Origin of the sequence: Pseudoalteromonas sp. KG3, assembly GCF_030436385.1 — a bacterium.
GTDB lineage: Bacteria > Pseudomonadota > Gammaproteobacteria > Enterobacterales > Alteromonadaceae > Pseudoalteromonas > Pseudoalteromonas prydzensis.
On sequence record NZ_CP098523.1, the window covers coordinates 3,572,057 to 3,629,727 of the forward strand.

General features: G+C 41.2%; 56 protein-coding genes and 5 tRNA genes (1 of these 61 cut by a window edge). 35 read left to right on the forward strand and 26 right to left on the reverse strand.

The genetic code is table 11. The features are described from left to right. Positions 1-15: 15 nt before the first annotated feature. The 4 genes from NDQ71_RS16760 to NDQ71_RS16775 form a co-directional block, all read right to left on the reverse strand. A complete protein-coding gene (locus NDQ71_RS16760) occupies positions 16-831 on the reverse strand; it encodes an ABC transporter substrate-binding protein (RefSeq protein ID WP_301561890.1) in 816 nt (271 codons plus the stop codon). Between the two features lie 155 nt (positions 832-986). Further along, positions 987-2,231: a hypothetical protein gene (locus NDQ71_RS16765; RefSeq protein WP_301561891.1), complete on the reverse strand. Its 1,245-nt coding sequence runs from the start codon at positions 2,229-2,231 to the stop codon at positions 987-989. Continuing rightward, a complete protein-coding gene (locus NDQ71_RS16770) occupies positions 2,228-3,064 on the reverse strand; it encodes an ABC transporter ATP-binding protein (RefSeq protein WP_192542853.1) in 837 nt (278 codons plus the stop codon). The genes NDQ71_RS16765 and NDQ71_RS16770 overlap by 4 nt, the downstream gene beginning before the upstream one ends. Positions 3,065-3,066: 2 nt before the next feature. Further along, positions 3,067-3,441: a GntR family transcriptional regulator gene (locus NDQ71_RS16775; protein WP_064665747.1), complete on the reverse strand. Its 375-nt coding sequence runs from the start codon at positions 3,439-3,441 to the stop codon at positions 3,067-3,069. 93 nt (positions 3,442-3,534) lie between these two features. Here NDQ71_RS16775 and NDQ71_RS16780 point away from each other — a divergent pair, with 93 nt between their 5' ends. From NDQ71_RS16780 to NDQ71_RS16790, 3 genes are read left to right on the forward strand one after another with little or no spacing between them, the layout of a single operon-like run. Next, positions 3,535-5,055: an alpha/beta fold hydrolase gene (locus NDQ71_RS16780; RefSeq protein ID WP_192542852.1), complete on the forward strand. Its 1,521-nt coding sequence runs from the start codon at positions 3,535-3,537 to the stop codon at positions 5,053-5,055. A gap of 3 nt (positions 5,056-5,058) precedes the next feature. After that, positions 5,059-5,793: an ATP-binding cassette domain-containing protein gene (locus NDQ71_RS16785; RefSeq protein WP_192542851.1), complete on the forward strand. Its 735-nt coding sequence runs from the start codon at positions 5,059-5,061 to the stop codon at positions 5,791-5,793. Beyond that, on the forward strand, positions 5,790-6,929 hold the full coding sequence (locus NDQ71_RS16790; RefSeq protein ID WP_192542850.1) for an ABC transporter permease: 1,140 nt from the start codon (positions 5,790-5,792) through the stop codon (positions 6,927-6,929). Before NDQ71_RS16785 ends, NDQ71_RS16790 begins: the two co-directional genes overlap by 4 nt. A 48-nt stretch (positions 6,930-6,977) precedes the next feature. Here the strand turns inward: NDQ71_RS16790 and NDQ71_RS16795 are convergent, their stop codons facing one another. Both NDQ71_RS16795 and fldB read right to left on the reverse strand, forming a co-directional pair. Then, positions 6,978-7,388 carry a hypothetical protein gene (locus tag NDQ71_RS16795; RefSeq protein ID WP_192542849.1) on the reverse strand — a complete coding sequence of 137 codons (411 nt, stop codon included), beginning with the start codon at positions 7,386-7,388 and terminating at the stop codon, positions 6,978-6,980. Positions 7,389-7,414: 26 nt separating this feature from the next. Further along, complete coding sequence (gene fldB / locus NDQ71_RS16800) at positions 7,415-7,936, reverse strand: flavodoxin FldB (RefSeq protein WP_192542858.1); 522 nt, start codon at positions 7,934-7,936, stop codon at positions 7,415-7,417. A gap of 80 nt (positions 7,937-8,016) precedes the next feature. Between fldB and xerD the strand changes: the two genes are divergently transcribed. The 11 genes from xerD (at position 8,017) to NDQ71_RS16855 (ending at position 15,859) form a co-directional block, all read left to right on the forward strand. After that, positions 8,017-8,970, forward strand: a complete 954-nt coding sequence (xerD, locus tag NDQ71_RS16805) for a site-specific tyrosine recombinase XerD (protein WP_225736748.1) — start codon at positions 8,017-8,019, stop codon at positions 8,968-8,970. Between the two features lie 65 nt (positions 8,971-9,035). After that, entirely contained in the window at positions 9,036-9,764 is a 729-nt protein-coding gene (gene dsbC / locus NDQ71_RS16810) for a bifunctional protein-disulfide isomerase/oxidoreductase DsbC (protein ID WP_192542847.1), read from the forward strand. Positions 9,765-9,838: 74 nt separating this feature from the next. After that, a complete protein-coding gene (recJ, locus tag NDQ71_RS16815; protein ID WP_192542846.1) occupies positions 9,839-11,560 on the forward strand; it encodes a single-stranded-DNA-specific exonuclease RecJ in 1,722 nt (573 codons plus the stop codon). Between the two features lie 131 nt (positions 11,561-11,691). Beyond that, positions 11,692-12,790 (forward strand): peptide chain release factor 2 gene (gene prfB, locus NDQ71_RS16820; RefSeq protein ID WP_192542845.1). Its coding sequence is split into 2 segments (ribosomal slippage): positions 11,692-11,766 and positions 11,768-12,790, totalling 1,098 coding nucleotides; the frame shifts between segments, so codons are not numbered across the junction. A gap of 26 nt (positions 12,791-12,816) precedes the next feature. After that, positions 12,817-14,352: a lysine--tRNA ligase gene (lysS, locus tag NDQ71_RS16825; protein ID WP_192542844.1), complete on the forward strand. Its 1,536-nt coding sequence runs from the start codon at positions 12,817-12,819 to the stop codon at positions 14,350-14,352. A gap of 274 nt (positions 14,353-14,626) precedes the next feature. After that, complete coding sequence (locus NDQ71_RS16830) at positions 14,627-14,809, forward strand: hypothetical protein (protein ID WP_064665759.1); 183 nt, start codon at positions 14,627-14,629, stop codon at positions 14,807-14,809. A gap of 129 nt (positions 14,810-14,938) precedes the next feature. Further along, a tRNA-Ser gene (locus tag NDQ71_RS16835) sits at positions 14,939-15,031 on the forward strand. A 37-nt stretch (positions 15,032-15,068) separates the two neighbouring features. Beyond that, positions 15,069-15,145: transfer RNA gene (locus NDQ71_RS16840), tRNA-Arg, on the forward strand. A gap of 256 nt (positions 15,146-15,401) precedes the next feature. After that, positions 15,402-15,478, forward strand: a tRNA-Arg gene (locus NDQ71_RS16845). A 93-nt stretch (positions 15,479-15,571) separates the two neighbouring features. After that, positions 15,572-15,648 (forward strand) — tRNA-Arg (locus NDQ71_RS16850). Between the two features lie 134 nt (positions 15,649-15,782). After that, positions 15,783-15,859: transfer RNA gene (locus tag NDQ71_RS16855), tRNA-Arg, on the forward strand. A gap of 37 nt (positions 15,860-15,896) precedes the next feature. Here NDQ71_RS16855 and NDQ71_RS16860 read toward each other — a convergent pair. From NDQ71_RS16860 to NDQ71_RS16875, 4 genes are all read right to left on the reverse strand, one after another. Then, positions 15,897-16,430, reverse strand: coding sequence for an IS630 family transposase (locus NDQ71_RS16860; RefSeq protein ID WP_301561659.1), 534 nt, complete (start codon positions 16,428-16,430; stop codon positions 15,897-15,899). Positions 16,431-16,455: 25 nt separating this feature from the next. Next, a complete protein-coding gene (locus tag NDQ71_RS16865; protein ID WP_301561660.1) occupies positions 16,456-16,914 on the reverse strand; it encodes a winged helix-turn-helix domain-containing protein in 459 nt (152 codons plus the stop codon). Between the two features lie 215 nt (positions 16,915-17,129). Continuing rightward, positions 17,130-17,663: an IS630 family transposase gene (locus tag NDQ71_RS16870; RefSeq protein ID WP_301561659.1), complete on the reverse strand. Its 534-nt coding sequence runs from the start codon at positions 17,661-17,663 to the stop codon at positions 17,130-17,132. Positions 17,664-17,688: 25 nt separating this feature from the next. Further along, complete coding sequence (locus NDQ71_RS16875; RefSeq protein WP_301561660.1) at positions 17,689-18,147, reverse strand: winged helix-turn-helix domain-containing protein; 459 nt, start codon at positions 18,145-18,147, stop codon at positions 17,689-17,691. 307 nt (positions 18,148-18,454) lie between these two features. Here NDQ71_RS16875 and NDQ71_RS16880 point away from each other — a divergent pair, with 307 nt between their 5' ends. Beyond that, entirely contained in the window at positions 18,455-18,886 is a 432-nt protein-coding gene (locus NDQ71_RS16880) for a hypothetical protein (protein ID WP_192543092.1), read from the forward strand. On the opposite strand, the gene NDQ71_RS16885 is transcribed toward NDQ71_RS16880, so the two are convergent. From NDQ71_RS16885 to NDQ71_RS16895, 3 genes are all read right to left on the reverse strand, one after another. Beyond that, a complete protein-coding gene (locus NDQ71_RS16885; protein WP_192543093.1) occupies positions 18,879-19,769 on the reverse strand; it encodes a YeeE/YedE thiosulfate transporter family protein in 891 nt (296 codons plus the stop codon). The genes NDQ71_RS16880 and NDQ71_RS16885 overlap by 8 nt on opposite strands. Before the next feature lie 120 nt (positions 19,770-19,889). After that, positions 19,890-20,720 (reverse strand): TonB-dependent receptor, encoded by an 831-nt coding sequence (locus NDQ71_RS16890; protein WP_301561892.1) that lies wholly within the window; start codon positions 20,718-20,720, stop codon positions 19,890-19,892. Next, entirely contained in the window at positions 20,710-20,904 is a 195-nt protein-coding gene (locus tag NDQ71_RS16895; protein WP_301561893.1) for a hypothetical protein, read from the reverse strand. The genes NDQ71_RS16890 and NDQ71_RS16895 overlap by 11 nt, the downstream gene beginning before the upstream one ends. A gap of 147 nt (positions 20,905-21,051) precedes the next feature. Here NDQ71_RS16895 and NDQ71_RS16900 point away from each other — a divergent pair, with 147 nt between their 5' ends. The 8 genes from NDQ71_RS16900 (at position 21,052) to NDQ71_RS16935 (ending at position 30,425) form a co-directional block, all read left to right on the forward strand. Then, positions 21,052-22,389, forward strand: a complete 1,338-nt coding sequence (locus tag NDQ71_RS16900) for a hypothetical protein (RefSeq protein WP_301561894.1) — start codon at positions 21,052-21,054, stop codon at positions 22,387-22,389. 51 nt (positions 22,390-22,440) lie between these two features. Then, positions 22,441-23,823: an NlpC/P60 family protein gene (locus tag NDQ71_RS16905; RefSeq protein ID WP_301561895.1), complete on the forward strand. Its 1,383-nt coding sequence runs from the start codon at positions 22,441-22,443 to the stop codon at positions 23,821-23,823. Positions 23,824-23,832: 9 nt separating this feature from the next. Further along, entirely contained in the window at positions 23,833-24,945 is a 1,113-nt protein-coding gene (locus tag NDQ71_RS16910; RefSeq protein ID WP_301561896.1) for a mandelate racemase/muconate lactonizing enzyme family protein, read from the forward strand. Continuing rightward, positions 24,942-25,703: a L,D-transpeptidase family protein gene (locus tag NDQ71_RS16915; protein ID WP_301561897.1), complete on the forward strand. Its 762-nt coding sequence runs from the start codon at positions 24,942-24,944 to the stop codon at positions 25,701-25,703. Before NDQ71_RS16910 ends, NDQ71_RS16915 begins: the two co-directional genes overlap by 4 nt. A 114-nt stretch (positions 25,704-25,817) precedes the next feature. Further along, entirely contained in the window at positions 25,818-27,410 is a 1,593-nt protein-coding gene (locus NDQ71_RS16920) for a sodium:solute symporter (protein WP_301561898.1), read from the forward strand. Next, positions 27,407-28,318, forward strand: a complete 912-nt coding sequence (locus tag NDQ71_RS16925; protein ID WP_301561899.1) for a BadF/BadG/BcrA/BcrD ATPase family protein — start codon at positions 27,407-27,409, stop codon at positions 28,316-28,318. Before NDQ71_RS16920 ends, NDQ71_RS16925 begins: the two co-directional genes overlap by 4 nt. After that, positions 28,308-29,243 carry an N-acetylmuramic acid 6-phosphate etherase gene (gene murQ, locus NDQ71_RS16930; RefSeq protein ID WP_064665769.1) on the forward strand — a complete coding sequence of 312 codons (936 nt, stop codon included), beginning with the start codon at positions 28,308-28,310 and terminating at the stop codon, positions 29,241-29,243. The genes NDQ71_RS16925 and murQ overlap by 11 nt, the downstream gene beginning before the upstream one ends. A 36-nt stretch (positions 29,244-29,279) precedes the next feature. After that, a complete protein-coding gene (locus tag NDQ71_RS16935) occupies positions 29,280-30,425 on the forward strand; it encodes a DUF1343 domain-containing protein (RefSeq protein ID WP_301562683.1) in 1,146 nt (381 codons plus the stop codon). 318 nt (positions 30,426-30,743) lie between these two features. On the opposite strand, the gene NDQ71_RS16940 is transcribed toward NDQ71_RS16935, so the two are convergent. Both NDQ71_RS16940 and NDQ71_RS16945 read right to left on the reverse strand, forming a co-directional pair. Continuing rightward, complete coding sequence (locus NDQ71_RS16940) at positions 30,744-33,785, reverse strand: TonB-dependent receptor (protein ID WP_301561900.1); 3,042 nt, start codon at positions 33,783-33,785, stop codon at positions 30,744-30,746. A 481-nt stretch (positions 33,786-34,266) separates the two neighbouring features. Next, complete coding sequence (locus NDQ71_RS16945; RefSeq protein WP_301561901.1) at positions 34,267-35,112, reverse strand: MurR/RpiR family transcriptional regulator; 846 nt, start codon at positions 35,110-35,112, stop codon at positions 34,267-34,269. A gap of 471 nt (positions 35,113-35,583) precedes the next feature. On the opposite strand from NDQ71_RS16945, the gene pbp4b reads away from it, so the two are divergent. The 3 genes from pbp4b to NDQ71_RS24435 all read left to right on the forward strand — a co-directional run bounded on the left by pbp4b (position 35,584) and on the right by NDQ71_RS24435 (position 39,769). Beyond that, positions 35,584-38,031, forward strand: a complete 2,448-nt coding sequence (pbp4b, locus tag NDQ71_RS16950; protein WP_301561902.1) for a penicillin binding protein PBP4B — start codon at positions 35,584-35,586, stop codon at positions 38,029-38,031. Positions 38,032-38,178: 147 nt separating this feature from the next. Then, positions 38,179-39,555 (forward strand): Na+/H+ antiporter NhaC family protein, encoded by a 1,377-nt coding sequence (locus NDQ71_RS16955; RefSeq protein WP_301561903.1) that lies wholly within the window; start codon positions 38,179-38,181, stop codon positions 39,553-39,555. Continuing rightward, positions 39,545-39,769: a pentapeptide repeat-containing protein gene (locus NDQ71_RS24435; protein WP_367318004.1), complete on the forward strand. Its 225-nt coding sequence runs from the start codon at positions 39,545-39,547 to the stop codon at positions 39,767-39,769. The genes NDQ71_RS16955 and NDQ71_RS24435 overlap by 11 nt, the downstream gene beginning before the upstream one ends. Here NDQ71_RS24435 and NDQ71_RS16960 read toward each other — a convergent pair. Continuing rightward, entirely contained in the window at positions 39,714-40,436 is a 723-nt protein-coding gene (locus NDQ71_RS16960; protein ID WP_301561904.1) for a helix-turn-helix domain-containing protein, read from the reverse strand. The genes NDQ71_RS24435 and NDQ71_RS16960 overlap by 56 nt on opposite strands. Before the next feature lie 267 nt (positions 40,437-40,703). Next, a complete protein-coding gene (locus tag NDQ71_RS16965; RefSeq protein WP_301561905.1) occupies positions 40,704-41,153 on the reverse strand; it encodes a carboxymuconolactone decarboxylase family protein in 450 nt (149 codons plus the stop codon). A 407-nt stretch (positions 41,154-41,560) separates the two neighbouring features. Between NDQ71_RS16965 and NDQ71_RS16970 the strand changes: the two genes are divergently transcribed. Next, positions 41,561-43,150 (forward strand): RICIN domain-containing protein, encoded by a 1,590-nt coding sequence (locus NDQ71_RS16970; RefSeq protein WP_301561906.1) that lies wholly within the window; start codon positions 41,561-41,563, stop codon positions 43,148-43,150. A 71-nt stretch (positions 43,151-43,221) separates the two neighbouring features. On the opposite strand, the gene NDQ71_RS16975 is transcribed toward NDQ71_RS16970, so the two are convergent. Together NDQ71_RS16975 and NDQ71_RS16980 are read right to left on the reverse strand one after the other, a co-directional pair. Further along, the gene (locus NDQ71_RS16975; protein ID WP_301561907.1) at positions 43,222-44,367 is read right to left on the reverse strand and encodes a PQQ-dependent sugar dehydrogenase; all 1,146 of its coding nucleotides are present in this window, start codon (positions 44,365-44,367) and stop codon (positions 43,222-43,224) included. A 580-nt stretch (positions 44,368-44,947) separates the two neighbouring features. Then, the gene (locus NDQ71_RS16980; protein ID WP_301562684.1) at positions 44,948-46,165 is read right to left on the reverse strand and encodes an IS4 family transposase; all 1,218 of its coding nucleotides are present in this window, start codon (positions 46,163-46,165) and stop codon (positions 44,948-44,950) included. Positions 46,166-46,714: 549 nt separating this feature from the next. Here NDQ71_RS16980 and NDQ71_RS16985 point away from each other — a divergent pair. Together NDQ71_RS16985 and NDQ71_RS16990 are read left to right on the forward strand one after the other, a co-directional pair. Continuing rightward, on the forward strand, positions 46,715-47,290 hold the full coding sequence (locus NDQ71_RS16985) for an SLATT domain-containing protein (protein ID WP_179959175.1): 576 nt from the start codon (positions 46,715-46,717) through the stop codon (positions 47,288-47,290). Next, the gene (locus NDQ71_RS16990; RefSeq protein ID WP_301561908.1) at positions 47,287-48,606 is read left to right on the forward strand and encodes a reverse transcriptase domain-containing protein; all 1,320 of its coding nucleotides are present in this window, start codon (positions 47,287-47,289) and stop codon (positions 48,604-48,606) included. The genes NDQ71_RS16985 and NDQ71_RS16990 overlap by 4 nt, the downstream gene beginning before the upstream one ends. Positions 48,607-48,703: 97 nt before the next feature. On the opposite strand, the gene NDQ71_RS16995 is transcribed toward NDQ71_RS16990, so the two are convergent. From NDQ71_RS16995 to NDQ71_RS17005, 3 genes are read right to left on the reverse strand one after another with little or no spacing between them, the layout of a single operon-like run. Then, positions 48,704-49,330, reverse strand: coding sequence for a hypothetical protein (locus tag NDQ71_RS16995; protein WP_301561909.1), 627 nt, complete (start codon positions 49,328-49,330; stop codon positions 48,704-48,706). Beyond that, positions 49,317-49,868: an RNA polymerase sigma factor gene (locus NDQ71_RS17000; RefSeq protein WP_301561910.1), complete on the reverse strand. Its 552-nt coding sequence runs from the start codon at positions 49,866-49,868 to the stop codon at positions 49,317-49,319. Before NDQ71_RS17000 ends, NDQ71_RS16995 begins: the two co-directional genes overlap by 14 nt. Before the next feature lie 27 nt (positions 49,869-49,895). Continuing rightward, on the reverse strand, positions 49,896-50,534 hold the full coding sequence (locus NDQ71_RS17005; protein WP_301561911.1) for an energy transducer TonB: 639 nt from the start codon (positions 50,532-50,534) through the stop codon (positions 49,896-49,898). A 152-nt stretch (positions 50,535-50,686) separates the two neighbouring features. On the opposite strand from NDQ71_RS17005, the gene NDQ71_RS17010 reads away from it, so the two are divergent. From NDQ71_RS17010 to NDQ71_RS17030, 5 genes are all read left to right on the forward strand, one after another. Next, positions 50,687-51,193 (forward strand): DUF3087 domain-containing protein, encoded by a 507-nt coding sequence (locus NDQ71_RS17010; RefSeq protein WP_301561912.1) that lies wholly within the window; start codon positions 50,687-50,689, stop codon positions 51,191-51,193. A gap of 64 nt (positions 51,194-51,257) precedes the next feature. After that, entirely contained in the window at positions 51,258-51,767 is a 510-nt protein-coding gene (locus NDQ71_RS17015) for a hypothetical protein (protein ID WP_192540478.1), read from the forward strand. Between the two features lie 306 nt (positions 51,768-52,073). Next, positions 52,074-52,289: a TIGR02450 family Trp-rich protein gene (locus NDQ71_RS17020; protein ID WP_301561913.1), complete on the forward strand. Its 216-nt coding sequence runs from the start codon at positions 52,074-52,076 to the stop codon at positions 52,287-52,289. Between the two features lie 49 nt (positions 52,290-52,338). Continuing rightward, a complete protein-coding gene (locus NDQ71_RS17025) occupies positions 52,339-52,797 on the forward strand; it encodes a low molecular weight protein-tyrosine-phosphatase (RefSeq protein WP_301561914.1) in 459 nt (152 codons plus the stop codon). 282 nt (positions 52,798-53,079) lie between these two features. Further along, positions 53,080-54,081 (forward strand): endonuclease/exonuclease/phosphatase family protein, encoded by a 1,002-nt coding sequence (locus tag NDQ71_RS17030; RefSeq protein WP_301562685.1) that lies wholly within the window; start codon positions 53,080-53,082, stop codon positions 54,079-54,081. Positions 54,082-54,085: 4 nt separating this feature from the next. Here the strand turns inward: NDQ71_RS17030 and NDQ71_RS17035 are convergent, their stop codons facing one another. Beyond that, positions 54,086-54,667, reverse strand: a complete 582-nt coding sequence (locus tag NDQ71_RS17035; protein WP_301561915.1) for a rhomboid family intramembrane serine protease — start codon at positions 54,665-54,667, stop codon at positions 54,086-54,088. A 99-nt stretch (positions 54,668-54,766) separates the two neighbouring features. Further along, positions 54,767-55,450, reverse strand: a complete 684-nt coding sequence (locus tag NDQ71_RS17040) for a type 1 glutamine amidotransferase domain-containing protein (protein WP_192540473.1) — start codon at positions 55,448-55,450, stop codon at positions 54,767-54,769. A 143-nt stretch (positions 55,451-55,593) separates the two neighbouring features. Here NDQ71_RS17040 and NDQ71_RS17045 point away from each other — a divergent pair, with 143 nt between their 5' ends. Next, positions 55,594-56,517, forward strand: coding sequence for a LysR family transcriptional regulator (locus tag NDQ71_RS17045; RefSeq protein ID WP_192540472.1), 924 nt, complete (start codon positions 55,594-55,596; stop codon positions 56,515-56,517). Between the two features lie 26 nt (positions 56,518-56,543). Here the strand turns inward: NDQ71_RS17045 and NDQ71_RS17050 are convergent, their stop codons facing one another. Further along, a complete protein-coding gene (locus NDQ71_RS17050) occupies positions 56,544-57,278 on the reverse strand; it encodes a dienelactone hydrolase family protein (RefSeq protein ID WP_192540471.1) in 735 nt (244 codons plus the stop codon). Between the two features lie 71 nt (positions 57,279-57,349). Next, on the reverse strand, positions 57,350-57,671 hold the 3' portion of the coding sequence (locus NDQ71_RS17055; RefSeq protein WP_301561916.1) for a glycerophosphodiester phosphodiesterase family protein. 1,004 nt of this gene lie beyond the right edge of the window; 322 of the gene's 1,326 nt are visible here — the last part of the coding sequence; its start codon lies beyond the right edge, outside the window; it ends in the stop codon at positions 57,350-57,352.

Genomic DNA, 57,671 nt, shown 5'->3' on the forward strand with positions numbered 1-57,671 from the left:
GTTTTTTTATTTATATTACTGCATGCTAGGTTTGCTAAGCCGGTAATCGCCTTGTTCTAAGCCTTTGAAGTACGCTTGGTAACGACCATCTTGTCTAAACTGCTTTAAGTGCAAATTAAATATTTGCAGCAGCTCTTCACTTTGCTCAGCATTATTGGGGAATAATAAAAAACTGTTATTGAGCAGTATGGGGTGTGGGTGGTGGGTAATCGTATCAGCAAGTTCAGGGTGTTGATTGTAAAGGGTGTGGTAACCAATATTTATTTCTTCAGCAAACGCATCAATACGACCTGCTGATAAGCGACGAAAGTTTTGCTCTGTACTACTTACTTGCGAGAGATCGAATATGCCCTCTGCCACGGCTTTATCGAATTTTGGCCCATAACTGTAACTCAATCCTCCACCTATTATCAGGCCACGTAGATCATTAAAGTTGTGCCATTCAAAATGGTTATCTTTTTTATAAAAAAACACAAACTTTTCACTGAGCAGCGCATCGCTATAGTTGTAGTTGTTTACCCTTTCTTTGCTATGCATCCAAACCGCAGTTGCCGCATATTTGCCGTTGTACGTGTCATGATAAGCACGACCCCATGGTAAAAAGGTGAAGTGAACTTGGATCCCCGCCTCGTTAAAAATATCCTTGATAAGGTGGGCCGCAACACCTTGATAGGGTAGAGATTCACTTAAAAATGGCGGCCATTCACCCGCACTTATTGCTATGCTTTTTGTATCGAGGGTTGACTTCATTGGCACTGCCAATACGTTGCTCGTGCTGCAGAGTAACAACCAAGTAAAGCATAGTGACAATGTTACTCTAGCATTAAACATTTCGTGCTCCTCTTCAGGGGGTAGTTTCAATTGTTAACTAATTGTTGTTTGATATTACCGTAGCAAATATATAAAAGCGAATTCTCATGTTGCAGCGTATAAATGAAGTTTTACGGTGGAGTGTGAAAGCCCTATTTAGATAATAGGGCTATTCGTTATAAGTATCTAACGGTTAAACGGTTTATCGCAGCCATTACGAATGTATAGATACCCATCATGGTGAGTTTGCTTAAGCTGTCGCCATGATCAAACATATAAGTTGCCAAGCCCATATTTAGGCCAAAAGACAAACATAACAATACACTGAGTAAGTTTATATTTTTGCATATATTGCCAATAGCAAAACTCAGTAGTAAACCAGCAGCACAGGCTAATGAGTAACTTAAAGCATTCACTAGTAACAACTCTTTATTAGCAACAGTAAGCGCTGCGGCTGTGCTAAAACACAGTAAAGCTACGAGCGCTGCTAATTTTAACACACTGTGACTAAGTGCGATTTTTGCGCTGTAGCTAGTGTTGTAAATTGGTAGCGTAAATAACAATTCCCATGAATTTTGCTTTTGTACTTTGCTCCACAAACTTAATGTCACAATCGCGAAGATACAGAGTGTCAAAACAAAAATGACCTGCTCAGTGATGTTATAAGATACGTTCACCACTACACTGATAATACATAACAGTGTAAACAAAATAAGGTATTGAGAGAGTCCAGAGCCAACAAAGTAGCTAAGAGGAAATAACCCTTTATTAATCGAGCTGCCGTAATTTGATAAAAAGCCACTAGGAATTGGCGACCAACCAGATTGCAGACCATTACGATAATTGCTCAGCGAGTCGGGGCGCCATACATAGGCAGATGAAAAGTGATTATGCAATAACGCGATAGCAATATAAGCAATGATATTAACAGGTATTAACCAAACGGGAAGTTGCTCTATTAGCACACACACTAACGTAGCGATAAAGAAGCTGAAATAGCAAACAGAGGTAAATAAATGACTGAATGAGCGATTTAAAAACCAGATAATAAGACCAATCAGATTGGCCAGCGTGAGCGTTGCTAATAGATTGATATTGCCAGCAATTATGATACTCAAGATAGAAATTAAGTTACTAAATACAATGAATACCTTACCTTGAAACATTACATGCTCGCGGTAACCAACAACTAAACTCTGCCATTCAGTGGCTTGCAAGCGAATACTTTGCCACGCTATCGCACTGTACATACAGATAGTTGCAAACATGATCATTAACGTAATAAGTTCTTCAATACCAGTAGCAATAAGGCACAGAAAAGAGGTGATAGTTGCAGCGATAAAATAGCTGGCAGAGCCTACATCTTTTAACCAAAAACTGACAGCTCCCTGATACCAAGGACGTTTACTGACTTGCATCATCCATGTAACTCCACAAACAGCTGCTCAAGTGACAGTGTATTGATTGCTAGAGCATCCACTATAGCTTCACCGGTATAGCCATAAATGATGGCGCAATTTTGCTGTCGGTTCAGTACCTTGTATGCGCTGAGATCGATAGTCGGTTCTTTAAAGGTGACTTTTCTAACTGTGTCGCGAATGACGTCTAATTCGTCGAGTAACAGTAATTCGCCTTGTTTTATTAGTGCAATATGACTGGCGACACGTTCTATGTCGGAGGTGATATGCGATGAAAATAAAATTCCAGAGCCCGAATCTAATGCTAAGTCGAAAAGATCGCTCATAAATTCGCGCCGAGCGATTGGGTCTAAACTAGCAGCTGGCTCGTCTAAAATTAGCAATTGTGGTCTATAAGCCATGGCCATAATAAGGGCCAGAGTTTGGCGCTGGCCGATTGATAGATCATTAATTGCATCACTAGGGTTTAACTCAAAGCGCGCGAGCCATTTTGTTTCTAATTGCATATCCCAGTCGGGGTAAAAGCTGCGGTGTAATGCCAATGCATCGGCAATTTTAAAACCTTCATAACCAAATGTTTGCTGAGCCACATAGCCAATTTTTTGTTTACTGCTGGCACTGAGTTGATTACTTAATTCACCTAGCACCTGAATCTCACCCTGATCTGGAGTTATTAACCCAAGGGCGCTGCGTAATAAGGTTGTTTTACCTGCACCATTTTTACCTAATAAGCCAATCACCATACCAGGCTCAACATTAAGATTAATGTTGTTCAACACACAGCGTTGATTGTATTTTTTAGAGATATTTTTATAGCTAAGAAGTGGTTGTGTCATTGTTATAATTCCCACCGTTTTTTTATTAGTTCGGCTAACGATGCTTGCGGTACATCGAGTTGTTTGGCTTGTTGAATAAGTTGATCAATAGCTTTAAAAAGTAACGTTTCTTGCTGATCAGTGTGTTGTGCTGTTTTTTGTGCCACTCTGGTTGCTTGGCCACGACGACGCTCAAGCCAGCCTTGATCGACTAATTGACCAATAGCTCTAGAAACGGTCATAGGGTTCACTGCGAAGTGATCCGCTATTTTTCTCACAGATGGTAGCTCTTCACCCGCAGCTATTTGCCCACCTACAATTAAACGCACAATTTGCTCATGCAGTTGCTTGTAAATGGGATCGCCACTATTGGGGTTGACATTAATAAACTCTAGCATTACTCTTTCTCTACTGTATTAATACATTAATACACCGATACACTAAGTAATAAGTTATCACATTAAGTGTAAAATGCAAACAAGGGAAAAGTGATGAATAGCATATCAAATTGTTCTAATAGACTGATAAATATAGTGATGATGCCAATTTTAATAATTGCATCAACTGCGTTATACGCAGAAAGCAATCAAAATAGCCAACCAAAACTGACGCCATGTTATATGGAAGGACTGGCTGATAGACTAATGTGTGGCAGCATTGCTCAACCTTTATCGGATGATCCTAATGATGGCCAGATTGATATTCATTTTGCTGTTATTCCAGCAATCAAGCCTAGTCATCCTGATCAAGCGGTGCTTGGTTTTGCCGGTGGCCCAGGGCAAGGCGCAATAGATTTAGCCGCAGTGTTTAATCATAACTTACGGTTTGCCCGCGAAACCCGAGACATCGTACTGGTTGATCAGCGTGGCACAGGTTATTCACATCAATTGCAATGTGAAAGTGATGATTTAAAAACTCAGTTTGCTTTTAATGATGTGATCGCTGACCTTCAAGCCATGGGGGCAGAAGATACGCAAAAGTGTAAAGCAAAGCTCAATATTGATTTGAGCAATTTTACTACGCCTGTTGCGGCAAAGGATTTTGAAGCGGTACGTAAAGCATTAGGTTATAAAGGTTTTCATTTATACGGGGTGTCGTATGGCACACGTATTGCGCAGGAATATATGCGTCAATTTCCTAATGCTGTGTTAACGAGTACCTTAGATGGTGTTGTGCCAATGCAGCAAAGTTTGGCTGCCATAGGTGGAGCAGTTGATGGTTCACTGGCTGCATTATTCAAGCGTTGTGCAGCTGATACTTTGTGCGCAGCGCAATACCCTAACTTAGAAAATAACTTTAATTCATTGCTTACGCAGCTTGAACAACAGCCTGTACAAACACAGGTTAGACACCCACGTACCAATGACCTTATTGATTTTACTATCACTAAAATGAAGTTTTACAGCGCGATACGCTTTGCACTCTATAGTCATGCACAACGCGCGATTGTGCCAATGGTTATTGAAAAAGCACAAAGGGGTGACTATTCACCACTGGCTGGCATGATGGCGAATGTTGATTTAACACAATCTTTAGCAATGGGCATGCATAATGCCATTGTTTGTGGTGAAGATTGGCCACGTTTAACAACGCAAACCCGCGTTCAATATAGTAAAGCTGATATGGGCAAAGCAATGATTGCAGGGTTTGATATAGCCTGCCCAATTCTAAATGTAAAAGCCGTTGACGAGGCATTTTATCAGCCGCTAAAAACCAGCACGCCAACGTTACTTCTCTCTGGTGGACGAGACCCTGCAACACCTGCAAGTTGGGCTGAGCTTGCGATGGTTGAGATGACCAATGCCACTCACTTAGTCGCACCAACAGCCACCCATGGCGTTGGCTCGCAAACCTGTGCGCCGAAAATCATTGCTAAATTTATCGATCAGCAAAGTATGCAAGACATTGATACAAGCTGTATTAACGAGTCAAATGATAAACCGTTTTTTATGAATATTAACGGCGTAGCCGTTGCCAATAGCCACTCAACTGATGCAGCTAGCAAGGAGTAAGTGATGATTAAAGTAACCAACCTAAGTAAGAAAATTGGCGACGTTAATGCGCTAAATGGTTTAAGTTTTACTGCACAGAACGGCAAGATCACCGGCCTTCTAGGGCCTAATGGCGCAGGTAAAACCACCTGTTTGCGCACCGTGTTTGGACTGTTAAAGGCAGATAGCGGGTATGCTGAAATTGATGGCATTGATGTTGCCAAAGAACCGATGGCAGCAAAACAAAAGCTTGGCTTGTTCCCGGATCCGTGTGGTTTATATGAACGATTAACACCAAGGGAATACATTAGTTTTTTTGCCCAGTTAAGTGGCCTGAGCGCAAGAGAGGCTAAGCAAGCAACAATAGATGTAATAAATAAATTAGCTATGAATGATATTGCTGATCGCCGCTGCCAAGGTTTTTCGCAAGGGCAACGAATGAAAACCGCCTTAGCGCAAGCCGTGGTTCATAACCCATCAAACATTATTTTAGATGAACCAACTCGTGGCCTTGATGTAATGAGTACCCGTATATTAAGAGAGCTGTTGCTGTTACTGAAAGCGCAAGGACACTGCGTGTTATTTTCATCGCATGTTATGCAAGAAGTTGCAGCACTGTGTGACCAAGTGGTGATCATGGCTAATGGTCAAGTGATTGCTCAAGGGTCAGTGGATGAGCTATGTAAACAAGCAGGTAAAGAGACATTAGAAGAAGCATTTGTCGCTTTAATTGGCAGCGATGAGGGGATTGCAGCATGATTAATTTATTAACAGTGTTATTTAAAAAGGAACTGATGGATGCCAGCCGTGATAAACGTTCGGTAATGGCGGGGCTGTACTATGCGATAGGTACGCCAATCGCTATCTGCTTATTAATGAGTGTGTTATTACAACAATTAGCATCGCCTGAAACACTAAAAATTAATATCGAAAATGCTAATCGAGCACCAGGGCTTATTGCTCACCTTAGTAGCCGTGATATTGTTGCCAGCACTGACGCTGACGAACGTAAAGCCATTACCTTATCAATCAGTGAAGACTATCAACAAAAGATGAGCGAAGGTCGCCCAGCAACGGTAACGCTTATTGCCGATAAGTCAGATGATAAGTTGCGCAAACATATCAACCAAGTTGAAAAGGCAATGGCGTTGTATAGCTCTGAAATAGCCAGTCTGCGATTAGTTTCTCGTGGTGTGGATCCAAACTTGATGCGTGCACTCGCTATCGAAGTGCATGATCAAGCAACCCCTGATTCTAAAGGTGGCATGATTTTAGGCTTTGTGGCATTTACGCTTATTTTAGCGTTATTTTATGCGGCGATGAATTTAGCAATTGATACCAGTGCCGGCGAGCGAGAGCGTAATTCGCTATCGTTATTGTTAAGTCATCCATTACATAGTTTGCATATTGTGCTTGCTAAAGTTGGCGCTATCACGACGTTTTCGATGTTAGGACTGGTAGTAATTTTAGTGGTCTCTAAGTTTTCGTATGCAATGGTACCTTGGCAGCAAATGGGCTTTAGTATCACTATTACCCCTGCATTTATGTTATTTAGCATTGCAATATGTCTACCGATTGCATTGATGTCGGCAAGTTTGCAAGTGTTTGTATCGTTTATGGCTAAGTCATTTAAAGAAGCGCAATCTTACGTCACTATGGTGCTATTTATCCCGATGGCGTTAAGCATGATAACGACTTATGATATTGCCACAGACAAGGTGCAGTGGTTGCCGATAGCAGCGCAGCAATTTGCTCTGATGGAATTTATAAAAGGTAATCCTATTCCAGTTCCGCAGTTATTGTTATCAACACTAATCACATTGGTATTATGTGCAGTATTTAGCTTGTTAAGTGCGCGAATGCTGAAAAGTGAAAAAATAGTGTTTGGTTTATGATATTGAATTAACGATTAAAGCGACCACTCGGTCGCTTTTTACTGCGAATTAACTTAGCGAGTAGACTTCATCAAGTTGTATATGCTCTATCACAGGGTCATTTAGTAATATTTTAAACACGTTAGCTGCTTGGGATTTTTCAATATTGGCGCTACTAAAGGAGATGATTTTGAACTGTCGTTTGATTGTTAAGCCATCAATTGCTTGTAGTGGCTTTTGGTGTTTGATGAGTACCGGAAGCACCGTTTTACTATCATCGTATTTTGCTAAAGCAAGTTTTGATACGTTAAATAAATCTTTAGCGAGTTTACCTGCATTAATAAATGGCACGACCGTATCAGGTATAAAGAATATATGCCCAAGTCGGTCACAGCTTTGGCTCCCTACACAGTTCAGGGGCGTTACTATGTTATTACTGAACTCGATGACATCGCCATTGATCAAAGTAAATTGTGCCATTCGTTGCCTTATAGTTACAGCGAGGTTTATAGCGTCTCGCTGTACTCGGTCATGATTTGTTCAACCCAGTTGGCTATTCGCTCATCACTGTGTTCGTATTGGCTGTCTTCATCAAGCGCTAAACCAACAAAGTGTTTGCCGTCTTCGGTGAGTGCTTTAGAGGCTTCAAATTCATACGTGCTGTCGTTCGGCCACAATCCTAATAAAGTAAATTGTTGGTCGCTTATTTCGTCATGCAACATGCCAAGTGCATCCTGAAACCACTGGCCGTAACCTTGTTGGTCACCCATGCCAAATAAAGCGATGGTTTTGCCATTGAGGTCAACATCTTTAATGTCATCCCAAATAGATTCCCAATCTTCCTGTAACTCACCAAAATCCCATGTCGAGATACCAAAGATGATAAAGTCGTAATTCTCTGCGTTTTTTAATGGTTCATCTTTGATGTTATGCAGGCTGACAATGTCTTGACCGATAATATCGCGGATTTTTTCTGCCGCTATTTCTGTATAGCATGTGGTAGAACCATAAAATAAACCAATTTGCATCGTATTTATCACTGTGTATTTGCCTGATATGATAGGCTGAAGTTTACCGTAAGGTATTATTAATTGATACCTTGATAACTATGAGAATAACTGTGACCACGTTACCTGATCATGAGTCATTAGACTCAGCCAATACAGATCACGACGAATTACTCAGTAATAGTGATTACCTTGAGTCTTTTTTAGATAACCTCTATTTAGAACAACACGTAAGCGATAATACGCTATCAGCCTATCGTAGTGATTTAGATAAATTTTGCCAATTTTTAGAAGGCCAAGATCTATTGACGGTCTGCGCTCAAGATATCGAAAGTTACTTAGCTCATCGTGTTGATTTAGGTTTAAAGCCACGCAGCACCGCGCGTAGTATTAGCGCATTAAAGCGTTTTTATCAGTACTTTGTGCGCGAAAAACACATTACCGATTCGCCAATGGTGAATATTGCTCAACCTAAAGCGGGGCAATCGCTGCCGAAAACCTTGTCTGAAAATGAAGTGGAAGCATTACTTGCAGCCCCGAATGTTGAAGAGCCTATGGGGCTACGTGATAAAGCCATGCTCGAATTATTATACGCCACAGGATTGCGGGTGAGTGAATTAGTAGGGCTGCGGATGGAGCAAATTAATTTGCGTCAATCGGTGGTGTTTGTAAAAGGTAAAGGCAACAAAGAGCGTTTAGTGCCGCTTGGCGAAGAAGCCATGTATTGGCTGGAGCAATTTTTAAAGGTGGGCCGTGCGCAAATGATCAAACATGCCACCGATTTTGTGTTTCCGTCAAAGCGTGGAGTAGGCATGACACGACAAACTTTTTGGCATCGTATTAAACACTATGCTATTTTGGCAGCAGTTGAATCACCTTTATCGCCCCATACGTTGCGTCATGCGTTTGCAACACACTTATTAAATCATGGTGCGGATCTCCGGGTTGTGCAGATGATGTTAGGGCATAGTGATTTATCAACCACACAAATTTATACTCATGTTGCTAATGAAAGGTTAAAATCGGTACATCAGCAACATCATCCGCGCGCTTAGTGAGAATTTTTTCGTACTTCGGCGGTCTGAATAGTTAAGAATTATCAGGATATAAGAGAACAATTATGAAAAAGTTAGTATTAGCCGGTGCAATGTTAGGCACCAGTTTAAGTGCGTTTGCCAATGGCGTAGTAGCCATTCCTGATGCCAATGATCCCATTGTCACTAAATTTGCGGAGCTTGGCGTTACCGTTAAGCAAATTAACCCAAGCCCAGTGGCAGGTTTAAAAGAATTGATCACCGATAAAGGGGTGCTTTATGCAAGCGCAGATGGTCAATACTTAATGCAAGGCACCTTGATTGATCTGAATAATCGTAATAATTTGACTGAGCAAGCGCTAAACGGCGTGCGTAAAGAAGGTTTAGCGAAATACGAAGATTCAATGATTGTCTACAAAGCTAAAAATGAAAAACATAGCATCACCGTGTTTACCGACATTAGTTGTGGTTATTGCCGTAAATTACATCGTGAAATTGATGACTTACTTGAAGCGGGTATTACAGTTAAGTATTTAGCGTTTCCACGTGGTGGCTTACAGGGCTCGGGCTATGCAGATTTAATTAATGTATGGTGTGCTAAAGATCAGCAAGAAGCGATGACTGCAGCTAAATCAGGAGCAGATACTAAAGTAATGTCTGGCTGCCATGCACCTGTGGCAGAGCATTATCAGCTTGGACAAAGTTTTGGTATTAGTGGCACACCAGCGATTATTTTAGAAGATGGCACGCTGATCCCAGGTTATCAACCAGCAGCAGCATTAGCCGCTGCATTAGAAGCGAATAAATCATCATAACGATGTGTTTTTTATAAAAAGGCCGTTAAGGCCTTTTTTTGTCTTTATTCTTTAATTAAAAGTACCGCGTCTGCATGAAGAAATTAATTGTTGCCCGTGATCATTGTGATGACTCACACCTACCAAATCATTTACACCCAGTTATTAAACAAATTTATGCTAGCCGCCGAGTAAACCATGCTGATGAGCTGGACAATAGCGCAGCGACGTTACACGACTTCAAATTATTTAAAGACATAGATAAAGCCACCGCTTTACTACAAGAGGCATTACACACGCAAAGCAACGTACTGATTGTTGGCGATTTTGATGCCGATGGCGCAACCAGCACGGCCACCTTAATGCAAGGTTTAGCGATGTTTGGCTTTGCTCATTTAGATTATTTAGTGCCAGATCGATTTAGCCTTGGCTATGGTTTAAGCCCTGCGCTTGCCGAACAAATAGTGACGATGGCGCCAGATCTCGTGATCACCGTAGATAATGGCATTTCTTGTATCGCTGGCATCGCGATAGTAAAAGCCGCAGGCATTAAAGTGTTGGTCACTGACCACCACTTGCAAGGTGAACAACTTCCCAATGCTGATGCCATTGTCAACCCAAACCGCCATGATTGTGACTTCCCTTCAAAATCAATTGCAGGTGTTGGTGTCGCGTTTTATTTGTTGATAGCTTTAAGAAGTGCATTGCGAGATGCGGGTTACTTTAATTCGCAGCCAATGCCAAACTTAGCTGAATTACTCGATATTGTGGCCCTTGGCACGGTTGCTGATGTAGTGGCATTAGATGCTAATAACCGCACTTTAGTGCATCAAGGCTTAGCACGTATTCGCAGTGGCAAAACTCGCCCTGGTATTACCGCGTTAATCGAAGTGGCTAATCGTAATGCCGCTCGTTTAAGTGCCAGCGACTTTGGTTTTTCATTGGCACCGCGGCTAAATGCCGCAGGGCGATTAGACGATATGAGTTTAGGTATAGCCTGCTTACTCGCCACAGATATTAACCAAGCAAGGCGCATTGCCAGTGAACTAGATAGTTTAAATGTTGAGCGCCGTGAAATAGAGCAGGGCATGCAAGTAGAAGCGCAAGCGGTATTAGACAAGCTTGCCTTTAGCGATGAGCAAACGCCTGATGCTATCTGTTTATATCAAGATGATTGGCACCAAGGGGTGATAGGTATTTTAGCGGGGCGCTTAAAAGAAAAGTACCACCGACCTACCGTAATTTTTGCTGGTGGTGATAATGGCGAAATTAAAGGCTCTTGTCGCTCGATTGAAGGCTTGCACATGCGGGATTTACTCGAGCGTTTAAATACCTTGCACCCGCATTTGATCAGCAAATTTGGCGGACATGCTATGGCAGCGGGACTGAGCATTAATGAGCAGCACTTTAACGAGTTTAAACGTGAGTTTGAACAAGCCGTTAGTTCGCAGCTAAGCGAAGAACATAAGCGCTGTATTATTTTAACTGATGGGGAGCTTGCTGATGATTGCTTCAGTATGGAGTTTGCAAATGTACTCAAACAAGCAGGTCCATGGGGGCAGCAATTTCCTGAACCTGTCTTTGAACACACCTTTGAACTAGTACAACAACGCATTGTCGGGGAGAAACATCTTAAATTAGTGCTTAAGCATCGCTCAGGGCGCTTAGTCGATGCCATTGCTTTTGGTGTGGATGTGCGTGCGTGGCCAGATACTGAGGCGCGTTTTGTCAAGCTAGCTTACCAACTCGATATCAATGAGTTTCGAGGCAAGTTTTCGTTGCAGCTGATTGCCAGAGAGCTGCAAAAAGTGTCATAAAAAATATTTATTATCAGTGCATAAAATACTAATAAAACGCACGGTTTTTTGTTAAAATCGGGCGTTTTTACTATTTAAAGAATTTTATGGGCGATTTGACGCTCGTAATCAGCCATTTTGGAGTAAGGTACATGTTTGAAGTGAATCCTGTGATTAATCAAATCAAGGAAATTCGCGAACGTACTGAATTGCTTCGGGGGTACCTTTGACTACGCTCTTAAACAAGAACGTTTAGAAGAAGTTAACGCCGAACTTGAAGATTCAGCCGTATGGAATGAGCCAGAGCGTGCGCAAGCGCTTGGTCGTGAAAAGTCAGCATTAGAAGCGGTTGTTGAAACGATTGACAACCTAGTCACGGGTACTGATGATGTTGAAGGGTTAGTTGAACTAGCCGTAGAAGCTGAAGATGAAGACACCTTTATCGAAGCGCAAAGTGAACTTGAAGATCTCAATGGCCAACTTGAAGGTTTAGAGTTTCGCCGGATGTTTTCAGGCCCACATGACGCAAATGATGCGTACCTTGATTTACAGTCAGGTTCTGGCGGCACTGAAGCGCAAGACTGGTGTAACATGTTATTACGCATGTATTTACGCTGGGGTGAAGCCAAAGGCTTTAAAGTTGAGTTGGTAGAAGCGACAGACGGTGATGTTGCCGGCATTAAAGGTGCAACCGTGCGCTTTGTTGGCGAATACGCCTATGGCTGGTTACGCACAGAAACAGGCGTACATCGCTTAGTACGCAAAAGCCCGTTTGACTCAAGTGGTCGTCGCCATACATCATTTGCTTCAGCATTTGTTTACCCGGAGATTGACGATAATATCGAAATCGATATTAATCCGGCTGATTTACGTATTGATGTATACCGTGCATCAGGTGCCGGTGGTCAGCACGTTAACACCACCGAATCAGCGGTGCGTATTACTCACGTACCAACCAATACCGTAGTGCAATGCCAGAACGAACGTTCACAGCATAAAAATAAAGCACAAGCGATGAAACAGTTAAAAGCGAAGTTATTTGAACTTGAGTTACAACAGCAAAATGCTGAAAAACAAACTCAAGAAGACGCTAAATCTGATATTGGTTGGGGGAGTCAAATTCGTTCATACGTACTTGATGATTCACGTATTAAAGATTTACGAACCGGTGTTGAAAACCGTAATACGCAATCGGTACTAGACGGTAACTTAGATAAATTTATTGAAGCCAGCTTAAAATCTGGCCTATAACCACCAAGCTAAAAAAGAGCTAAAAAATGACTGATCAAATCCAAGACGAAAATAAGTTAATCGCTGAGCGTCGTGGCAAACTAGACGCTATTCGCGCTAATTGCCCAGCCAACGGTCATCCAAATCAATTCCGTCGTGAGCATTACACGGCAGACTTACAGGCCGAGTTTGGTGATAAGAGTAAAGAAGAATTAGTAGAGCTTAACCATGTTGTGTCTATCGCGGGTCGTATCCTTGCTAAACGCGGACCATTCTTTGTAGTGCAGGACATGAAAGGCCGTGTACAAGCGTATGCGTCTAAAGATGCGCAAAAAGACTTGAAAGAAAAATACGGTCAATTAGACATTGGCGATATCATTGGTGTGAAAGGTGCGCTTAATAAATCAGGAAAAGGCGATTTATACGTAGAAATGACTGAGTATCAATTACTGACTAAGTCACTACGTCCGTTACCTGAAAAATTCCATGGTCTGTCGGATCAAGAAACTAAATATCGTCAACGTTATGTTGATTTGATCACTAACGAAGCAACCCGTGAAACGTTCCGTATTCGCTCGCAAGTGGTTGAAGGTATTCGTCGTTTCTTAGCTGATCGTGACTTTATGGAAGTTGAAACGCCAATGCTACAGGTAATTCCTGGTGGTGCATCTGCGCGTCCATTCGTGACTCATCACAATGCACTTGATATTGATATGTACTTACGTATTGCACCAGAGCTTTACTTAAAACGTTTAGTGGTAGGTGGCTTCGATCGCGTCTTTGAAATTAACCGTAACTTCCGTAACGAAGGGTTATCAACGCGTCACAACCCAGAATTCACTATGATTGAGTTCTACCAAGCATACGCTGATTACATTGACTTGATGAATATCACCGAAGACATGCTACGTACAGTTGCTACTAACGTACTGGGCAGCCCAATTGTGGTTAACACCACTAAAGATGAAAACGGTGAAGTGGTTGACTCAGTAGAGTATGACTTTGGTCAACCGTTCACGCGTTTGAGCATGGCAGATGCGATCTTAAAATATAACCCAGAGTTTGATGCGGCTGTATTCAACGACCCAGAAAACCATTTTGAAGAATTAAAAGCGTACGCTAAACAAGTGCATGTTAAAATTCCTGAAAACTGTGTATGGGGCCCAGGTAAGTTTTTATGTGAAATCTTTGAAGAAACCGCAGAACACATGCTAATTCAACCGACTTTCATTACTGGTTACCCGTGGGAAGTGTCACCACTTGCTCGTCGTAACGACGAAAACCCATTTGTTACTGACCGTTTTGAGTTTTTTGTTGGTGGTCGTGAACTTGCAAATGGTTTCTCTGAGCTTAATGATGCACAAGATCAAGCTGAGCGCTTTACTCGTCAAGTTGAAGAGAAAGATGCAGGGGATGATGAAGCAATGCATTACGACGAAGATTACATTCGCGCCTTAGAATATGGCTTACCGCCAACAGCGGGTGAGGGTATCGGTATCGATCGTCTGGTTATGTTGTTTACTGATTCATCAACGATTAAAGATGTTATCTTGTTCCCGCATATGCGTCCACAAGCTGACTAAGTCTATCGCTACAAAATTGTTTTTAAAACGCCGCTCTTTTTTAGCGGCGTTTTTGTATCTGCAATAAACAATGTCAACATTACGGATTATCGTTATCCGGAAGTTTTAATTTAAGGTATTGAATTACCTAGTAATAAATAATTAATTCTAAAAAAGTAAAAAATCAACAAGCATTATTTTTAAGTTTAGCTAAACTAGGGGAGTTAAAAAGTAGAATAAAGCATTGTTTTTTCATAAAATGCCAATCTAAAGGACTTATATAAACGGATTTTATATGAAAGATAAAAAACCTGAGTTACCTAATAACACATTTAGCACAGAGCAACAAAGAGAAGCCTATTATCGAGCATGCATTGCCGAGTTTCAGCAATTAGGTTATCAAGATCAATACCTCGAACAATTAAGCGATGAATTGGTACCTGTATTAGGTGTTTCTACTGATGTTAAAATTCCATAATATGATTAATTATCAAGCAAGACTGATTCTTTTTTAGCGCTTATGGGCGTTCTCTAACCATACAGTCACTTTAAACAAGAAAAGTGTTTGACATATTTTCTGAAATCTTTATTATACGCCCCACAAGACGGAGAGGTGGCCGAGTGGCCGAAGGCGCTCCCCTGCTAAGGGAGTATAGGGTTTGTAGCTCTATCGAGGGTTCGAATCCCTCCTTCTCCGCCATTTATTTTATAAATGGTTATCTTGTAACGTAAAGAATGGGCGCATAGCTCAGCTGGATAGAGTACTCGGCTACGAACCGAGCGGTCGGAGGTTCGAATCCTCCTGCGCCCACCATCTTTACACACTCTGTTTAGAGTATAAATAAACAAGTAAAATTGGTTGGTATTAAAAGCCATGCGGTCGGAGGTTCACTCTTTGAAGATACGTCCTGCGCCCACCATCTTTACACACTCTGTTTAGAGTATAAATAAACAAGTAAAATTGGTTGGTATTAAAAGCCATGCGGTCGGAGGTTCACTCTTTGAAGATACGTCCTGCGCCCACCATATTTACAAACTCTGCTTAGAGTTTAAATAAGTAAATCAAAAGTGGGCGCATAGCTCAGCTGGATAGAGTACTCGGCTACGAACCGAGCGGTCGGAGGTTCGAATCCTCCTGCGCCCACCACTTTAGACACTTACTTAGGGTATGAATAAGCAGTAAAAATTAGTTATTGCACACTAATATGTCAGATAAGACATTAAAATCGAAATAGAATGTGGGCGCATAGCTCAGCTGGATAGAGTACTCGGCTACGAACCGAGCGGTCGGAGGTTCGAATCCTCCTGCGCCCACCACTTTCTATTAGCGTTAATTTATAAAGAGCCCGACACATGGTCGGTTTTTTTATCTTTAAAATCCGTAATAAGCTTTGTTATTAATTAGCTTAATACGTCAGTCAAAGTAAGACTTTAAAATCAAAATAGAATGTGGGCGCATAGCTCAGCTGGATAGAGTACTCGGCTACGAACCGAGCGGTCGGAGGTTCGAATCCTCCTGCGCCCACCACTTTCTATTACTATTTAAGTTATACCAATACTATTTATTAAGTGATCAAATTTGTCCATGCTCTAAAGCACATATGCTTAACGTTAGTAATATTTGAACGAAACACATTCCACGCTCTACTTACTTGCTCCACAATGTCGTCATAATCTGAAAAAGTACGATTAGATAACTCTCTGTTTCGCATCCATGCCCATACTTGCTCAACCGGATTAAGTTCTGGTGAATAAGGAGGCAACGGTATCACCGACACATTTTTAATCCCTTCACCAACATTACCCATATGCCAGCTTGCGCGATCAACAATAACCACTGCGTGCCGTCCACATGGCGTAGCATCTGAAATGAGTTGTAAGTGTTGTTTCATTATATCCTTACTCAAATAAGGGGCTATAATCGCCTCTGTTTGCCCTGTTGCGGGGCATACTGCACCAAAAATATGAGTGGATAGAAATTGCTGTTGCTTCACAACACGTGGCCTAGTGCCTTTTTTAGCCCAAATTTTTGAGGTGGTATTTTGTTGCCCAAATCGCGCTTCATCTTGAAACCACACATCCACTCTATCAAGCGCCACGTGGCCTGGAATTGTGATGATCGTATTATAATGGAAATTTTTTAAAGTCTTTTTGTGCCTCAATTGACTGTTTAGGATGTTTAGAACGAGACGTTATCCATGAAAGATTAAGCTCACACATCAAACGGTAGACATTATTGAGTTTGTATTGGACACCAAATGTATCGTAAATGTATTTGCGTATATCTTCACCTATCAACCTCCCACCTTCTTCTTTCACTGCGTGCGCACAGATATAATCTTTAAGCTGGCACTTTTGTTTTAATGTTAAGCCACAAGGGCGACCTGATTGTTTTTTAATATCAAGCGCTTTAAGTCCATCGGATAAGTATGCAGTAACCCACTCATTGACCAGTCTACGGCTAACGCGTGTGGTTTTGGCGACAACAGTACGATTTTTTACTTCGAGAAAGAGGCGAATAACTTCATAACGCGTTTTTAATCGGGCATCTCTGGTATACGGGAAGTTAGGAATAGTAGACAAGCTAAACTCAATGATAATGACAAATGTATGGGTATTAGATCATAAAAAGAAGGTAATTAAAATAGATCATAAATTAAATGTGTTTGGTATTAATAGAAGAAGTAACCGACGAGAGTCGGTTTTTTTATGCCTGAAATTTACCGTAGGCTCGGGTTTATCCCGCGCTTTTAACTATAAAATTACCAATCGAACGGTGCTAATACCAATACTATTTATTAAGTGATTAAATTTGTCCATGCTCTAAAGCACATATGCTTAACGTTAGTAATATTTGAACGAAACACATTCCACGCTCTACTTACTTGCTCCACAATGTCGTCATAATCTGAAAAAGTACGATTAGATAACTCTCTGTTTCGCATCCATGCCCATACTTGCTCAACCGGATTAAGTTCTGGTGAATAAGGAGGCAACGGTATCACCGACACATTTTTAATCCCTTCACCAACATTACCCATATGCCAGCTTGCGCGATCAACAATAACCACTGCGTGCCGTCCACATGGCGTAGCATCTGAAATGAGTTGTAAGTGTTGTTTCATTATATCCTTACTCAAATAAGGGGCTATAATCGCCTCTGTTTGCCCTGTTGCGGGGCATACTGCACCAAAAATATGAGTGGATAGAAATTGCTGTTGCTTCACAACACGTGGCCTAGTGCCTTTTTTAGCCCAAATTTTTGAGGTGGTATTTTGTTGCCCAAATCGCGCTTCATCTTGAAACCACACATCCACTCTATCAAGCGCCACGTGGCCTGGAATTGTGATGATCGTATTATAATGGAAATTTTTTAAAGTCTTTTTGTGCCTCAATTGACTGTTTAGGATGTTTAGAACGAGACGTTATCCATGAAAGATTAAGCTCACACATCAAACGGTAGACATTATTGAGTTTGTATTGGACACCAAATGTATCGTAAATGTATTTGCGTATATCTTCACCTATCAACCTCCCACCTTCTTCTTTCACTGCGTGCGCACAGATATAATCTTTAAGCTGGCACTTTTGTTTTAATGTTAAGCCACAAGGGCGACCTGATTGTTTTTTAATATCAAGCGCTTTAAGTCCATCGGATAAGTATGCAGTAACCCACTCATTGACCAGTCTACGGCTAACGCGTGTGGTTTTGGCGACAACAGTACGATTTTTTACTTCGAGAAAGAGGCGAATAACTTCATAACGCGTTTTTAATCGGGCATCTCTGGTATACGGGAAGTTAGGAATAGTAGACAAGCTAAACTCAATGATAATGACAAATGTATGGGTATTAGATCATAAAAAGAAGGTAATTAAAATAGATCATAAATTAAATATGTTTGGTATAAGAACTTACTGAACAATTTAAATCATTAGGTTTGTCGCTCAACTATTAATTTACCTATGTTAGCGAAAACGATACACTTTACTTATTGTTATTTATAAAAAAGCTGATAATGCCAGAGCTAAATATTTAGCGTACTCGGCGCAGTCGCTGGCATTTTATAGTCAAGGGTGGCGTGATTTAGCAAAGCAGCGGGCTGATATTATTAAACATGATCCTATGTTCAGCGTAGTGAAGAGCAGCTACCCAAAAGATCAATTAATTGCTTATTTGATTTTAGGTAGCAGCGCAGTGCATAACGGCGATCTAACTACAGCGAATGAGATGTTTACTATTATTGGTGAGTACATTGATAAACCGTGGTTACCGTCGGTGGCCAAAGCCGTAACATTTGCCTTTAACGGCTCATTTTTTAATGCTGTTGATATGTTGCAAGTGTTACTCAGTGACCCAAGTTTAACGCAGTATGAGCGTGTAAAATTGGCTGAGCTTAAAGTCATCGCACAAAGCAGTTTATCAACAACACAAAAACAACACGCAATGGCGAATCTTGCTGATAACTTTGTGTTTGAAAAAATAAAAAGTAGCAGTAGTGGCTTATATCAGCAATATTTAACTGATTTGCAAAGTTACGCTAAAGGTATTATTTAGCTACTTGTCGCTGGCGCTGTTGATGCAGTGCCATCAGTTTCAATGCGAGCATAATACCGCCAATCATACCTAAACAGGCGAGTACGCCGCCGCTTGAAAGCGCTGGCATGGCAAATAGCACTTGTGCATCGTTACCTCCTAACGCCAGTGATGCGCCAATTCCCATTAATATTCCTGCGCTGCAATGATAGATAAATTGCTTTGTAGTGATGGCAATAAAAGAATGTTTATTACCAAAGCTCATACCAGTTAATAACAAGACAATGATTAAGTGCTCACTGAGTGTAGGCCATGAGCTAAGTTTAGGGTTACTGATAGTGTATGTAAGTGCTTGCAAGTAGTGGCTAGGTGACCACTCGGGACTCATTTGAGTCAGCAGGGTGCTGATCGCACCAAATAATAAAATAGTCAGAAAAATTCGTCGCTGCGGGTGAATAACAAACGTAATAAAAGTAATGACGCAAAGTGTGAATATCAACGGAGAAATTGCACATGGTGAGTAGTTGGTAACTCGATAACTAATCGATAAATCCAACGATACATTGGAAAAGATTAACCAGCCTACAGCCCAACCGAATACAGTAGCTAGCATGCGAATGTCACGTTGCGCAAGGCGGGTAAGGGTTGATACACTGCAACCTTGATTAAAACCCGCGCCTAAACCAAACAGTAACCCGCCAATAAAAAACAATAAGCTAGCGCCATACTGGGGCAGTGCAAACGTGTTGCGCGGGTTAATTGAAAATGGTATTAAAAACCAAAATGTTAAGCCGCAAACTAAAATTGCACTGAGCAAAGCTGGGCGTCCAGCCATAAGGGCTGATACACCTTTTACCATACATAAACCAGAGCGCTTAGCTAACGCACCAATCATAAATGCCATAGCAAGTGGCAGTAAAAATTCAAAATACGTAATTAGGAAAACCCCAGATCCGGTTTGCTTATTAAAGTATAAACCGGATCAGAGACGTTTTTAGTTCAATACTTGTTAAACTTCAGCAAATTAAAATAACAGGCTGAAGTTTAGGCGCATGGTACGCGGCTCAATCGGGTGAAAGTGATTATCTTCAACCCCTTCTGCAGGCTCACCAGCTAAGCGTGATGCATAGAAGTAGTCAATATCGTGATCAGTACTATCAAATATATTTAGTACCTCAAGTCCGACTTTCCAATGCGTTTGTTGATAACTTACTAAACCATTTACCACTGTAAGTGGCTCTGAGCGTTTATCACCATCGCTACTAAGTATGCGCTTACCAATATGACGGACACGTACTGAAGACTGCCATTGCTGCGTTATATGCCAATTAATGCCAGTGCTAGCGACGACAGGCACCGCGCCTTCAATTCTATCGTCACTTGAATCGATATCTAAACGAGAGTGAGTGAATGAGGCTTCAGCGTCTAAGCTCAAGGCATCATTAAGCCAATAATAAGCACTGAGTTCTAAGCCGTAACGTTTTGATGCATCACTGGCCTCGGTATTACCTGCATCACCCACAAACAGTAATTCAGAATCTAAGCTTAGCCACCACAAGGCGGCAGATAAATTAAACTGTTGCTGATCAAAGTAGCGCAGACCCAGCTCAGCCCCATTACTTTGAACCAGTAAGTCTACTTTTTCTGCGGCATCTAAGGTAACAGGATCTTGAACAATCGTGGCTCCGCGAGCATCATTTGAATGATACGATTGCCCCCAATTGGCATAACCGGCGAGGTTGTCATTAAACAGATAATTTAAGCTGGCTTTAAAGCTGACCAAGTCATCATCGGCACTGCCTGAATTAACACTGTTATTACTATCAACATCAGCGTCAAAGTAATCATAACGCACCCCAAACGAGGCTACGTAACATTGGTCGGTTTTCTATTTCACCTTGGCCAATCACGCCACTTGATGCACTTATAGCCTCACCAATAAGTCCTGTACGATGTCCGTATATAGTAATTTCTTCAATGTTGGCAAGTACATTGGTAGAGCAGAGCAAGCTAGTAGATAGAATTAACAAATTGCGCATGATCATTTCCTTATAAATAGGCCGAAGTGTTTATATTTAATACTAATACGTTTAGTGATGTTAATTGGATGCAAATATTTGCTTGTGGCGGAAAATATGTTATTTTTAATAAAATATTCCAAGAATAATAATTAAAAGGAATTTAAGTTGATTCTAGCTAAACTAAAAAAAGTAGCACTGAAACTAACCTGTGTGAGTTTAGTCGCTATGCTTGTTGCATGCCAAAGCCAAACACAACAAAAGGCACCTATAACGCCAGCAGAGCAACATCAGCAGTTTTATCAGCAGGTGATGTTAGCTGCGCCCATTTTACCGGCTGATCTTACAAATATCGCAATGGGAGAGCACTCGGTTGCAAACCATGCTGCGCAATTTCGATATAAAACGGCGAGTGACGTTGATTACAGCAAAGCAGGTTGGCAACAACGAGTTGCTGCTGATTGGCAATATTTTGATATTCCCGCAGCAAAAGGAAAGTTATTAGTAATTGATTACCAACAGCAAGGTAGTCAGTTGGCCTATCGTTATTTAGCAAATGGCAGCCAAGATGATTTATATGAACCGTGGAGTTCATCTAAAGTCCAAGCATTTAGTGGCGCAATCGCAAAAGTAAGAGCAACTAACGCAAAGCTGGGGGCACGTGCCATAATCGGTAAGAGTAATGTCGCTGATTTGATCACTAGCATTAACAGTTATGCACCTTTTGGCAGTGCTGACGGCAACTCAAATGCTATTGCCAGCTATTTCATTAACGTTGCTGGGCGTGAATATTTAACTAAGTTATTTGCAGATAGTTGGCTAAAGCTCAATGATTCTCGGATTATGTTTAAAGGTGCGTATGCGACAGACGTTTTTACCCCTAGCACGACTCGTTGGCAAAGTATTGACAGTGACACTATTAGTAGTGATATCGCTTATTTTACTGCTAATGGTGATGATCCTGCTTATTTAGGTTATCGCTGTGATGGCTGTGGTTTAACCGGAAATAAAGCAATGACAACGTTAGCGCAAGCAGAATGGTTAAAGCGCTTAGCGAGCCATACGAGAGAGCCACTAACGCAACAGCCATTTTTGCACGCACAAGATGTTGATGTACTTTTTAATGGTACGGGGCATACAGATAAAACCGTGGAAGTGGGTGGTATGATGCAAGGTATCAGTCAAATGATCTCTGAGTCATTAGCACACGCTTTAGCTCCTAATGATACTCGGCCTGCAAAACAAGTACTGGATGAATTAACACAGGGACAATGGCGAGTATGGCAAAAAATAGGTTGGGGGCCGAGTGAAACTCGCGCAACCACAGAAACGGTAATGTTAGCGCATGTTTATTTACCGTTTATCCAAGGTGGACGAGAGTTCACTTTAGCAGCACAAAATAGTGTGCCAGGTGCAAGTGAAGAAAACTTAGCCGCGACAGGGTTACAAATGCAGGCTAATTTTACTCAGGCATTTAAACAATTACTGATACCGAATAGCCAATAAAGGCAGTATCACACAATTTATAAAGCAAATTGAAAATAGAGGACTACCCGAATGCGACAAACACTTATCGCCCTAAGTATTTCATTAGCCAGTTTCGTAATTATGGCACCCGCAGTGGCAGAGGCTAATACGTGGCAGTCTGACGTTATTGGGGTTACTCAATCACAATTAACACCACAGCACTGGTTAAGCCAAGTGACTGATAAAACGCTGATGAGTGCAGCGCAAATTACGGCGTTTAATAAACACTTAATTGCAGAAAATGAACATATAGTTGATCCACTTGAGTTTGCCTCACAGCTAACTCGTGAGCAGTTAAAAACGCATATTTTAAGTATTAGTGCGGTCCCAAAAAGTCCGCGCTTTTATCCTAATGGTAGCCCGTTAACTGCTAAGCACTTTGCAAAATATCAAGCTAACTTGAACCTAGATGCGCTGGCAGATAACAATCAAGTTAGTTACGCCATGGTAGTAAAACGTACTGCTCTGCGTACATTTCCAACTTGGGATCGAGTGTTAAATAGTGGTTTAGATAAAGACCTAGATCGTTTCCAAGAAAGCGGCTTGTTCCCAGGTGATACCGTTGCTGTATTGCATGAAAGCGCAGATAAAAAATGGTTACTTGTGCGTGCATATAATTATTTAGCTTGGGCACCAAAAGCGGATATTGCGACTTCAAATAAAGCAAAGTTACGTGAATTCAAAAATAACGATGATTTTTTATTGGTCACTGGTGCTAAAGTTAACACTGCTTATGTGCCAGATGATAGCAGTACATCACAAGTACAATTAGATATGGGAGTGCGTCTGCCTTTAGTGCCTGCGGAGCAGGTACCAAATTTACTGCATGGGCAAAATACTTACGCAAGCTATGTTGTACAACTGCCAACCCGTGATCAGCAAGGTCAGTTAGTGTTAAAACCGGCACTGATTAGTCGCAGTAGTGATGTCAACCTTGGCTATTTACCTTACAACCAACAAAATTTGGTCAAACAAGGATTTAAGTTTTTAGGCGAGCGTTATGGTTGGGGGCATGATTACAATGGCCGTGATTGCACCGGTTTTGTAGGGGAAATATATAAAACCTTCGGTTTATTAATGCCACGAAACTCGGGCCAGCAAGGTAAGGGTGAGTACGGTATAAATTATCGTTTTGATAATACCAACTCAGAGCAACAGAAGCTTGCCATAGTAAATAAAATGCAGGTCGGTGATCTAATTTATATACCAGGCCACGTAATGATGTATTTAGGTGATCAAGACGGCCAGCCTTACATCATACATGATGTAAAAGGCCTAGGTTACAATAAGCCTGATGGCAGTTTTTATTCAAGCTCGCTCAATGGTGTATCAGTAACGCCATTATTGCCACTGCGTTTATCGCAAACAAAAAGCTATTTAGATCGCACCTATAACATTAAACGTATTCGCTAGGAGTAAACCATGAAAATTACCGCAATACGTTTCGCCAAACTAAAAGTGCCCTTAGTCACACCCTTTAAGACCGCACTGCGTGAAGTGAGCTTTATTGAAGACTTAGTGGTGATCATTGAAACCGATAAAGGTGAAATTGGCTACGGTGCTGCAGCATCAACCCCAGTTATTACGGGGGACACACACCAAAGTATACTCAGTGTGATCAAGCAATTTATAGCACCCAAATTGCTAGGTATGGAAATTGAAAACCTCAACCAAATATGCCAGCTGATCCAATCAAGTGTGGTGGCAAACTACAGTGCAAAAGCTGCGCTTGAGTTGGCAGTTTATGATTTATGGGGGAAATTATACCAAGCACCGCTGTATAAATTACTCGGCGGCGGCAGTAAAACCTTACGTACCGACATCACCATCAGTGTTGATAATATAGATAAAATGCTCAGTGACTGTGCTTTGGCTGTGTCGCAAGGCTTTGATATTTTGAAAGTGAAAATAGGCAATGATCTACAGCAAGACATCGAGCGAGTGAAAGCGATTTATCAGGGCTTTGGTCAGCAAACGAAAATTCGCTTGGATGTCAATCAAGGTTGGGATGCAAAACAAACGGTGTTTGCATTACAGAAACTAGAAAGCCACAATGTCGAACTAGAGCTTGTTGAACAACCGGTAAAAAGTGATGACTTTAAAGGCTTAAAATATATTACTGAACGGGTCAACACACCCATTATGGCGGATGAAAGCGCGTTTTCGCCAAAGCAGGTCATTCAATTATTAGAACAAAATGCTGTTGATATTATAAATATTAAAGTGATGAAAACCGGTGGCTTAAGTCGTGCCATCGAAATTGCCAATATTACCGCCCAATATCAAGCTCAGTGCATGATTGGTTGCATGCTAGAAGGCAGTATTGCCGTTGCTGGGGCGGCGCATTTAGCGTCGGCAAAAGCACAGCAGATCAGTAAAATAGATTTAGATGGTCCAGCACTGGGCCAATATGATCCGGTGCAAGGCGGTGTTGAGTTTAATGGTCCCGCAATCACCTTAAGTGATGGCCCAGGTCTGGGCATTAAAAGTATCGATACATTACAACCGATCAACGATGGAGTTTGGCCTTTATGAAGAAAATAATAATAACTTTACTTGCCACAACTGCGCTCAGTGGCTGCGCTAATAGTGCAAGTACGGTGGTTACAAGCGAGACTCTGATCCCAGCGCAAAGTCAACAGCTAGTAGTCGTGGTTGCCGATGACTGGCAAGCAATTGATGCGCAGTTATATCGATTTGAGCGAGTTGCAGGGCAGTGGCAGCAGCAAGGGCAAAAGCACAGTGTGGTATTGGGACGCACCGGTTTAGCGTGGGGAATTGGCTTACACCCAGAACAAGCTGGTGTACAAAAACAAGAAGGTGATGGTAAAGCACCTGCCGGAATTTTTGAGCTAGGCACCGCATTTGGCTATTTAGATTCATTAACCACCAATATGACTTATCAGGGCATGACTGCTGATGATTATTGTATTGATGTCAAAGGTTCACCATTTTATAACCAAATGGTTGATAAATCGGTCGTTGGTGAGGCCGCGGTTAAAGGTTCATCGGAGTGGATGCGCCGTGATATTTATAGCCAAGATAACCTGTATAAAAAAGGCCTAGTCGTTAAGCACAATAGTCAAAACATTGATGGTGCAGGCAGTTGTATTTTTATGCACCTATGGCGTGCAGAAAATAAACCAACAGCAGGCTGCACGGCAATGACAGAGCAAAACATGGATACTTTGTTAGCCTGGTTAGATGAGCAGAAAAAACCCTTGCTTGTGAGTTTACCTGCCTCACAATATCAACAAAAACAATTGCTTTGGAAGTTGCCTACCATTAAATAATAACCATAAAGCCTGTTTGTTATCTGGCTTTATAAAAAATAATAAAACTGTTTTCTTTTCACTGAATTAATGGAATAATATATTCCATTAATTGGTTTTAGATTGGGATAATAAATGAGTGCACAATACACTTTGCTAGACTGGCTCGTGTTTGCAAGCTACGGAGCAATTTTATTACTCAGTGGTTGGTGGTTTAATCGCAAGCGCGCTAATTCAAGTAAAGACTTCTTTTTAGGCGGCAATAGCATGCCGACCTGGATGGTGGCTATTTCAGTGTTAGCGACATCACAATCTGCGGCTACTTTTATTGGTGGGCCCGACCAAGGTTATCAAGGCGACTTATCGTATTTAGCGACTAATATTGGCGCATTTATTGCGGCGTTTATAGTGTCTATTTTTCTGATCCCTAAGTTTTATCAGCAAAAAGTGTACACGGTTTATGAATTGCTCGAAAAGCGCATTGGCCCTAAAGCAAAATGCCGTAGTGGCCTTATGTACTTATTTGGCCGGGTGTTCGCCAGTGGCGCTCGTTTGTACATGGCAGCCATTGCTGTCGCGATGATTTTATATGGCAATATCAATGCAGATAGCGTCATTGTTGCTACTTTATTACTGGCACTAGCTGGCCTGCTGTACACTGTATTTGGTGGTATTCGCAGTGTTATTTATTCTGATGTACTGCAAAGTGTCGTGTATGTTAGTGCTGCCATCGCTGTAATTTGGTGCTTATTAACCCTTATTCCTGCCGATTTTTCGACTATTCTAGCAACCTTAAATGAGCCAACTCCAGGTGCTGATTCTAAATTGGCTATTTTTAAGTTTGATTTAGACTTTGGCCCAAGTGGTGTATTTAACATGGCATCGGTATTAACCGGTTTTGTACTGCTTAATATTGCGGCTTTTGGCCTTGATCAGGATATGACACAACGCTTACTCACCTGTAAAAGTGACAAAGAAGGCAGTAAGGCATTGCTGCTTTCTATTGTTATGGTTATTCCCGTGATGTTGGTGTTTATCTTTATCGGCTTATTACTGTACATCGTGTACCAACAGCCGACATTAATGAACAGTGATGGCGCGCAAGTGGTGCAAGAGTTCAATGGTGAAAAAATCACTATCTTTATGTATTACGTATTGAATGAAGCGCCAGCTGGCGTTAAAGGTTTAGTGAGCGTGGGCATTATAGCTGCGGCTATTTCAACCTTAAATTCAGGATTAAGCTCTATGTCATCGGTTATTGTGCAGGATTTATATCGTCCTTATTTAGCGGCTAAAAATAAACACGTTGCTGATAATCATTTTGTTAAAGCAGGGCGCGTTGGCATGGCTGTGGTCAGTTTCGCATTAGCAATGATGGCGATTATTTGTTACTTCTGGCAGCAATACAGTGATATGCCGCTGCTTAAATTTGCGCTCAGTGTGATGGTATTTTCATACAGTGGTTTATTAGGTGTGTACTTCACAACATTATTCACAAACCGGGGTAGTGAGGGCTCAGTATTGGCGGCGTTAATTGTTGGTTTTATGGTAACGCTATTAATGCAGCCTTACATGATTGACTGGTTATTACCTGAATCATCACGTTTTTACTTAGGCTTTACTTGGCAGTTGTGTATTGGTACTGCATTATCGACCTTAGTATGCTGTTTGGGTAAAGCCCAGCTAGCCCAACGTGGCCAAACGGCGGTTGGAGCAGAGCAAGTATGAACCTAGATTATATTCTCGCAATAGATGGTGGCGGCACCAAAACAGTCGCCAAGTTAATTCATTTGCACAGTGCTCAAGAATATATCGCTCACGCAGGTGAGGCGTCGATTTACAATGATTTTAATACGGCAATAAGCAGTTTGCAGCAGGTGATCAACAGTGTATGTGAGCAAAGTGGTGCACAACATAGTCAGATATTAGCGGTCATGGGGTTAGCCGGTGGTTCATCAAAAGCCTTAGTTGAGCGAGTTACAGCTACTTTACAGCTTGGCTGCGATATTGAGTTTGCACAGCTGATGATTGTCAGTGATGCCATAACCTCATTATACGGCGCTAACCTTGGTCAGCCGGTCGCAATGCTTGCTTTAGGCACTGGTGCTGTAGGGGCAAGATTAACAGTACAAGGCGACACTAAATTAATCGGAGGCTGGGGGTTTTCAGTCGATGATTTTGGCGGTGGAGCGCGTTTAGGGTTAAGCGCAGTACAACGCTTGTTAGATGAAATAGATCGCTTTGACCAGCCGCAAAACCCGTTAACAAAACAGTTAAGTGAACAAATTGGTGGTGATCGTGAACATATTTCCGCTTGGCTACTAAATGCCAAAGCGGTGGACTATGCCCGTTTTAGCCCGCTTATTTTTAGTTTAAAAAATCAATGCCACCTCGCAGATGCGGTACTGGGCGAACATGCACGCCAAGTAGAGCGATTGATTGAAAAATGTCGTGGTCAGAGCCAGTTACCAGTCATAATTATTGGCGGTTTAGCGGACGTAACTATTGCATTATTAAATGAAAACACACAACTGAATTTATCTCCCCGTCTAGGGGATTCGTTAGTTGGGGCGGTGATTTTAGCCACCGACCAAGTTAAAAAATTGACCACAAAAGGATTACGCGATGAGCCCTGAGTATGTTTTTAACCAGCAGCGCGCGCTTTTAGAAGAACTGAATGGGATTGTCTCAGAAGGACAAAATCTAGATACCCTAGATATTGATTTACTTGATAGTACTGAGATATTAACGAAAATTAATAATGAAGATCAAAAGGTTGCAGAAGCTGTAAAACTCGTGATCCCGGAAATAGCCAAAGCGGTTGATCATATAGTGACCGCGTTTAAGCAAGGCGGCCGACTCATTTATATTGGTGCAGGTACCAGTGGCCGACTTGGGATCTTAGATGCGGTTGAATGCGCACCGACCTATAGTGTAAGCGATCAACAAGTGATGGGCATTATTGCCGGTGGTGAAACAGCGTTTAAAAAAGCGGTAGAAGGCGCCGAAGATAGCTTAACACTCGGTGTAGAAGATCTTAAGGCAATAAACCTACAAGCAAAAGATGTTGTAGTTGGCATTGCCGCCAGTGGCCGTACGCCCTATGTACGCGCCGCTATTGATTACGCTAAATCAGTAGGTTGTACCACTGTAGGGGTGACTTGCAACCCAGACTCAGCGGTGATGAAACAGCCTGATATTGGTATTTGCCCGGTAGTAGGTGCAGAAGCGGTAACGGGTTCAACGCGCATGAAATCAGGCACAGCGCAAAAGCTGGTACTTAATATGTTGAGTACTGCAAGCATGATCCGTACAGGTAAAGTGTATAAAAACTTGATGGTTGATGTGAATGCCAGTAATGAAAAACTGCATGCTCGTGCTATTCGTATTGTGATGCAAGCAACCGATTGCACCCATCAACAGGGCGTTGAAGCTCTTGCCCAAGCCAAGCAAAGTGCCAAATTAGCTATTTTAATTATCTTAACAGGTAAAGATGCAGCGCAAGCTGAGCAAATGTTAAACCAAGCCGATGGCTTTTTACGCAAAGCGGTGGAGCTGTAAATGTTGATCAGAATATTGGTTATTTTACAGTGTTTGATGTTGAGCGCCTGTGCTCAGCAGAGCGCTGAAAAGAGTGCTTCAGTAGAGGCGACAATGACTGTTGGTGCAGTACAGTACCAGCAGTACTTGCCTCAACTTGAGGGTAAGCGAGTTGGCTTAGTGGTTAATCAAACTTCACAAGTTGATGGCATTCACATTGTTGATTTATTGCGTGATAAAGGCGTAAATGTAACTAAAATATTTGCTCCTGAACATGGCTTTCGTGGCGATCATGATGCAGGCGCTCATGTAAAAAGTACCGTGGATGCAAAAACGGGTATCGATGTGGTGTCTATTTACGGCAGTAATAAAAAGCCGGATGCGGCAGTATTAAGTGAATTAGACGTGATCATTTTTGATATCCAAGATGTTGGCGTGCGCTTTTACACTTATATCAGCTCAATGCATTACATGATGGAAGCCGCGGCGCAGAACAACCTTGAATTTATCGTACTGGATAGACCAAACCCAAATATTGCCTATGTTGACGGCCCAGTTTTAGATTTAAAATTCCAGTCGTTTGTGGGCATGCATGAAATTCCCGTACTACATGGTATGACTGTGGGCGAGCTGGCTAAAATGATTAAGGGCGAAGGCTGGATAGATCAAGCTCAAGCACTTAGCTTAACGGTTGTGCCAGTAGCTAATTATAGCCGCGATATGACATACAGCTTACCAGTTAAACCAAGCCCAAATTTACCTAATGATCAGTCAATTGCGCTTTATCCGTCATTATGCTTTTTTGAAGCAACGCCAATAACCATTGGTCGTGGTACAGACTTTCCATTTCAAGTAGTCGGCTATTCACCAACGCCGCTAGGGGAATTTAGTTTCACCCCCCGTGCGATTAAAGGTGCATCTATGAACCCAAAATTTAAAGGGATTGCGGTGCAAGGCTTAGATTTACGTGACAGCGCAATAAAGGGGCTCGATTTAAGCTTATTTATTAGCGCCTACAACACCTTAACAGAGCATCAGCAAACGTTTTTTGAACGCGCAGACTTTTTGGATAAACTGGCGGGCACAGACAAGCTGCGTTTAGCCATTGAAGCAGGGCAGTCTGAGCAGCAAATTAAACAAAGCTGGCAGCAAGATTTAGCACGCTTTAAACAGCAACGCGCGCCGTATCTGTTATATCAATAAGTATTGTTTATTTATCAACTTAAAAACGCAGCTTAGGCTGCGTTTTTAGTTTTAAATCAATGTTGTGTGGTGGAATATTTGTAGCGAGTTCACCTCACAACAATGACGTTAAACCTTTGCTTTATATGTCTGGATAAATCCGCGACCTACAGTTTAACTTTGCTACGAGCAGAGATAAAAGCAAACAAGGTGTTTGTTGTGTATTGGGATGAGTTGAGTTATTAGTCATTAAAAAGGGCATTAAAAAAGGCCACAATTGTGGCCTTACCATGGATGGGGAAATAAGCGCCCATTGAGCACTTACTTTAATCCATTAGATTAAAACTTAAAGTTAACTGATAACTGTAAGCTACGTGGATTGTAGTAGCTACGCGATTCGCCAAACTTCTCATCAAGTACATACGGGTTTTTGTTATAACCGGTTTGACGATTAAATACGTTGAAGAGATCAGCACGAAATTGTAGTTCCATATCACCAGAGAACGTAAAGTCTTGCGTATAGTTTAAGTCAAGTTGCCAATGGCTAGCAGTGCGACGACTACCAGCAGACTCTGCATAGCGGCTAATATGGCTTGTAGGGTAGCCGTATGTTGTGCCATCCCATGCTTCCCATGCTTTACCTGATTGGAATACGAAGTACGCCCCTAAGTTAGCTTGCCAAGGAAGAGTATAGTAACCGTATACTTTTAACAGGTGAGGTTTATCACCTGAGAGTGTGCCATAGCGATTATCCCAAGAGTAACGACCACGACCATCGCCATAGTAAGATGAACCAATAAAGTTATTCGCATCATTGCTTGTTGTGGTGTTATCTTGGTCAAAGTTACCGTAGTAATGACTCCATACATATGAGGCATTAACATAGCTGTTTTCGCCCATGTATTCAGCTTCTAGGCTGGCTTCCCAGTATTTGGTTTCGCCGCCATCAACCTCGGCAATAACATAAGATGAACCACCAATTTCGTCACGAATATCAGCTAAGTTAGCTACATATAAGCCTTTATCTGCAATGTGTTGCGGTACACCTTCAGCATCAACAGTTGAGTAATCAGTTAGGCGCGCATTGTTTGGCATATCCTCCCAAAAGTGCATGCCTTTACGATGACGAACATGGGCACGTAATACTAAGTCAGAACCAACATACTTAGTGGTTCCGATAGTAAATTCGTTAATACGACGTGGTTTCATATCATCTTGGAATACTTTACCAGACGAACCATTTCTAGGTGAAGATGATAGAATATTACCGGCTTCATCTAGTAATAACTCAATTTCGGCACGGGTATTGCGATCCCATGATGCTGCGCGAGATAATGAACTTGCTTCAGGATTATAAATCGCAAAGTTTGCAAATACGGAATCCTCGTCAGAATAAGTCCATGTTGCACCTAAACGAGGTTGTAGCATATCTTTCCAGTCTGTTTGGTACATTTGGTACTTGTGACCTGGGGCAACTTCATAACCAGAAATAGTACCCGATTTAGCTTTTAAGCCTTGACCATACCACGTGTCTTGGCTGACCAATAATCCTAAGTTATAAGTCCAATCACCCACTTCAATGGTATCGTTAATTTCAAAGTTTAGGCTGCGTGTTTCAGAGTTAATGCCCGTAACAGGCGCGCCATCAGCCGTTGCTAAACTCATTTGTTGGACTCGAGCTCGATAGATAGCATTTGCAGGATCAAAACCATCAGTGTTTGCATCAGCATCAACTAAGCCACCAATGTATGCAATTGAACCCCAACCGTTAGAGAGTCTGGTTAGTTGCTCTTCGCCTTCTTCCCATTTCGCGCCAAAATGAAGTGTGTGATATGCATCGCCCCAGCTAAGTTCATGCTCTAAACTAACTTCAAATGAATCACGATAAAAGTTTTGATTGTCATAAGTAGCGAATGCACCAACACCACCACTGCCTTTCATCACACCGTCTTCAAGATAGCCATAGGTATTAATTAATGCCGTTGCGCCAGCATTATAGGCGGCAATTTGTGCTTCGCTAAATCCTTCATCTGGATCATAATCCCTTAAGCTTGGCACTGAAAAATAACCCATTTGCGCTAAGTTATTAATATCAAGCTGACTCGATAAAGAGGGGACGACACTTAATGGCGTATCAGGCTGTGAGCCAGTTTCTAATTCAAACTTACTATATTGGAACGAAAGTGTGGTTGCAGATCCTAAGATCCATGAACCATCTAAAGTAAAGATATCTTGATCAGCTTTACTACCGACCGATACAGTGTCCATCTCGTAAGCCGCAATCGAATCGCCTTTCACTTCTTTATCTGAGGTACGTTGCGAGATATTTATCAAAATATCATCAGTTGGTGCCCAGGTTAATTTAGCAAAGTATTCGTCGCGGATACTCTCATAATCTTTTACTTCGCCATAGGCTGTGTTTTTGTTTGCTTTGGTCTCTTCAGGACGGTAATAAGAGGTGTAAAAATATAATGTATCTTCAATAAGTGGACCGCTTAAACTGGCGGTTAACCAATTTTTATCAAGCTCAAAGCTCTCTTCACCGACTGGCGTTGCAACAAAGGTTTTTGGTTGTATTTTGTATTCTATATTACCGTGGAATTCATCCGTACCAGATTTTGATACTGTGTCAATTGAAAAGCCACCAGAACGGTTAAAGCCGACCGCTTTTGCACCGCCACGATCCATAGTAACAAAGGCAACATCGTGTGTTGATGGCTCTGAAGCTAAGTTTCCATACATCGGCAATGACACATTAACACCATCAAAGCCATACGAGTTATCAACACCTGAGCCACCCGCTGATGGGCCCAACGTTGAATTTGCTGAAAGTTCTATACCAGGGACAAGCTTCAAAAGGTCTCGGTAATCTTGACCTACAGGGACATTATTAATTCCCTCTTCACCTAATGAGTTTGTGAGTGCTGATTTACCTTGTCGAAACAGTTTACTACCTGTCACTGTAATTACTTCAACATTATCTTTTTTACCGCCAAGTACAACATTAGCACTTGAGGTTTGCTCTAGTAGCACATCAACAGTTATTGTTTGTGTAACGCCGCTGCTGTCTTCAAAGGTCAGCTCGTAAGTGCCAGGCTTTAGCTGTGGTAAATCGTATGAGCCGTCTTCTTTAGTTGTTACGGTACGTGCTTTTGGCATGACGTTACTACGAGCTGTGACAGTAATACCCGCTAGTGATTGGTTTGCTTGCTCGGTTTTTACCTTGCCTTTAATGCTACCGTTTAAATTCGCGAATGCAGGAGCACTTGCCAGCGAGGCAGCTATTATAGCGGTGGTTATTGCAGTTTTAGGAACCCTCAGAGCGCGGTGTGTGGCCTGCGCTAACGAGCTTATAGTGAAGGTTGGTACATGTTTTTTCATTGTTTTCCCCGTCCTTTTATTATAATTTGTCTATCGCTCCGGACTAATTATCCACTCTAGAGTCATAAACTTGTTGCCAATATATTAAACAGCTGTTGCAGAGAATGGTCAAGAATATTTTTTTCTAATAATTGGTAGTTATAGAAATAAAATATATAAAAACAGTTGAGGTGATGTTCTTTTAGCTCACTATTATTTTCAATACATCACGTTTTAGTGCAATAGAATTAATTTAAGTTGTTGTTTTAAATTTGTAATTTATCTTTTGATGGTTTTTGGAATATATAAGTACAGTATTTTTAATAGTTTGAATTTAAATCAAAGTAGGTGTTTTTATAGGGACTAATAAATTACATTGAAATCTTTATTGTTAAAATAATTTATATTTTTGGCGTGACTGGTTTGTATAATAAGGAAAGCGGGGAATATTTACAGAGAAAAACCAAACAGGGATGAGTTATACCTGTTTGGTTGTTTACGTTTAGTGGTTTCTGAACTCTCCAACCACATCATTTGAATGTTCTAATAACTTACGACCTTGGCGGCTTGACTGCGTTAGGGCGATAAATAGAATGTCAATTACAAAATCTTGCGCGGTACGGGCAAGAATTGATGATAACCTTACTGACTCTTTTTCTGCCACAGAATACAGCCTTACATTGGCTTGATCAGCAACAGGGCTACTACCAAATTTAGTAACAGAGATCACATAACTGTCGTTCTTTTTAGCTTGTTTTACTACTTCAGCAATTTCTCTGGTGACACCCGATTCACTGATCGCAATTACTAAATCGCCTTTAGCGAAGGTCGATACATAAGCTAGTTGTGCATGACCATCGGGTTCAGCAATGGCTGGCATACCTAACTTTTGCAACTTATAAGAGAAATCTTTAGCCACTAGAGCTGAGCCGCCTAAACCACAAATCAAAATTCGTTTGGCGGACTTTAATAAACTGACTGCTTGCTCAATTGCGGCAGCTTCATTGAGATTTTTTGTTTCAGTCAGCACGGCCAGCTTACTGCTGAGTAGCTTTTCAGCAATTTGTTCTAAAGAATCGTTTAACGTAATTTTTCCGTGTAGCTTGGGTTCTGACGTTTCATCATTGAGCGCATCAATAACTGCCAGTTTAAAAGCAGGAAAACCTTTATAACCCAGCTTTTGCGAAAATTTCACAACACTCGACTGGCTTACACCCACCACTTTGGCCAGCTCTACGGATGAGAGGTTGCGAATAGCATTAGCGGAGTTCAAGGTGAAGTCTGCTAGTTTGGCTTCGCTGCTCGACAGAGACTGACGTAAGGCTTTAATTTTTACAAATGTAGACATACTACTCGCTTATTTTTATATTTGGCGTATTTATAGCATTAATCGAAATAAGTTTGTACTCAATGTGGGTTCGAATGTAACCGTCTTTGTTTTACTCTTGTGCCTATGCGTACAAAGCAAATAAATTATTCGTAATGAACGATATTATGTTTTGGAATATTCTTCAAGAATAATTGGAATAATATAATTTTAATTAGCTAAATTTACAACAACCAATACCACTAAGTAATCGATTTTTAAGGAGAGTGAACTCGCTACGTCTTAATTGGGGATAAAATATCTCTTACCTGTAAATGATAATAAATAAATTATTTACAAGCTGCTTCACTATGATAATGTTTAGGCTACATTTTGTTGTGCATACTAAAATGACAACACTACGACTATATTTATTTGCTTATGAAATGCACTTATCACTGTTAGTGATCCTCTTGTTGGTGTTTACGCTAAGCAATCAGTAATGAGAAAGTTATGACGTTTTTATCTTGGTTTAAAAAACTTAGTTTAACTGCTGCAACTGTGCTGTTAGTTAGTTGCGCTTCAACTACGTATGAATTTACACAATCAGCTAATTATAGTCACCGTGTTAAGTTTTTGGTGATGCATTACACCGCTATTGATTATGAAAAATCAATGCGTGTGCTGGTGGAAGAGGGCGGGTTGAGTGCTCATTACTTATTACCAGAGTCGAATGATGCCAGCTATCCAGAAGAGCAGTTAAAAGTAATTCAACTGGTTGATGAACATGATAGAGCGTGGCATGCAGGGCGAAGCTATTGGCAAGGTCGTGAAGAGTTAAACGATCAATCAATTGGTATTGAAATAGTAAATGTACCAAGCTGTCACTACCCTGAAGGAAAAGCTGATGTGCAGATGGAAAATGACGCTGCAAAATTGTGTATTTTCCCGGATTATGACGCTAAACAAATGGCGTTATTGATTGAACTCAGTAAAGGTATTTTGGCGCGCAATCCTGACATTGGCCCTACTCAGGTTGTAGGCCACTCAGATATAGCGCCGACGCGTAAAAACGATCCGGGTCCGCGTTTTCCATGGTATCAACTATATCAGGCTGGTATTGGTGCATGGTATGACAGTGATACTGTTGATAAGTATTGGCAGCAATTTAGCTTAGTAAAACCATCTGTTGGTTTAATGCAAACAGCGTTACGTGGTTATGGCTATGATGTACAAGCGACTAATCAACTTGACCCACAAACTCTTGATACGTTAAGTGCCTTTCAAATGCACTTTTTACCTTGGCATGTAAGTGGTAATGCAGATGCACGCAGTGCTGCGGTATTGTTTGCTTTAATGGAAAAATATTTTCCGAAAAAAGCCGCAAAGTTAATGCAGCAATATCAACAACAGCAAACTGCACCTGAGCAAGTTGTTGAACCACTGGCTAATGCACAAGTAGTACTGCACATACCAAATCCTAATCCTAGCTCTCGCAGCTTGGTTAACGATCGCGGTACGTTTAAAGCGTATAAAGGCCGAGGCCAAATCATTATTGAAAATAACACTGCAAGCAGCGCTGATATTTTTATTAATGGTGAAAAAATAAATATTGCTCAACCATTTACTGCTAATAAAGTGTACGAATATAGCTTATCTAAACGTACTCATAATGGCAGCAATACCTTTAAAGTTGAGAATGTGCAACCTGAAGGGGCAAGCTTAACATTACGCTTTCCTTATCCAACACTTGCAACTAAGCCTTTAAAATCAAATGTGTTTAGTCACGTTGATGAGCTGATCAACGAAGAGGTGGCGGCGGGATTTCCTGGTGCCGTATTGGCAGTGATCAAAGATGGTCAACTAGTAAAATTAAGCCACTATGGCGATGCAAAAAAATACCAAGCCGATGGCTCATTATTAGCGCAGCCGCAGCAGATGAAAAGCGATACGTTATTTGATATCGCCTCTAATTCAAAAATGTTTGCCACTAACTTAGCGTTAATGAAATTAGCCAGTGAAGGTAAAGTTGATGTAGAAAAACCATTGTTTTATTACTTACCAGAATTTAGAGGAGCAGGACGCGAGCAGCGCTTAGTTAAAGATTTATTGACCCACAGCGCAGGCTACCCAGCGGTGGTGGATTTTCATCGTAAAGATAATAAATTTGGCGAGCGGTTTTTTTCACAAAATAGTTTACGCACTAAAAACTTATTACTAACCGGCGTGCCATTTGTAGCTGGTCGTAACGTTAAACATTTATATTCAGACGTAGATTACATGTTACTCGGCGTGTTAGTTGAGCGACTCTGCGGCCAGTCGCTTGATAACTACGTAGAAGGACAAATTTATCAGCCGCTTGGTTTAACCCGTACAATGTATAATCCATTGCAAAAAGGCATTACTAAAAATCAAATTGCCGCCACAGAACTGCAAGGTAACACCCGAGGTGGACGAATTAATTTTGATAACGTACGCACTGATGTTTTACAAGGGCAAGTACACGACGAAAAAGCGTTTTATGCCTTAGGTGGCGTAGCCGGTCACGCAGGGTTATTTAGTACTGGGCAAGATTTAAGTGTGCTTGCGCAACTGTTATTAAATCGCGGTGGCTATGGCGATAAACAAATGTTTACCCCGCAAGTACTTGAGCAATTTATTGCACCACAAGCAAGTGATGAAAGCTATGGTTTAGGCTGGCGTCGTGCCGGTAATGGTGCGTTACAATGGCATTTTGGCCCATACGCAAGCTCGCAAGCGTATGGCCATACCGGTTGGACTGGCACCGTAACAGTGATAGATCCTGCGTATGATTTAGCCATTGTTTTGCTAACCAATACACGCCACACACCAATAGAAGGCAGTGAAAAACACTATGAGTTTGTGGGTAAAAAGTTCGAGACCGGAAAATATGGCTCAATTATTTCACTGATTTATGAAGCAATACTAAATAAGCCTTGATCTGAAAAGGCAGTGCTCAGCTTGTCGCTGATCGATTTAAGTTGTGTTTATAACTGAACTGATTAAGCTAATGGGTTTGTTCTAACCTTCGTACTGAAGGTAAAATAATTATAACAGCGGCACAGTCGCTACTAAAAAGGTCATTGTATGTCTTGGTATTCAATTTTACCGCCGTTGATAGCGATATTGATCGTATTTTGGCGTAAAGAAGTAATAATGGCGCTACTTGTCGCAGTTGCTTCTTCTGAGTTTTTGTTAGCACTGCAAGGTGATGGCAACACGCTGTTTAATACGTTCATAAATACCATTGAACGCGTAGTGAGTGTCGCAAGCTCACCGGGAAATAGTCGTATCCTCATTTTTAGTATCTTGATTGGTGCGTTGCTTGCCTACATTCGTGAATCGGGTGGTGTTGCAGCGACTGTTAATATGTTGATGAACAAAGGCGTAGCAAAAAGTAAACGCCAAGTGGGCTATTTAACCATGTTCTCGGGTATTGCGGTATTTATTGAATCTAACTTAAGTGTATTGACTGCGGGGATTTTATCCCGTGGTTTATTCGATAAGTTTAAAATGAGCCGCGCGCGGCTAGCCTACATTATCGATAGTACCAGTGCGCCAGTATGTATCTTAATTTTACTTAACGGTTGGGGTGCGTACGTACTTGGCTTATTAGGTAACTATGAAATGTCTGAATCGGCAGTCTCAGTGTTATGGGGCAGCATCGGTTATAACTTCTACGCAATCATTACCTTGTTGATTGTGTTTTATACCATCTCATTTGATAAAGTGCACGGCCCGCTTAAAAAGGCTGAGGAACAACTAGAGCATCAAAAAACGGAGCTGCAAGAAGAAGTAAAAGGCACCAAAGCGCGTTATATGTTAGTGCCGCTTACTACTTTAATTGGCAGCATGGTTGGCTTTATGTATTGGTCGGGCGATGGTGATATTGCCAGCGGCAGCGGCTCTAAGTCAGTATTGTACGCCACTATTTTAGCTTGTGTTGTCGCTTACTTATTAATGGTAAGCTCTCGTCAATTTACGCACCATAAATTGGTTGATATCGGTTTTAAAGGCATGGGTGAGCTTTTACCATTAGTGGCGATTGTATTACTTTCATTAACCCTTGGTGCTAGCTTAAAAGACTTAGGCACAGGTGTATTTGTAGCAGGATTAGTGGGTGATTACTTACCTATTTACTTAGTGGTGCCAGTGTTGTTTGTAACCGGTGCAGTGATCTCTTTTACCACAGGGACATCGTGGGGCACATTTGCTATTTTAATCCCGATTGGCGTGCCATTAATTCAAGCGCTGGGTTTACCACCATCTTTAGTGATTGCAGCTATTTTAGGTGGCGGCGTATTTGGCGATCATTGCTCGCCAATATCAGATACCAGTGCAGTATCAGCCATTGCCTCGGGCTGTGACTTACTTACTCACGTTAAAACGCAAATGCCCTATGCATTATTCGCTGGTGGCTTAACCTTTGTAGCTTACCTAGTTACGAGCATTATTGTGCTGTAAAGAGTTAGCGAGAGTAAAGTTAGCGAGAGTAAAGTTAGCGAGAGTAAAGTTAGCGAGAGTAAAGTTAGCGAGAGTAAAGTTAACGAGAGTAAAGTTAACGAGAGTAAAGTTAACGAGAGTAAAGTTAACGAGAAAGCCTGCAAATTTAGCAGGCTTTTTTATTGCTGAATTAACTTTTTATATTTGGCTGGGGTTATTTGCAAAATGGCGTTGAACTCATTGTTTAGGTGAGATTGATCGGCAAACCCGCACTCAAGGGCGAGTTGTGCCAAGCTTAGCTGTGGGTGGTCTTTTATAAGTTGTTTCGCCTGCCTAACTCTGTAAATGCGCGCTAAGTGCTTGGCGGTGATGTCACAGGTGTTTTTAACGTAACGCTCTAACTGCCTCTTGCCTTTTGGGCTATGGTCGTAGGCTGTATTGAGTGGGGTAAGATTGATTATTTTATGGATCAGCTTTTGTGTGTGCTCAATAGCCTGATGGTGTATTTTTGGTGCATTGAGATGCGCCGACAACAAATCAATAAATGAATCTAAATTAGCGTGTTGAGCAAGCGCCTGTGCAATACCCGTTAAGGTTGCAGGCGCAACAAGTGAATGATTAACCTTTTGTAAGTGAGCAAGCCCCGCTGGTTTAAACCTGATCCCACAAAAAACGGTACCTGCAGTAAACGTTACTTTTTCTGACTGGGTTGATATGGTTTGCATAAAGTAGGGAGGCTGTAATGCTCTGCCAGCTAAATTAAGCTGTCCAGAAATTAAAAATATAACGCCTTTCGCGCCATCGCAGGGAAGCCAACTCTCTCCTGAAAATTGAGCATTAGCAAACCAAATTGCTTGCACATAATCGGCTATACCGCCCGTAGGGGTGTATACCCAAACCACCTCAAGATACGAGTTTCAGTTGGAGTTAAAAGCGATTTAGGCAAGGCATTGATTGCAAGTAATAGTAGTTCTATTGTTAAAATCAATAACGCAGTATAAATTGTTTTTAAACCAACCCCTTGGGCGTTTCACAGGCACTTACTCTCATCGTTGTTACTTCTTAAAAGGGACTGCCATTCTTGCAAAGTAACGCCTTGATATTAAGCGCCTGTGAAACGCTGAATTCTGCATCTTGAGGTAGTTTGGGTATCAAGCTCAAGTAATAATTTATCGTTCATTAAACTCGACTGTAGGTTTAAACATTTTGACTATACGATTCCAACTATTTATAGCATTAATAGCCACGGTTAGGGTAACTAAACTTCGTTGATCAAATAACTCGGCAAGCGCAAGATAAAAGTCATCATCAATGCTCTGCGACAATGTCAACTTCTCGCAAAGCGCTAATGCGGCACGCTCTTTGTCGTTATAAAGCGGCGTATCTTGCCATGCACTGAGGGCAATGATGCGATTAATGTTCTCCCCATAATCTAACGCTTGTGCGCTATGCATTGCCAAACAATAAGCACATTGATTTAATTGTGACGCTTTTAATTTTACCAGCTCCCAAATTGTCACCCCAAAGCTTGCCTCGACTTTTTGTTTGATCAGTGCTTCTTGATCAATCAAGTAGGTCATTAACTCGGGTTCGATATTAAAGTAATTTGCTCTTTTCATGATCGTTCCTAGTAGATAAAAAACTAATACTTAGTTTGCCTATTGATAAAGCAAAATAATTGGAAAAAAGCGACTTTTTGTCATGCTTATTAATCGTTGGAGTACTGCACTATGGCTCAGCCATGTCGTTAAAATAGTATATAAAAACATAAGTGGTTGATATATAAATGTTTACCTTTACGGCTTGCGAATATTTAAATGAGTCAGTCTCTTCGTTTAATCATAATTAAAGCGATTACAAAATATTTTTACCTTAATTTAACATTTGTCTTTATTTGTAATACAAATGATCTTAGTATGAGGGACGCAAACGATAATTTTTTAATTTATGGTACTTAAGTACTGGCTTTGCGTTAACACAACACCATTCAAGGAATGGCATAAATTGGAGCAACAGAATGAGCGTTATGACAACACTGATACAATGGCAAAAGAGTTTATTTTTACTTCTGCTATCTGCCTGTAGCTTTGCTACATTGGCAGAAAGCTGTACAACTATGCCCACATCTGGCGGGGTTTACTCTGTTATCAACCGTGGTTCTAACTTGGCATTAGACGTTAACACCTCTGATAGCAGTGGTGCACCGGATGTAATTAGCTATCAATATTGGGGTGGTGCAAACCAGCAGTTTGCCTTAACCAAGGTGAGTGACGGTTATTGGACTATTCGTGCACAGCATAATAACCAAGTACTTGATGTACTCAACTCGTCGCAGTCTAACGGCGCAAATATTGTGGTGTATGACGATTGGCAAGGTGACAATCAACGCTGGCAACTAAAAGCGTCTTCATCGGGTGGCTTTAACATCGTGAATAAACTTACGCAAAAGTCATTAACTGTGGCTGGTTCGCAAAACGGCGCGAATGTTTATCAAAATGATGATGCGGGTGGCAGTTCGCAGCGTTGGTATATCAACCCAGTTTCAGGTAGTTGCGGTAGCAGCAGCGGTGGTGGCCAAACTTCAAGCGAGTTAATTGGTTTTGCAGCGCAACCAGGCAGCGATGGCCTTGCAACCACCACGGGCGGCGGTAATGTATCGCCAACAATAGTTACTAGCTGTAGTGCGCTTACAGCCGCATTAAACTCAAATTCGACTGCGGTTATTCAAGTTCCTAACAATACAACCATTAACTGCCACACGGCAAATCGTACTGTTGCAGCGTGTCCGCTTGATTGCGCTACATGGGGCGATAACGGAAAAACCTGGTATCGCGTACCAGTTGGCAGTCAAAGTTGCAGCGAATTAGGTAGCAGCTCAAACAACACGGTTAATGTCACACGCAATGACTCTCGTTTAATTGTACGCTCAAATAAAACCCTTGAGGGATTAGGAGCAAACTCAAAAATCATCGGCGCGAGTTTAGTGATCAGCAATCAACGTAATATTATAATTCGTAATATTTTACTTGAAGACATTAACCCCGCGTTAGTTGAAGCTGGAGATGCTATTTCTGTTGACGACAGTAGCCACATCTGGATTGACCATATGGCATTTAATAAAATCAGTGATGGCTATATTGATATTGGCAATAGCCAAAATGTCACCTTAAGCTGGAACCGTTTTTATGGTTATAATCCACAAGTGTGCGCTAACCAACATTGGTATACGCATTTATTCCAAAACTCACAAGTTACAGCACATCACAATTTTTGGGACACTGCAGCAGGTCGTAACCCTAAAATAGATGGTTATAATTCACGCGTGCATATGTTTAATAACTATTGGAAAAACATTACTTACTTCGCAATTAGTGCAGGTAATGGTGCTGAAGTACTGGTAGAAAATAACTACTTTGAAAACAGTGCAAAACCACATTGGAACCAAGGCTCAGGTTACTTTAGTGCCTCAGGTAATGTGTATACAGGTGTGTCAGCAACCGATCAGTATCGCGATAGCGGTGCAAATATCTTTAATGATATCCAGTTATACCCATACAGTTTAGACAATGCCAGTAGCTTAGGCAGTCAAGTTGATGGCGGTACAGGGCCGCAGTAATACGCCCAAACCACCTTAAAATGCAAAAAGCCCTCAATTAGAGGGCTTCATCACATTGCGTGTATTAATCGTTAGATTTTACTATTGGGTACGATGCGGTAAATTCCCATACCATCAATACCAAGGTATATATCACCGTTAGGGTGAGTGGCAATACTGCGCACGCGGCCAGCACCTTCAAATAGCTTGCTGTGACCCGTTACTTTATTACCATCAAGTTCAACCAATACTAAGTGTGCAAACTTCATTGCGCCAACAAGCACATGACCTTGCCACTGCGGGTATTTGCTGCTTGTAACAAACTCCATCCCAGAAGGGGCGATAGACGGCACCCACACCCAATCGGGTTGTTGCATACCTTCACGGCTTGTTTCATCAGTAATTTTGGTACCAATGTAATTGATGCCATGGGTTACTTCTGGCCAGCCGTAGTTTGCACCCGCTTTAATAATATTGATTTCATCACCACCGCGAGGACCGTGTTCATGACTCCAAATGATGCCCGTTTCTGGGTGCATCGCCATGCCTTGCGGGTTTCTATGGCCGTAAGAGTAAATGCTCTTACGTGCATTTAGCTGGTTTACAAATGGGTTTGACTCAGGGATTGAGCCATCGCTATTAATACGATGAATCTTACCAGCGTCATATTCTAAGCTTTGTGGGTGTACATCACGCTCGCCACGGTCGCCAATCGAAAAATATAAATAGCCGTCTTTATCAAACTCAATCCGTGAGCCGTAATGTTTGGTGGTTGTAGTGTTTGGCGCACCATCAAACAACAACTGTGTATCGGTTAGCGTCATGTCTTTTAACTTAGCACGCATGATTGAGGTATTATAACCCTCTTCATCACCTTCATAGCCTGAGTAAGAAAAGTAGATCCAGCCATTGTCTTTAAAATTAGGATCAAGCTCGATATCTAATAAGCCGCCTTGACCCTCAGCATGTACTTTAGGCACACCGTTAATAGTTTGCTCTAGCAGTTTGCCATCACGAATAAGCCTAAGTTCACCAGCGCGGTCTGTTACCAATAAATCTTGCTCGTTAAGCCACGCCATTCCCCAAGGAATGTTTATTCCTTTAGCAACTAATTCAAGCTGATACTTATCAGCACTTTTAGCGACAGGGATTTCTTGTTCCGGCTGCTGCGCACATGCTTGTAAGCTGGTTAAGCTTATAAGGCTGATGATTAAGCTGCTACAAAAAGACTTTTTCATGGTAACTCCAATTTTTTAAACACGATGTAAATAGAGTAGCGTGTTCAAGGTTAAATTGTTATTAACTTTCACTAAAGTGCGACTACCTACGTGAAATATAAGGTAAATGACAGGAAAACTTCGCGCTGGAGTGTAGGCGCTGAGCTCGCTGGCGTGCGAGGCTTCGTGCGGCGGGCGACGAGCTACGGAACAATCCTAGCACCTAGTCACTTCCTAGAACCTAGCCACTTTATATTGTAGGTCGCCCTTTAGGGTGAAAAAGTGAATTACACCACGGAGGGCAAAGAGGCGCTTCGCTACACAGAGGTTAAATATTGGAAGTAGGAGCTGGCTCTAGCCACGAATGATTTAACACCAATGTTAGGGTTAACCACCGTAGGCGCTGAGCTACGGAACAATCCTAGTACCTAGTCACTTCCTAGAACCTAGCCACTTTATATTGTAGGTTGGGCTTTAGCCCAAAATTGATATTAGCATGGTTGCTAGTATTGTTTTTAAACTCGCTAACACTGTATTCAATTTTTGTCGGGATAAATCCGCGACCTACATTAGAAACCTAAGGGATCCCCAAAAATAATTATTAAATTTCAATTACATCACTCACATCCATATTTTTCCAATCGAGTTGCACTACCACCTGTACGAAATAGGCTAGTCCTGCCAAATAATCTCGCCGTCGCAGTTTAATGGACTGTTTTTTGAAGTATCGCAGCCCAACAAATGCCCATGACACTACTCGTCTTTTTTTGGTTGAATTAGCTTGAAAAGCGCCTGTCTTTCCTGCTTTGTCTATCACTGCCCCCAGCATCATTGAGAACCAATGAACCAGAGTTGCGAGCAGTAAAAGTATGTCTAATCGATTGAGTTTGTTCGTTCTGTGCAGATCTGAGCCTAAGCCGAATCTAACACTTTTTTGATCTCGAAACCCTGCCTCTATCTGCATTCTCATACCATATAGCTTGAGCACTTTTTCGAGAAAATGGTGCCTTTTTGGAAGTGAAGAAACGAGTAGCCAAGGCTCTTTATAACCGCGTTCTTTATCTCTTTTTAATAACTTATGTCCCTTGCCAACCAACACTGCATGCGTTTGATATTTTGCACTTTTGGTCAGCTCGGTCGCGCCAAGATACCGGCTCTTACGTTGATTGTTCTTGAATAGTGACTGGCATGGAATAAACTCATCGCTGTCCTGCGTTTTCAAGTGTGCCGTACCTCGAACCCGGCTGATATAATGCCAGCTATTGTTCCGCACGGCTTTGAGCCAGGGAACTTTAAAGCCCGCATCCGTCACAATGACGGGGCGGCAATCACTCGGCAAGATCAGTTTGAGCATCTTTAAGAACCGTTTTTGTACTTTTGGGCAATGATATTGAAAGCTGAATGCACTTTCCTGGTATAAGGTCAAAGAGCGACCTTCACTGACAATGCTAGCACGCAGAATACAGTATTTGGTTTGTGTATCTGCATGACTCCAATCAACCAATATGACGGGATGCTTTTCAGTGACCACAAAACGGCTTAAGCGAACATAAACCGATGTCGATTCACGCAAAAGCTCGTGGTTATTGAGTAGTCGATCAATACGCTTAATATCATGTTTTTCAGTTGTTTTTGAATCCAAATTGCGACCAATAGATGTCAAGGTGCATTGCTGACAGTGCAAAAGAGATTTAACGGCAGCGACTAGAGTATTAAATCTGGCTTTATGAATAGAGTTAGGGGTGACAGCGCGGAGCATATTGTGCAAAATAGTAGACGCATTCATGGTGTTTAGTTCTGTTGTTTTTAAGCGATTCATAAGATCACAAAACACCATGAATGTTCCCTCACTACCCATATTTTTTAACACTATTAGTTCATTGATATATAAAGGCTAATTTTGGGGATACTTTAGCTTTTCACCCATGGCCTAGTTTCGCCTTGTCGCGCATTGCCTACATGGATGTAGGTACTTAGGATTTGTCGGGAACAAAATCCTGCCATGCGCGATATTACTCATCAATTAGTTATTTTCAGGCCGTGATGACGGGGAAGGGTGTTAAACGTGAGATTGGAGTTTGGAGTTTGGGTTTAGCTAGATGCAGGACCTTTTCCTCAAATTGTGTTATCTATATTGTTGATGTAGTGAATTTTTTCCACTATGATAAATCAGCTCTTGGTGGGATTGAGGTCAAAATAATTGCTTCAATTTGTTTTATTTTAAAACAAGGTTCACATGTTATCCGTGTGGGCAAATCTAATCTCTACACTAACGTGTTTGGTTTATCCAAAATGTCATGTTTATTGACGTGTTATCTAAAAGTATCTACACCCATCTTGAGCTTTTATTCATGGAGTTATGTCAAATATGGAAAGTACAGAATTAACTAAAAGCATAGGTGCTTTGAGAAATCAGATATGGTTTACTCGAAAGTGTAGAATTAGAGCCTCAGAGAGGCTTTTGTCTAATTATTTCCATTCAAGTTTAATTTTAGTTTGGTACTCATTTCTTACCTTTTCTTTTTCTATATATCTTATTAAAGAGCCTCATTTTTTTAGTGAAAGTACAGATATAGTTATGGTTCTAACAACAGGTTCGGTCTTTACTCTTTCACTGTTTATTCCCCAATTAAATTTAAAGACAAGATATGAGGAGCTAAAGAAAAACTATATTACAATGCAAGGTTTATCAACTGAACTTAGCTTGTGCGAATCAAAAAATAACTTTTTAGAGATTCAAGATTATTACCTAGAACTTCTCGATTCAGTAGAGAATCATATATCTTTTGATTTGTTTTATTTTATCTATTTTGATGCAGATAAAAACTGCAGTAGGAAACTATCTATAACTGAAGTTTTTAGGCTTTATTTTTATCTTTGCATTCGGACTTCACTAATAGTATTAGCTTATGCTTTGCCTATTCTTTTTGTGGTGATGCTATGAGCGATTATGATTTATTTAAATCAAGGTTTAATGAACAAAGCCTAAAAGATATTTACCTGAGTTACATTCATTTCACTCCGTCAACTGGTGTTGATGGTATTAGTGCAAATGATAGATATGACTTTATGGCTGAAATTAATTTAATACTTAAAAAAGTATACGCTGGAGGGTATAAGTTCAGTAGGTATAAGGAAAAACTAATTTCAAAAGGGGTTGAAAAATATCCAAGGGTGATTTCTATACCGACAGTAAGAGATCGATTGGTTTTAAAAGCATTGCATTTATTTCTGCAAGATATTTTCCCTGAAAACTCCAGTTCCCTCATTCCCCAGATAATGTTAGATAAGATAAAAAATGACGTTAAGAATCCTAACTTTAAATCATTCATAAAAATAGATATAAAAAATTTCTATCCTAGTATTAGGCATGAATTACTCTTAAATAAAGCTTTCAATAAAATAAAAAGCAAGGAAGCCCGTGACTTAATTAACAAAGCTCTGGTAAACCCTACAGGAAAAAAAGTAAATGTGTGTGGCGTACCTCAAGGGCTCTCAATATCAAATATATTGGCTGAAATGTATGTCAGTGAGATTGATAATACCTATATAAAACTAGCAAAAACTTCTTACAATCGCTATGTTGATGATATTTTAATCTTTTCTGAAGGTGAGATGCCTCTACAGCTTTTAAATAGTGTTATAAGTGATTTCGATACACTGGAATTAGAGTGTCACCCTTACGATGAAATTGGTAGCAAAACTATAATTGATAATTTAGATAAAAGTTTCGATTTCTTAGGTTATTGGATTGAAAAACGAAAACTGACAGTTAAAAAAGAATCTATTTGGAGAATTGAAAATTCACTAGCTAAAATTATTAATGCTCATAAATATGTAAAAAATGCCAAATCATACATAACTGAAAATAAGTTAAATTTAAGAATTACGGGTTGTATCTACGAGGGTAAGCGTAGGGGGTGGCTATTTTATTACTCTCAAATGGAAGATGAGACAATCCTTTACAAACTAGATGCGACTGTAAAGACTTTGCTTAAACAGACCAAATTAAACGCAATTATTATTCCAAAGAAGTTTTCTAAAGCTTATAAAGAGTGCTCCAGAGATGTTATTAAAAATCATAAGTATATTATTAACTTTGATGGATATTCGTTATCTGAAAAGAAGGAGTTATTATCAAACTATATGGATGTAGAGGTTATTAAAACACTTAGTAATGATATTGTTCATTCACTATTCACCAAAAGAGTTCGGCACTTGATAAAAGATTTAGAAGAAGATATTAGAAACAATAGTTGACTAATACATTTCTTTTAATTAAACCTAGGCGGTTGCTTTTAAGAGAAATTTTTGTGTGGTTGGTTTTGCTCTTTTTTTCATTAAATCTCCTTAATACCTACCCCCTACACACCTTTACCCCATCTCCCGCATGCTTAAGCGCGATAATCTGGCCTTGGCTGTTGTGGGCCATGGCGAGCATGTCGCCTTTCATAATGTTGCTCTCTACGGCGTGTTTGGTTTTTAAGCTATTCAATAATGAGTCTTTTATTTGAATGAGTACTTCGCTGTGACAGCTGGCGATGAACCAGTCGTTATCAACGTTAACTAATTGCCCGTATTCAATATAGCGCTGTTGATGTAGGCGCAGGTCGGCGGCGAGTTTGTCGTCGAGTTGTTGTTTTTGGCGGGTTACCTCACTTGTATAACTGCCCGCATTATCTACTTGGTGAACCTCAATAAAGTGGTAATTTTTTTGCTGTGCGGCAAAGGTGTTGTTCAGTGAGTCGTGCTGCTCTGTGGTGATATCTGTTGTGGTAAACACGGTAAAGCCCAGTACCGCTAAAGCGCAGGCGAGGCCGGTCATTTGTAGAGGGAGTAAAAAGCGGGTTGGCTTTTTATTTGGCTCTGTACGTTGTGCTTGCGTTAGCTCTGCGCGTTGCTCTGCACTGAGTGTGTGGCGTTTTTTGCGTTCGCTAAAGTGCTGGTTAAGTTGCTGCTCAAACTGTTCGTTATGCTTGTTCATGGTAGCCTCCTAATAGTGTTTTTAAGTTTTGTTTTGCATAACGTAGCCGCGTTTTTACGGTTTCATGATTGCTTTGGGTGATCTGCTGTATGTCTTCAAGCGAAAAGCCTTCTTGCTGCAAGCTGAGGGCTTCGCGTTGTACAAAGCTGAGCTGCATTAAAGCGCGGTTAAAGGCGTCGTAATCAAAGCTTTGCTGCGTGTTAGTTGCTGCAATTGCGGTATCGTCTTCTAATTCTACAAAACGCTGTTGTTTGCGAAACTCATCGATTAACGCATTACGAGCTAGGCGAAACAGCCAGGCTTTTGGGTTGTTTTGTGCTTGGTAATACTGGCGTTTTTCAATCACTTTTAACCAAGTTTGCTGGCTGATATCAAAGGCGAGTTGTTCATTACTTTGCGTAACTAAGTAATGATACAGATCGTTACCAAACAAGGTGACGAGTTTAGTTAAGTGGCTGTTGTCGCCACTTTTTGCGTAGTCAGCCAAGTAATCTTCACTTGGCTGACTAATAAACCATGACTTTAAGCTTGTAAGCATAGGCGCCCTTATTTGTATGTATTCGCGCTACTGAGTTTGGTCTAACTTAAAATCAAGTTGTACACTTTGCCCCGTTTGCATTTGTGCTACGCCATCAATCACTTTGGGGCGGTATTTCCAGCGCTTTATTGCCCGCAGTGCTTCACGGTCGAATATGCGTTTTGGCTCTGCGTTAGTAACTTGGGCATCAATTACTTCACCAGTTTGAGATACATTAAAGCTCAATTGCACCCAGCCTTCAATACCATCTCGTGCGGCAATCGGCGGATATTTAGGGTTTATGCGAACGATAGGGGTCGCATCCCCCGTTGGGCGCTGTAAATTAGCTTGTATATCGCCACCTATTTTATCAATGCTTATGTCAGGCGTTATTGCGGTTGTTACTATATTGGTATCAGTACTTGGTGGCGTACGCGGCGGTACTTTAGGTGGCGTTTGCATTTTCGGTGGCGGCGGCAGGGTTTGCTTTTGTTGTACTTTACTATCTTCAGGTGCTTGAAATATTTCTACAACGATGTTGTCACCGTTAAAGCTTGGCGCGCGTTGCTCACCGTTTATCAAATACTGCATAAATGCAAATGCAGCAAAGGTCATGGCGGCACCACCAACAATGGCCGTTGATGTTTTTAAAGCATGATTAGTGGGTGGTAAATCTATTGTTTGCATAAGCAAATCCTCTGTCATTTATGATGTATTTATCACTAAAACGTGCGGTAAATTAAAAAGGGGTGAAATATTTTTAAAAAGTTTCGTGTTTGCTTATGGGCTGTGGTTACAATGGCGGTTGTGAATTTTGGTTTTTATTTTCTTAGGCAGTTATGCAACTTATTCAAATTGATAAAGCTCGTTATCGTAAGCATTTAAACCGCGTTATTATCGGCTGTGGTTTAGCATTAGCGGTTGGCAGTTTAGCTATTTCGCAAACCTTAATTGCGTTGTTCCCTGATGAAAGTGGCAGTCATTTTCATTGGAATTTACTGGGTGTAATCGTCACCAGTATCAGCATTGGCTGGGCGCTGAATAAATACCGCGGTCACGATTATATGACCGAAGTGGTGTATGTATGGGAATTAAAACAAGCGCTTAATAAAATCACCCGGAAAATGGCTAAACTAAAAGCCGCCGGGCGTGAGGGCGATCCGCAAGCATTACTGGCGATCCATTACAGTTATGCCGGTTCGCGACTGTTGTGGCAGCTAGACGATAACACCATCACCATGGATGAACTGGCTGTTAAACAAGCGGAGCTGGATAGTGTGGCGGCGCAATTTAATGTCACGCTTAATACTGATGATTACGATGACTCAATTTTAAAGCAATTTTAGTTGTTTTTTTGTTTCTAATATGTGTAAATTAACATTTGCTTGATAAACATTAAATGGAAATTACATGAAATTAAAAGGTTTTCTCTTAAGTAGTATAGCAGCATTATCTGCGTTTTCTTTTAACGCAAACGCAAACGATGTTAGTTTTTCAATTGGGGGAGGCTATCCCTATTTTGTTTTACCTGAAGTGTCTTTATCCACTAACGAAGGTACTCAACGATGGTATGCTAATTATAAGCTCGGTTTAGATGATGGCTTTTCTGTGGGTTTTGAACATGCATTGACCGCTGATAAAAAGCATGCATTAGGCTTGGTAGTAGGTGCTTTAGGTGTTCAAGATGATGAAGCTGATTGTGGAGATACCGAAGATTCTCTAGGTACTATCATCGGCTGTGGCTTTGTTGAAATGTTTGATGATGAAACCACTAATGGTGTTGGCCTAAGTTATAGTTATTTATTCAGTGGCTTGAATGAATCTGGTTGGCGAGTACGGTTTGAGCTTGGCTATGGTGAAGGCAGCGATAGTAAGGAAAAACGCGCTGATGGTGGGGTGAGCGTTAGCTACGAATTTTAATAATTGCATTAGTTCACATAGGCTTTAGTGATAAATTAAAGCCTACTTTTACTTTGTAATACATATTTAGTCAGCTTACGTAATAGGTTATTTAATTCCTCGTTATAGCACCGCAAATTTAAATCCTGCTTGGTAAATACTACCTGAAAATAGACAACCTGCGTGATGATCGAGTCAGATTCATACCTCTATGCAGCAGTGATTAGTTAGCTGTAAAATCACATTTTATTCAGTTAAATGTAAACGCAGTGGGTGGTGTTTACGTATCACGATTATGAATACGTAATGATGTCAGATAGGAATTGTATGAATAAAATAACCCCAAAAAAACTCCTGCATAGCAAATGGACGGCCGTTTCACCCGTCAATAAAGAAAAGCATTTTATGATTACCGATATGGAGTTTGATGAAGAGGGCGTTGTTATCAGCTGTATTATTGAAGCGGTGATGTCAAAGCGCTCGATGACAATAAATTGGCAGGATTTAAAAGATCAGCAACGTTGGTTGCAAGGCTGGCAATAATGAGCGTTTTCAGTAAAGCTAGTGCCATGAGGCGAACTAGGACTTAACAATGAAAAAAATATTGGTGGTGTGTTTAGGTAATATTTGTCGTTCACCAACGGCTGAAGCTGTGCTTCGTGCTAAAGCATTACAACAAGGCGTTATCCTTGCAGTTGACTCTGCTGGGACCGCGGCTTATCACTGTGGCAATCCACCGGATAAACGCTCGCAAGCTGCGGCTTTAAAACGTAGTTACAGTTTTAAAGGGATCCATGCTCGCCAAGTGCAGCAATATGATTTTGAATATTTTGACTTGATTTTAGCGGCTGATAAGCAAAATTTGGCAGACTTAATGGCGCAATGTCCTGCGCATTTGCAGTACAAACTAGCGCTGTTTTTAAGTTATGGTTCATCTACAATTGATGAAATTCCCGATCCTTATTATGGTGGTGAGCAAGGTTTTGAGCAGGTACTCGATTTAATTGAAGATGCGTGTGATGAAATAATAAAAAACCTGAACTTAGATTAAGCTCGGTTTTTAGGTGTGTTTAAAACCTGTTGTATTGCAGTGAATGAGCAACGCTAGTTTTGACATACAATGGTAAACTTCGGCTGTTTTAATTTGGATGAAAAATGACTAGGTTGGCGTAATTGTTAATTACGTCATTATTTTCGATTTGACTAATCAGGTAGGGTTTTTGTTATCAGTAATCACGCACCACACCAGCAATCACAACTAACCGCAAATACCACTACAGCGATTGAGCCTGTAGCAATCGCAAATAGCCAATTAAAAATAGCCACTTTTAACCTGTTTAATTACCTTGAACCGCCTAATGCGTTTTATGAGTTTGAGCGTATTTATAGCGCAGAGCAATGGGCTAAAAAGCAGCGCTGGATTGTTGATTACCTCACTGAATATCAACCGGATGTGATTGGTTTTCAAGAAGTATTCAGCGTTGAATCACTAAAAACGCTGTTACATAAAGCGGGTTATCACTACTTTGCTGTGGTTGATGAGCCGCAAGTGATTGACGAGTTTATTTATAAACGTCCTGTGGTGGCGATTGCTGCTCGCTTTGCAATCAATGAGATTGCGGCAGTCGAGCACGATAATGACGTTGCGCAAACAATTGGCCTCAGTGCTGACTTTACTTTTAGCCGTAAAGTACTCAGAGCCACTATCGCGATGCCGCACATTGGCGATGTAGATTGTTATGTGGTGCATTTTAAATCTAAGCGGCCGATGCTCGAAGTTGAACAAACCAGCCAGTTAGCGCCAGAGCAGAATATTATTGCGCACTTAAAAACAGATATTGCGGGTGGCTGGGGATCGACTATTCAGCGTGGCAGTGAAGCAACGCTATTGATGCTGGAAATGATTAAGCGCCGTGAAACGTCACAAAACCCTATGCTGCTAATGGGGGATTTTAATAACAACCTAACTGATGGTGTACTGAGCCATTTACTCACCGACTCACTGCGCTTTGCCCCTGCGTTTGATAGTAAAACTTACCTTGCAAAGTATTGTTTAAATGATGCGTGGCAGCTGTTTGTAAAATTACAAACTAGTATGCAAGAACCAACAGCACAAAATTTAATCCCTACGCCTACCCATTATTTTGGTGCTAGCAGCTCTGTCCTTGATTATATTTTGTTATCTTGTGAGTTTGATACAGAATACGACGACAGCTTTTATGAGGTCAGTGACTATCACACGTATGATCGTCACTTGATCAACCCTGAATTTGAGCGTGACGACCAAAGTACCGACCATGGCGTGGTGATGATCACTTTAACGCTGCGCTGTTGAATCATCACATTTTCTTATCTTTTTTCGCTAAATAATAGCCAATAACAATGCCTGCTAGCGCACCAAAAAAGTGGCTTTCAAACGATACATGGGGGCGCTGAGGTAGTACACCCCAAATCAAACCGCTATATAAAAACAACACCACCACACTAATTGCAATGGCTTTAAATGAGCGATGCATAATGCCATAGCAAATTAAAAAGCCCCACAATCCATAGAGCACGCCACTTAAACCAACATGAATATTGCCGCGGCCAAATAGCCAAACTAGCAAGCCGCCAACCAGAGCGGTGAAAATAAATACGACCCAAAAGCGCTTTACACTATATTGGCAGACTAGCCAGGCGAGTATTGCAAATGGTATTAAATTACTGATCAAATGTGCCCAGCCGCCATGTAAAAAAGGTGCGAAGAAAATACCGCTTAAGCCACTTAAGCTGCGCGGATAAATACCTAAGCCATTTAAGTTTATGCCCGGTAAGCTATTAATTACTTGTAGTAAGGTACACAGTAAAATAATGCCAATTATTGTAAAGCGTTTACTGGCCAGAGGAGGAATGCTTAAAGAACTTTTTTGGTTTGCCATACATAAGCTTAAATTGAAAATGGGTTTGCCAGAGTATACCCATCTTGCTGCTAAAATGAAAAGCCTTACCCAGAAGGCAAGGCTTTGCAAAATGTAACGTTATCCTAACTTAGTCAATAATTTTTTAGCTGCAAGCTCTGAACTGGCAGGGTTTTGGCCGGTGATCAGTAAGCCGTCTTCCAAAGCTAATACGCCCCAATCATCGGTTTTTTGATAATCGCCACCTTTTTTAATGAGTTCGTCTTCAACTAATAATGGCACTATGTCAGTCAGTTGCACAGCGTCTTCTTCACTATTGCTAAAACCGGTTACTTTTTTACCAGCAACAAGTGCCGTGCCATCTGAGTTTTTCACATTTAAAAATACTGCGCTTGCATGGCATACAGCCGCTACAGGCTTTTCTGTATTAATAAACTCTTCAATCAGTGCAATTGAATCAGTATTGTCCACTAAATCCCATAAAGGGCCGTGACCGCCTGGGTAAAATACGCCGTCAAAATCGCTGGCATTTACCTCACTAAGTACTTTGGTGTTGGCCATCAGGGTTTGTGCTGCGCTGTCGTTATCAAAACGTTTAGTAGCATCGGTTGCTGCATCAGGTGCCGCGCTGTTTGGATCAATCGGTGGTTGCCCGCCTTTTACTGATGCGAGTGTAACTTCGGCACCGGCATCAATAAATGCATAATATGGGGCGGCAAATTCTTCTACCCAAAAGCCCGTTTTATGACCTGTATCGCCAAGCTCTGCATGCGAGGTAAGAACCATAAGTATTTTTTTAGCCATAACCGTATTCCTTCTGATGAATTAAATTTTTAAGCGGGTCTGTAATTACTATATGCATTAAGCTAACTTTATACAACGATGATAAATTTAACTTTATTGATTTAAAAATTGATACAATTGCGCAGTTGAATTAAGGAGGTGGCATGAAGGTATCGTTTGAACAGCTAAAAAGCATGGTGGTTTTTGCACAAATTGTTGAGCAAGGCAGCTTAACGGCGGCAGCAAAACAGCTTGGCTTGACCCGTGCTGTGGCAAGCTATCATTTAAAAAAGCTCGAAACCCAGCTTGAAGTAACCTTATTAAGCCGCTCTACCCGTACTATGGCGTTAACAGAGGCGGGAATTGCCTACTATGAACGTTGTCGCGTGATCACTGAGCAAGCAAATGCTGCAAATCAACACATTGAGAACATTAAGAATGAGCCGCAAGGTTTGTTGAAAATTAGCTGCCCAGTGAATGTCGGTATGCAATTGATAGTGCCTGCAATCAATGATTTTAAACGTCAGTATCCCAAAATCGATATTGATTTACAGCTCAGTGATGAAGTGATTGATATTATTAAAAATGGTTTTGACTTTGCGATCCGTGGTGTGGCGCTTAGTGATTCAAATTTACAAGCCACTAAACTCACTACCATGAGCACCTGTATTTGTGGCTCGCCTGATTACTTTGCACATTTTGGCAAACCTAAAACACCTGAGCAGTTAAGTGAACATAAGTGGGTGGTGTATCAATTAGGCAGTAAAACACTAACCCTACAAAAAGACGGTAAAAAGCACAGTTTAACTATGCAGGGTGGGTTAAGTACTAATAACGCCGCGGCACGCACAGCCTTTGTTGAAGCCGGGCATGGAATTGGGCGCATTCCACTTTATGATGCTTGGCCAAAAGTGCAAGCCGGGTTGTTAGCAACGGTATTAGATGATTACAAAAGTAAAGACATCGAACTGTATGGGGTGTTTCCACCAGGCGGTGCGGGATCTAAAAAGCTGCGTTTATTTATTGATTACTTAAAAGATTATTTTATAAAAAAGCATACCGCTTTGGGTATGCTTAAAAGTAACTAACTTAGTCGTGCGAGCTTAAAACTCGCTTACAAACTACGGCTAAATAACGCTACTGCTTGCTGATACATGGCAATAGCAAGGGCGGGATCGTAACGCTCCCCTTCATCGCGCATAAACGCATGTTGCGCGTTTACTTCTTGCCATTGGTAGTTAATGCCTGTGGCCACAACTTGCTGATAAATTTTCGCACGGCCTTCTTGTGGTACATGAGGGTCTTGCTTGCCCCAAATAAAGTGAATTTCACCTTGAATATCAGCCATGCGTTCAAACGAGTTATTACCGGCTTGTGCAGGCAGTGTATCGCTATGAATATCGGTCGCGTATAAACAAAATGCGGCTTTAATCGCTGGGTTTAACGCGGCGCGATAAGCTAAGTGACCACCAATACACACCCCCATAGAACCCACAGAGCCAGTGCAATAGGCTTGCGTTTGGGCAAAGTCGATTAAGGCTTGCGTGTCGCTGTCGTGGGACTCAAGCGGTTTTGCCCATTTATCAGCGTTGCCTTTGTCTTTACCCGCGTCATCGTAGGCCAGCACAGTACCGATAGGATTTAGCTCATGAAACACCTCAGGTACCAGTACCACAAAGCCATGGCCGGCTAAAAGTGCCGCACTGCGTGCTATTGGCGCGGTTTGTTGGAAAATTTCAGAGTAAAAAATAATCGCCGGAAATTGCCCGTCGGCTTGTGGGCGGTAAACAGTGGTGCGCATAGTGCCTGTTGGGGTAGGCAAGTCAGCGTTATGGTGTTGGATGATCATAAAAGCGCTCAATTAAATAGTATATAAAATATATGGTAACTGAGCGCGATAAAATAAACACGTCCTAAAGTTTAAATACTTGCAGGCATTTTATTACAGCTAGCATAGTAACTTACGGTTGCTGGCCAATCGGAAAATATGCCCATTACACCAACCTCTTGTGCTAAAACATCAACCACAGTGAACATATCGCCATCATTATCTATAACATCACTAATAGACTGATAATAATAACCGCCACCTTTATTTAGAGGGCCAGAGCGCTCAAGGCTCCATGCAATAATATTAAGCCCTGCTGCTTTTGCATCTATGGCGTACTGTGAGGGCACTATATTGTTGTCGTTATCTATAGTCAGTAGCACCCAAATAGGGGGCGCTATAATTTTAACGCCA

Coding starts and splice junctions, on each gene's coding strand:
- NDQ71_RS16940 (WP_301561900.1), bottom strand. CDS start 33,785: ATGAAAAAACATGTACCAACCTTCACTATAAGCTCGTTAGCGCAGGCC.
- pbp4b (WP_301561902.1), top strand. CDS start 35,584: ATGACGTTTTTATCTTGGTTTAAAAAACTTAGTTTAACTGCTGCAACT.
- murQ (WP_064665769.1), top strand. CDS start 28,308: ATGAGCCCTGAGTATGTTTTTAACCAGCAGCGCGCGCTTTTAGAAGAA.
- NDQ71_RS16995 (WP_301561909.1), bottom strand. CDS start 49,330: ATGAACAAGCATAACGAACAGTTTGAGCAGCAACTTAACCAGCACTTT.
- NDQ71_RS17000 (WP_301561910.1), bottom strand. CDS start 49,868: ATGCTTACAAGCTTAAAGTCATGGTTTATTAGTCAGCCAAGTGAAGAT.
- NDQ71_RS17035 (WP_301561915.1), bottom strand. CDS start 54,667: ATGGCAAACCAAAAAAGTTCTTTAAGCATTCCTCCTCTGGCCAGTAAA.
- NDQ71_RS16975 (WP_301561907.1), bottom strand. CDS start 44,367: ATGAAAAAGTCTTTTTGTAGCAGCTTAATCATCAGCCTTATAAGCTTA.
- NDQ71_RS17025 (WP_301561914.1), top strand. CDS start 52,339: ATGAAAAAAATATTGGTGGTGTGTTTAGGTAATATTTGTCGTTCACCA.
- lysS (WP_192542844.1), top strand. CDS start 12,817: ATGACTGATCAAATCCAAGACGAAAATAAGTTAATCGCTGAGCGTCGT.
- NDQ71_RS16830 (WP_064665759.1), top strand. CDS start 14,627: ATGAAAGATAAAAAACCTGAGTTACCTAATAACACATTTAGCACAGAG.
- NDQ71_RS16780 (WP_192542852.1), top strand. CDS start 3,535: ATGAATAGCATATCAAATTGTTCTAATAGACTGATAAATATAGTGATG.
- NDQ71_RS16980 (WP_301562684.1), bottom strand. CDS start 46,165: ATGAATCGCTTAAAAACAACAGAACTAAACACCATGAATGCGTCTACT.
- NDQ71_RS17040 (WP_192540473.1), bottom strand. CDS start 55,450: ATGGCTAAAAAAATACTTATGGTTCTTACCTCGCATGCAGAGCTTGGC.
- NDQ71_RS17050 (WP_192540471.1), bottom strand. CDS start 57,278: ATGATCATCCAACACCATAACGCTGACTTGCCTACCCCAACAGGCACT.
- fldB (WP_192542858.1), bottom strand. CDS start 7,936: ATGCAAATTGGTTTATTTTATGGTTCTACCACATGCTATACAGAAATA.
- NDQ71_RS16885 (WP_192543093.1), bottom strand. CDS start 19,769: ATGGCATTTATGATTGGTGCGTTAGCTAAGCGCTCTGGTTTATGTATG.
- xerD (WP_225736748.1), top strand. CDS start 8,017: ATGAGAATAACTGTGACCACGTTACCTGATCATGAGTCATTAGACTCA.
- NDQ71_RS17005 (WP_301561911.1), bottom strand. CDS start 50,534: ATGCAAACAATAGATTTACCACCCACTAATCATGCTTTAAAAACATCA.
- NDQ71_RS16965 (WP_301561905.1), bottom strand. CDS start 41,153: ATGAAAAGAGCAAATTACTTTAATATCGAACCCGAGTTAATGACCTAC.
- NDQ71_RS16760 (WP_301561890.1), bottom strand. CDS start 831: ATGTTTAATGCTAGAGTAACATTGTCACTATGCTTTACTTGGTTGTTA.
- NDQ71_RS16770 (WP_192542853.1), bottom strand. CDS start 3,064: ATGACACAACCACTTCTTAGCTATAAAAATATCTCTAAAAAATACAAT.
- NDQ71_RS16915 (WP_301561897.1), top strand. CDS start 24,942: ATGAAGAAAATAATAATAACTTTACTTGCCACAACTGCGCTCAGTGGC.
- recJ (WP_192542846.1), top strand. CDS start 9,839: ATGAAGAAATTAATTGTTGCCCGTGATCATTGTGATGACTCACACCTA.
- NDQ71_RS16785 (WP_192542851.1), top strand. CDS start 5,059: ATGATTAAAGTAACCAACCTAAGTAAGAAAATTGGCGACGTTAATGCG.
- NDQ71_RS17010 (WP_301561912.1), top strand. CDS start 50,687: ATGCAACTTATTCAAATTGATAAAGCTCGTTATCGTAAGCATTTAAAC.
- NDQ71_RS16985 (WP_179959175.1), top strand. CDS start 46,715: ATGGAAAGTACAGAATTAACTAAAAGCATAGGTGCTTTGAGAAATCAG.
- NDQ71_RS17020 (WP_301561913.1), top strand. CDS start 52,074: ATGAATAAAATAACCCCAAAAAAACTCCTGCATAGCAAATGGACGGCC.
- NDQ71_RS16925 (WP_301561899.1), top strand. CDS start 27,407: ATGAACCTAGATTATATTCTCGCAATAGATGGTGGCGGCACCAAAACA.
- NDQ71_RS16795 (WP_192542849.1), bottom strand. CDS start 7,388: ATGGCACAATTTACTTTGATCAATGGCGATGTCATCGAGTTCAGTAAT.
- NDQ71_RS17015 (WP_192540478.1), top strand. CDS start 51,258: ATGAAATTAAAAGGTTTTCTCTTAAGTAGTATAGCAGCATTATCTGCG.
- NDQ71_RS16905 (WP_301561895.1), top strand. CDS start 22,441: ATGCGACAAACACTTATCGCCCTAAGTATTTCATTAGCCAGTTTCGTA.
- NDQ71_RS16880 (WP_192543092.1), top strand. CDS start 18,455: ATGTTCAGCGTAGTGAAGAGCAGCTACCCAAAAGATCAATTAATTGCT.
- NDQ71_RS16990 (WP_301561908.1), top strand. CDS start 47,287: ATGAGCGATTATGATTTATTTAAATCAAGGTTTAATGAACAAAGCCTA.
- NDQ71_RS16775 (WP_064665747.1), bottom strand. CDS start 3,441: ATGCTAGAGTTTATTAATGTCAACCCCAATAGTGGCGATCCCATTTAC.
- dsbC (WP_192542847.1), top strand. CDS start 9,036: ATGAAAAAGTTAGTATTAGCCGGTGCAATGTTAGGCACCAGTTTAAGT.
- NDQ71_RS16970 (WP_301561906.1), top strand. CDS start 41,561: ATGACAACACTGATACAATGGCAAAAGAGTTTATTTTTACTTCTGCTA.
- NDQ71_RS16910 (WP_301561896.1), top strand. CDS start 23,833: ATGAAAATTACCGCAATACGTTTCGCCAAACTAAAAGTGCCCTTAGTC.
- NDQ71_RS16955 (WP_301561903.1), top strand. CDS start 38,179: ATGTCTTGGTATTCAATTTTACCGCCGTTGATAGCGATATTGATCGTA.
- NDQ71_RS16935 (WP_301562683.1), top strand. CDS start 29,280: ATGTTGAGCGCCTGTGCTCAGCAGAGCGCTGAAAAGAGTGCTTCAGTA.
- NDQ71_RS16790 (WP_192542850.1), top strand. CDS start 5,790: ATGATTAATTTATTAACAGTGTTATTTAAAAAGGAACTGATGGATGCC.
- NDQ71_RS16895 (WP_301561893.1), bottom strand. CDS start 20,904: ATGCGCAATTTGTTAATTCTATCTACTAGCTTGCTCTGCTCTACCAAT.
- NDQ71_RS16945 (WP_301561901.1), bottom strand. CDS start 35,112: ATGTCTACATTTGTAAAAATTAAAGCCTTACGTCAGTCTCTGTCGAGC.
- NDQ71_RS17045 (WP_192540472.1), top strand. CDS start 55,594: ATGAAGGTATCGTTTGAACAGCTAAAAAGCATGGTGGTTTTTGCACAA.
- NDQ71_RS16920 (WP_301561898.1), top strand. CDS start 25,818: ATGAGTGCACAATACACTTTGCTAGACTGGCTCGTGTTTGCAAGCTAC.
- NDQ71_RS16765 (WP_301561891.1), bottom strand. CDS start 2,231: ATGATGCAAGTCAGTAAACGTCCTTGGTATCAGGGAGCTGTCAGTTTT.